The sequence below is a fragment of the Enterococcus malodoratus ATCC 43197 genome (assembly GCF_000407185.1).
GTDB classification, from domain to species: domain Bacteria; phylum Bacillota; class Bacilli; order Lactobacillales; family Enterococcaceae; genus Enterococcus_A; species Enterococcus_A malodoratus.
In genome coordinates this window covers 1,018,649-1,076,319 of sequence record NZ_KE136481.1, presented here as the reverse complement: position 1 = coordinate 1,076,319, position 57,671 = coordinate 1,018,649, and the positions used below count along the sequence as shown (strand labels likewise).

General features: G+C 40.9%; 58 protein-coding genes, 1 tRNA gene, 1 pseudogene and 1 riboswitch (2 of these 61 running past the window's edge). Of the genes and pseudogenes, 45 read left to right on the top strand and 15 right to left on the bottom strand.

Annotation, left to right across the window (positions count from 1 at the left end; translation table 11 throughout):
- Positions 1-739, top strand: partial view of a DNA repair protein RecO gene (gene recO / locus I585_RS05325; protein WP_010740016.1) — the 3' portion only. The gene continues 41 nt to the left of window position 1, outside the view; 739 of the gene's 780 nt are visible here — the last part of the coding sequence; its start codon lies off the left edge, out of view; it ends in the stop codon at positions 737-739.
- Positions 740-754: 15 nt separating this feature from the next.
- On the opposite strand, the gene I585_RS05320 is transcribed toward recO, so the two are convergent.
- Together I585_RS05320 and I585_RS05315 are read right to left on the bottom strand one after the other, a co-directional pair.
- Complete coding sequence (locus tag I585_RS05320; RefSeq protein WP_010740015.1) at positions 755-1,129, bottom strand: hypothetical protein; 375 nt, start codon at positions 1,127-1,129, stop codon at positions 755-757.
- Positions 1,110-1,499: a hypothetical protein gene (locus tag I585_RS05315; RefSeq protein ID WP_010740014.1), complete on the bottom strand. Its 390-nt coding sequence runs from the start codon at positions 1,497-1,499 to the stop codon at positions 1,110-1,112. Before I585_RS05315 ends, I585_RS05320 begins: the two co-directional genes overlap by 20 nt.
- A gap of 323 nt (positions 1,500-1,822) precedes the next feature.
- On the opposite strand from I585_RS05315, the gene hisG reads away from it, so the two are divergent.
- The 11 genes from hisG to glyS all read left to right on the top strand — a co-directional run bounded on the left by hisG (position 1,823) and on the right by glyS (position 13,790).
- Positions 1,823-3,382 (top strand): ATP phosphoribosyltransferase, encoded by a 1,560-nt coding sequence (gene hisG / locus I585_RS05310; protein WP_010740013.1) that lies wholly within the window; start codon positions 1,823-1,825, stop codon positions 3,380-3,382.
- The gene (gene hisD / locus I585_RS05305) at positions 3,379-4,659 is read left to right on the top strand and encodes a histidinol dehydrogenase (protein ID WP_010740012.1); all 1,281 of its coding nucleotides are present in this window, start codon (positions 3,379-3,381) and stop codon (positions 4,657-4,659) included. Before hisG ends, hisD begins: the two co-directional genes overlap by 4 nt.
- Entirely contained in the window at positions 4,656-5,714 is a 1,059-nt protein-coding gene (hisC, locus tag I585_RS05300; protein ID WP_010740011.1) for a histidinol-phosphate transaminase, read from the top strand. Before hisD ends, hisC begins: the two co-directional genes overlap by 4 nt.
- Positions 5,711-6,304 (top strand): imidazoleglycerol-phosphate dehydratase HisB, encoded by a 594-nt coding sequence (gene hisB / locus I585_RS05295; RefSeq protein WP_010740010.1) that lies wholly within the window; start codon positions 5,711-5,713, stop codon positions 6,302-6,304. The genes hisC and hisB overlap by 4 nt, the downstream gene beginning before the upstream one ends.
- Positions 6,305-6,349: 45 nt before the next feature.
- Positions 6,350-6,976, top strand: coding sequence for an imidazole glycerol phosphate synthase subunit HisH (gene hisH / locus I585_RS05290; protein ID WP_010740009.1), 627 nt, complete (start codon positions 6,350-6,352; stop codon positions 6,974-6,976).
- A complete protein-coding gene (gene hisA / locus I585_RS05285; RefSeq protein ID WP_010740008.1) occupies positions 6,973-7,695 on the top strand; it encodes a 1-(5-phosphoribosyl)-5-[(5-phosphoribosylamino)methylideneamino]imidazole-4-carboxamide isomerase in 723 nt (240 codons plus the stop codon). Before hisH ends, hisA begins: the two co-directional genes overlap by 4 nt.
- Positions 7,692-8,450, top strand: coding sequence for an imidazole glycerol phosphate synthase subunit HisF (gene hisF, locus I585_RS05280; RefSeq protein ID WP_010740007.1), 759 nt, complete (start codon positions 7,692-7,694; stop codon positions 8,448-8,450). Before hisA ends, hisF begins: the two co-directional genes overlap by 4 nt.
- Before the next feature lie 191 nt (positions 8,451-8,641).
- Positions 8,642-9,274 carry a bifunctional phosphoribosyl-AMP cyclohydrolase/phosphoribosyl-ATP diphosphatase HisIE gene (hisIE, locus tag I585_RS05275; RefSeq protein WP_010740006.1) on the top strand — a complete coding sequence of 211 codons (633 nt, stop codon included), beginning with the start codon at positions 8,642-8,644 and terminating at the stop codon, positions 9,272-9,274.
- Between the two features lie 17 nt (positions 9,275-9,291).
- The gene (locus tag I585_RS05270; RefSeq protein WP_010740005.1) at positions 9,292-10,119 is read left to right on the top strand and encodes a histidinol-phosphatase; all 828 of its coding nucleotides are present in this window, start codon (positions 9,292-9,294) and stop codon (positions 10,117-10,119) included.
- Between the two features lie 703 nt (positions 10,120-10,822).
- Entirely contained in the window at positions 10,823-11,710 is an 888-nt protein-coding gene (gene glyQ, locus I585_RS05265) for a glycine--tRNA ligase subunit alpha (RefSeq protein WP_010740004.1), read from the top strand.
- Position 11,711: 1 nt separating this feature from the next.
- Positions 11,712-13,790, top strand: a complete 2,079-nt coding sequence (gene glyS / locus I585_RS05260) for a glycine--tRNA ligase subunit beta (protein ID WP_010740003.1) — start codon at positions 11,712-11,714, stop codon at positions 13,788-13,790.
- Positions 13,791-13,837: 47 nt separating this feature from the next.
- Here glyS and I585_RS05255 read toward each other — a convergent pair whose 3' ends face one another.
- The 4 genes from I585_RS05255 to I585_RS05240 all read right to left on the bottom strand — a co-directional run bounded on the left by I585_RS05255 (position 13,838) and on the right by I585_RS05240 (position 18,304).
- Complete coding sequence (locus tag I585_RS05255) at positions 13,838-14,779, bottom strand: AEC family transporter (RefSeq protein WP_010740002.1); 942 nt, start codon at positions 14,777-14,779, stop codon at positions 13,838-13,840.
- A gap of 42 nt (positions 14,780-14,821) precedes the next feature.
- Complete coding sequence (locus I585_RS05250; protein WP_010740001.1) at positions 14,822-16,774, bottom strand: fructose-1,6-bisphosphatase; 1,953 nt, start codon at positions 16,772-16,774, stop codon at positions 14,822-14,824.
- Between the two features lie 76 nt (positions 16,775-16,850).
- Entirely contained in the window at positions 16,851-17,663 is an 813-nt protein-coding gene (locus tag I585_RS05245) for a pyruvate, water dikinase regulatory protein (RefSeq protein WP_010740000.1), read from the bottom strand.
- 11 nt (positions 17,664-17,674) lie between these two features.
- Positions 17,675-18,304, bottom strand: a complete 630-nt coding sequence (locus tag I585_RS05240) for a helix-turn-helix transcriptional regulator (protein ID WP_010739999.1) — start codon at positions 18,302-18,304, stop codon at positions 17,675-17,677.
- A 245-nt stretch (positions 18,305-18,549) separates the two neighbouring features.
- Between I585_RS05240 and I585_RS05235 the strand changes: the two genes are divergently transcribed.
- The 8 genes from I585_RS05235 (at position 18,550) to I585_RS05200 (ending at position 24,760) form a co-directional block, all read left to right on the top strand.
- A tRNA-Glu gene (locus I585_RS05235) sits at positions 18,550-18,621 on the top strand.
- A gap of 155 nt (positions 18,622-18,776) precedes the next feature.
- Positions 18,777-19,829: a 1-aminocyclopropane-1-carboxylate deaminase/D-cysteine desulfhydrase gene (locus I585_RS05230; protein WP_010739998.1), complete on the top strand. Its 1,053-nt coding sequence runs from the start codon at positions 18,777-18,779 to the stop codon at positions 19,827-19,829.
- 173 nt (positions 19,830-20,002) lie between these two features.
- The gene (locus I585_RS05225; RefSeq protein WP_010739997.1) at positions 20,003-20,461 is read left to right on the top strand and encodes a hypothetical protein; all 459 of its coding nucleotides are present in this window, start codon (positions 20,003-20,005) and stop codon (positions 20,459-20,461) included.
- Between the two features lie 119 nt (positions 20,462-20,580).
- A complete protein-coding gene (locus tag I585_RS05220) occupies positions 20,581-20,991 on the top strand; it encodes a hypothetical protein (RefSeq protein ID WP_010739996.1) in 411 nt (136 codons plus the stop codon).
- A gap of 191 nt (positions 20,992-21,182) precedes the next feature.
- On the top strand, positions 21,183-21,656 hold the full coding sequence (locus I585_RS05215; RefSeq protein WP_010739995.1) for a hypothetical protein: 474 nt from the start codon (positions 21,183-21,185) through the stop codon (positions 21,654-21,656).
- Between the two features lie 3 nt (positions 21,657-21,659).
- On the top strand, positions 21,660-22,877 hold the full coding sequence (locus I585_RS05210; RefSeq protein ID WP_010739994.1) for an efflux RND transporter periplasmic adaptor subunit: 1,218 nt from the start codon (positions 21,660-21,662) through the stop codon (positions 22,875-22,877).
- Complete coding sequence (locus tag I585_RS05205; protein WP_010739993.1) at positions 22,878-23,564, top strand: ABC transporter ATP-binding protein; 687 nt, start codon at positions 22,878-22,880, stop codon at positions 23,562-23,564.
- Positions 23,561-24,760: an ABC transporter permease gene (locus I585_RS05200; RefSeq protein ID WP_010739992.1), complete on the top strand. Its 1,200-nt coding sequence runs from the start codon at positions 23,561-23,563 to the stop codon at positions 24,758-24,760. The genes I585_RS05205 and I585_RS05200 overlap by 4 nt, the downstream gene beginning before the upstream one ends.
- A gap of 51 nt (positions 24,761-24,811) precedes the next feature.
- Here I585_RS05200 and yidC read toward each other — a convergent pair whose 3' ends face one another.
- Positions 24,812-25,744, bottom strand: a complete 933-nt coding sequence (yidC, locus tag I585_RS05195) for a membrane protein insertase YidC (RefSeq protein ID WP_010739991.1) — start codon at positions 25,742-25,744, stop codon at positions 24,812-24,814.
- Positions 25,745-25,848: 104 nt separating this feature from the next.
- Positions 25,849-26,121: an acylphosphatase gene (locus I585_RS05190; protein ID WP_010739990.1), complete on the bottom strand. Its 273-nt coding sequence runs from the start codon at positions 26,119-26,121 to the stop codon at positions 25,849-25,851.
- Positions 26,122-26,302: 181 nt separating this feature from the next.
- Here I585_RS05190 and I585_RS05185 point away from each other — a divergent pair, with 181 nt between their 5' ends.
- The 5 genes from I585_RS05185 (at position 26,303) to I585_RS05165 (ending at position 30,323) form a co-directional block, all read left to right on the top strand.
- On the top strand, positions 26,303-27,064 hold the full coding sequence (locus tag I585_RS05185; RefSeq protein ID WP_010739989.1) for a TrmH family RNA methyltransferase: 762 nt from the start codon (positions 26,303-26,305) through the stop codon (positions 27,062-27,064).
- A gap of 129 nt (positions 27,065-27,193) precedes the next feature.
- On the top strand, positions 27,194-27,691 hold the full coding sequence (locus I585_RS05180; protein ID WP_010739988.1) for an HD domain-containing protein: 498 nt from the start codon (positions 27,194-27,196) through the stop codon (positions 27,689-27,691).
- A gap of 295 nt (positions 27,692-27,986) precedes the next feature.
- Positions 27,987-28,619: a YczE/YyaS/YitT family protein gene (locus I585_RS05175; protein WP_010739987.1), complete on the top strand. Its 633-nt coding sequence runs from the start codon at positions 27,987-27,989 to the stop codon at positions 28,617-28,619.
- A 232-nt stretch (positions 28,620-28,851) separates the two neighbouring features.
- Positions 28,852-29,415 carry an elongation factor P gene (efp, locus tag I585_RS05170; protein ID WP_010739986.1) on the top strand — a complete coding sequence of 188 codons (564 nt, stop codon included), beginning with the start codon at positions 28,852-28,854 and terminating at the stop codon, positions 29,413-29,415.
- A 155-nt stretch (positions 29,416-29,570) separates the two neighbouring features.
- Positions 29,571-30,323: a hypothetical protein gene (locus tag I585_RS05165; protein WP_010739985.1), complete on the top strand. Its 753-nt coding sequence runs from the start codon at positions 29,571-29,573 to the stop codon at positions 30,321-30,323.
- Positions 30,324-30,389: 66 nt separating this feature from the next.
- Here the strand turns inward: I585_RS05165 and I585_RS05160 are convergent, their stop codons facing one another.
- A complete protein-coding gene (locus tag I585_RS05160; protein WP_010739984.1) occupies positions 30,390-31,289 on the bottom strand; it encodes a WaaS/CpsH family glycosyltransferase in 900 nt (299 codons plus the stop codon).
- Positions 31,290-31,473: 184 nt separating this feature from the next.
- A complete protein-coding gene (locus tag I585_RS05155) occupies positions 31,474-32,004 on the bottom strand; it encodes a folate family ECF transporter S component (RefSeq protein ID WP_010739983.1) in 531 nt (176 codons plus the stop codon).
- Positions 32,005-32,039: 35 nt separating this feature from the next.
- A riboswitch (THF riboswitch) is annotated at positions 32,040-32,136 on the bottom strand.
- A 178-nt stretch (positions 32,137-32,314) separates the two neighbouring features.
- On the opposite strand from I585_RS05155, the gene I585_RS05150 reads away from it, so the two are divergent.
- A complete protein-coding gene (locus I585_RS05150) occupies positions 32,315-33,037 on the top strand; it encodes a hypothetical protein (protein WP_010739982.1) in 723 nt (240 codons plus the stop codon).
- A 91-nt stretch (positions 33,038-33,128) separates the two neighbouring features.
- Here the strand turns inward: I585_RS05150 and I585_RS05145 are convergent.
- Positions 33,129-34,009 (bottom strand): annotated as a pseudogene (locus I585_RS05145) (LysR family transcriptional regulator).
- A gap of 144 nt (positions 34,010-34,153) precedes the next feature.
- Between I585_RS05145 and I585_RS05140 the strand changes: the two are divergent.
- Together I585_RS05140 and aroD are read left to right on the top strand one after the other, a co-directional pair.
- Positions 34,154-35,329, top strand: coding sequence for a Gfo/Idh/MocA family protein (locus I585_RS05140; protein ID WP_010739979.1), 1,176 nt, complete (start codon positions 34,154-34,156; stop codon positions 35,327-35,329).
- Between the two features lie 21 nt (positions 35,330-35,350).
- Positions 35,351-36,097 carry a type I 3-dehydroquinate dehydratase gene (gene aroD, locus I585_RS05135; protein ID WP_010739978.1) on the top strand — a complete coding sequence of 249 codons (747 nt, stop codon included), beginning with the start codon at positions 35,351-35,353 and terminating at the stop codon, positions 36,095-36,097.
- Positions 36,098-36,172: 75 nt separating this feature from the next.
- Here the strand turns inward: aroD and I585_RS05130 are convergent, their stop codons facing one another.
- Entirely contained in the window at positions 36,173-37,075 is a 903-nt protein-coding gene (locus I585_RS05130; RefSeq protein WP_010739977.1) for a LysR family transcriptional regulator, read from the bottom strand.
- Between the two features lie 291 nt (positions 37,076-37,366).
- Here I585_RS05130 and I585_RS05125 point away from each other — a divergent pair, with 291 nt between their 5' ends.
- The 8 genes from I585_RS05125 (at position 37,367) to I585_RS05090 (ending at position 46,327) form a co-directional block, all read left to right on the top strand.
- Positions 37,367-38,221: a sugar phosphate isomerase/epimerase family protein gene (locus tag I585_RS05125; RefSeq protein ID WP_010739976.1), complete on the top strand. Its 855-nt coding sequence runs from the start codon at positions 37,367-37,369 to the stop codon at positions 38,219-38,221.
- A gap of 18 nt (positions 38,222-38,239) precedes the next feature.
- Positions 38,240-39,091 carry a shikimate 5-dehydrogenase gene (locus tag I585_RS05120; RefSeq protein ID WP_010739975.1) on the top strand — a complete coding sequence of 284 codons (852 nt, stop codon included), beginning with the start codon at positions 38,240-38,242 and terminating at the stop codon, positions 39,089-39,091.
- A gap of 38 nt (positions 39,092-39,129) precedes the next feature.
- Positions 39,130-40,434 (top strand): MFS transporter, encoded by a 1,305-nt coding sequence (locus I585_RS05115; protein ID WP_010739974.1) that lies wholly within the window; start codon positions 39,130-39,132, stop codon positions 40,432-40,434.
- A gap of 145 nt (positions 40,435-40,579) precedes the next feature.
- Positions 40,580-41,908 carry a hypothetical protein gene (locus I585_RS05110; RefSeq protein ID WP_010739973.1) on the top strand — a complete coding sequence of 443 codons (1,329 nt, stop codon included), beginning with the start codon at positions 40,580-40,582 and terminating at the stop codon, positions 41,906-41,908.
- 22 nt (positions 41,909-41,930) lie between these two features.
- Positions 41,931-44,051, top strand: a complete 2,121-nt coding sequence (locus I585_RS05105) for a hydantoinase/oxoprolinase family protein (RefSeq protein ID WP_010739972.1) — start codon at positions 41,931-41,933, stop codon at positions 44,049-44,051.
- Positions 44,052-44,073: 22 nt separating this feature from the next.
- Entirely contained in the window at positions 44,074-44,694 is a 621-nt protein-coding gene (locus I585_RS05100; RefSeq protein ID WP_010739971.1) for a hypothetical protein, read from the top strand.
- 97 nt (positions 44,695-44,791) lie between these two features.
- Positions 44,792-45,628 (top strand): SDR family NAD(P)-dependent oxidoreductase, encoded by an 837-nt coding sequence (locus I585_RS05095; RefSeq protein ID WP_010739970.1) that lies wholly within the window; start codon positions 44,792-44,794, stop codon positions 45,626-45,628.
- A gap of 180 nt (positions 45,629-45,808) precedes the next feature.
- Positions 45,809-46,327 carry a ClbS/DfsB family four-helix bundle protein gene (locus tag I585_RS05090; protein ID WP_010739969.1) on the top strand — a complete coding sequence of 173 codons (519 nt, stop codon included), beginning with the start codon at positions 45,809-45,811 and terminating at the stop codon, positions 46,325-46,327.
- Positions 46,328-46,389: 62 nt separating this feature from the next.
- On the opposite strand, the gene I585_RS05085 is transcribed toward I585_RS05090, so the two are convergent.
- On the bottom strand, positions 46,390-48,297 hold the full coding sequence (locus I585_RS05085; RefSeq protein WP_010739968.1) for a M13 family metallopeptidase: 1,908 nt from the start codon (positions 48,295-48,297) through the stop codon (positions 46,390-46,392).
- 205 nt (positions 48,298-48,502) lie between these two features.
- Here I585_RS05085 and I585_RS05080 point away from each other — a divergent pair, with 205 nt between their 5' ends.
- From I585_RS05080 to lepB, 7 genes are all read left to right on the top strand, one after another.
- Entirely contained in the window at positions 48,503-49,066 is a 564-nt protein-coding gene (locus I585_RS05080; protein WP_010739967.1) for a hypothetical protein, read from the top strand.
- A gap of 43 nt (positions 49,067-49,109) precedes the next feature.
- Complete coding sequence (locus I585_RS05075; RefSeq protein WP_010739966.1) at positions 49,110-50,081, top strand: ribose-phosphate diphosphokinase; 972 nt, start codon at positions 49,110-49,112, stop codon at positions 50,079-50,081.
- 166 nt (positions 50,082-50,247) lie between these two features.
- On the top strand, positions 50,248-51,393 hold the full coding sequence (locus I585_RS05070) for a cysteine desulfurase family protein (protein WP_010739965.1): 1,146 nt from the start codon (positions 50,248-50,250) through the stop codon (positions 51,391-51,393).
- A gap of 63 nt (positions 51,394-51,456) precedes the next feature.
- Positions 51,457-51,804 carry a DUF1831 domain-containing protein gene (locus I585_RS05065; protein WP_010739964.1) on the top strand — a complete coding sequence of 116 codons (348 nt, stop codon included), beginning with the start codon at positions 51,457-51,459 and terminating at the stop codon, positions 51,802-51,804.
- 258 nt (positions 51,805-52,062) lie between these two features.
- Positions 52,063-52,707 (top strand): hypothetical protein, encoded by a 645-nt coding sequence (locus I585_RS05060; protein WP_010739963.1) that lies wholly within the window; start codon positions 52,063-52,065, stop codon positions 52,705-52,707.
- A gap of 105 nt (positions 52,708-52,812) precedes the next feature.
- Positions 52,813-53,418, top strand: coding sequence for a metallophosphoesterase (locus tag I585_RS05055; RefSeq protein WP_010739962.1), 606 nt, complete (start codon positions 52,813-52,815; stop codon positions 53,416-53,418).
- 166 nt (positions 53,419-53,584) lie between these two features.
- A complete protein-coding gene (gene lepB, locus I585_RS05050; protein WP_010739961.1) occupies positions 53,585-54,127 on the top strand; it encodes a signal peptidase I in 543 nt (180 codons plus the stop codon).
- Positions 54,128-54,178: 51 nt separating this feature from the next.
- On the opposite strand, the gene I585_RS05045 is transcribed toward lepB, so the two are convergent.
- The gene (locus I585_RS05045) at positions 54,179-55,558 is read right to left on the bottom strand and encodes a PH domain-containing protein (protein ID WP_010739960.1); all 1,380 of its coding nucleotides are present in this window, start codon (positions 55,556-55,558) and stop codon (positions 54,179-54,181) included.
- A complete protein-coding gene (locus tag I585_RS05040) occupies positions 55,558-55,932 on the bottom strand; it encodes a GntR family transcriptional regulator (protein WP_010739959.1) in 375 nt (124 codons plus the stop codon). Before I585_RS05040 ends, I585_RS05045 begins: the two co-directional genes overlap by 1 nt.
- A 181-nt stretch (positions 55,933-56,113) precedes the next feature.
- Between I585_RS05040 and mnmA the strand changes: the two genes are divergently transcribed.
- Together mnmA and I585_RS05030 are read left to right on the top strand one after the other, a co-directional pair.
- The gene (mnmA, locus tag I585_RS05035) at positions 56,114-57,232 is read left to right on the top strand and encodes a tRNA 2-thiouridine(34) synthase MnmA (RefSeq protein ID WP_034708383.1); all 1,119 of its coding nucleotides are present in this window, start codon (positions 56,114-56,116) and stop codon (positions 57,230-57,232) included.
- A gap of 191 nt (positions 57,233-57,423) precedes the next feature.
- Positions 57,424-57,671 carry the 5' end (the start) of a carbon starvation CstA family protein gene (locus I585_RS05030; RefSeq protein WP_010739957.1) on the top strand. It continues 1,498 nt past the right edge of the window, so the window shows 248 of its 1,746 coding nt (coding positions 1-248); its start codon is at positions 57,424-57,426; the stop codon falls past the right edge of the window.

Here is a 57,671-nt window from a genome sequence, read left to right as displayed (position 1 = left end):
TCGTGATTATAAAGAAAAAGATAAGTTGATCAAAATATTCACTGAGTCTGCTGGCAAAGTGATGTTTTTTGCCAAAGGAATTCATCGCGCGAATAATCCTTTGAAGACAGCAGTCCAGCCATTCACTGAAGCGATATTTATCGGGAATTTGAAGACAGACGGGCTTTCTTTTCTGAATAGCGCAAAAGATGTTCATCCTATGCGAAAGCTGCAAGAAGATATCTTTTTGAATGCCTATGGTTCCTATATTCTAGGTTTAACTGATGCGGCGATTGAAGATCATGTTTATGATCCGGCGTTGTACGGATTTACACTAGAAGCTTTGCAGCGGATGAATGACGGTGCCGACGGTGAGACGATCATGAATATCTTTGAGGTGCAGATCATGCAGCGGTTCGGTGTTTCGTTGAACTGGAAGGCTTGCGGGGTATGTGGAAAGAAAACGGGAGCCTTTGATTTCTCTTCGAAGTATAATGGGATTCTTTGTGAAGAACATTGGCATTTAGATCAGCATCGTTATCATGCCGATCCCCGGGCCATTTATTTTTTACGATTGTTCAACAGTGTGACGTATGAGAATATCAATACGATCAATTTGAAACCCGAAACAAAAAAAGCGATCCGGCAAACACTGGATCAATTGTACGAAGAATATATTGGCTTGCACTTAAAGAGCAAAAAGTTCATTGATCAAATGAGCGAGTGGCAAGATGTATTAAAACCAAAAGACGAAGAATAATCTGCAACACCTAAACTAGGTGCTGCAGATTATTTTTTTGCAAATAAACAGCCACATAAAACTGGCGATAAAAGATAGAAAAAGATAAAGGAAGAGTATTTGAACGTTTAGTTGATTTTGATAGATAAAGGCTGAACCAAATGTCCCGATGATAAAAAAATAGCAGAAATAAAAAAGTGCTCGTAATGAAGTATTTAATGTTGTTTTGGCTTCAATAAAGTAGGAAGCCATCAAGAACAACAATACAATGACAATGTTAAATAGGCTTTGGGAAGAAAGCCCGTTGGTATACAGGTCTCGTAACCAAGTGAATAGAAGAGATCCGATAAATAAGACCAAAATAAATAGAAGATTGCTCATTCTTTTGATTTTAGGTTTTTGTTGAACCATAATTAGCTCCTTTGAATAAGAATTCTGCAGCTAAAATTGAAAGCCCAGTGTACAGCAGCGCAACAATCGCCAATAGGATGAACGAGGTGTAATTCACGAGGCTATTGGTAATAAAGCCATCAACTACTAAATAGAGAAGTGCACTGAGGGAGTAAAGGACGAAAATTAAGACACGCTCATTTTTAAAGCGAGCGGCAAAATATCCTGCAAGGTAAGCTGTACATAAAAATATTGTAGGGAAAAAATTGGCGAATATCGGTGAATGGTTTAAAGAATTCGCAATCAGTTTTATTGAAAGGGTGAAGCCTATGAGCAGCATCAAAATAAAGAGCGGTTTTTCTCGCAAGAATAAATCTAACTTTTTAAGCATTTTATATTCCTCACTTTCAAGACCAGCCGTCAAGTTCTATCTAAAAGTATAGCAGAAAAAGACTGTAGACTTAGAAAAATCTAAGAATCATCTGTCATATCGATTCTTTTCTTTCAGCGCTTTTTCTAAAAAGTGAGTTGTTTCACAGATTACCATTGCTAATTTATGGCAAAACAATTAATATTGTTAGAAAACACTAATGTTTTTTACTGAAAAGGATTGTATGTTTCGCTTTTGCTTTATTACAGGTAGCACAATGGTGTCTGACATATTTTTTCTGTAAGAGAAAATAAATACATAAATAGGAATTAGGAGTGATAAGTGTGGAAGAATTATGGAAAGTATTAAGACCAGAAGAACAAATCGAACTGAAGCTAAGAAAGTTGTATACTCAGCATCATTTTCAACCTTATCACTTAAACAACTTTGAGGAATATGGAAACTATCAGCAAAGCTACAATTTTTTACGAAAGTCATCGATCATTACCTTTACCGGAAATGACGGTCGAACGATGGCCTTAAAACCAGATGTAACACTTTCGATTGCTAAGAACACACCAGCTGGTGAAGCGCGAAAGGTTTATTATGTCGAAGATGTATATCGGCATGATCGCCAGGCAGGTGAATATCAAAAAATTTACCAAATTGGTCTAGAGATCATTGATGAGATTACTTGGGAAGATCAATTAGAAGTATTGAAGCTTGCTTGGGAAAGCTTAGCCCAGGTTGGTGAAGGAACATTGGATCTTTCGCATATGGGGATTCTGAATGGAATCTGTGATCGTTTCCCAGAGGAAGATCGGCAAGATGTTTTGGATTGTCTACGAGATAAAAGCTCTCATGGGATGGATGTCCTTACGGAAAAAGCTGGTTTATCCAAAGAAGAATCAGAAAATCTGGCCAAATTGGTTCGGATGTCCGGGGATTTTGAAACGAAATACCAACGAGCAAAAGTTTTGTTGGCGGCGTATCCCAAAGCACAAGCAGGCTTAGAAGAGTTGAAGCAATTATACAAAGCTTTGCAGGAAGAAAATTTATCTGAAAAAATTCGTCTGCGCTTGGATTTTTCGATTATGAATGATGCGGATTACTATAGCGGATTGTTATTCCAAGGGTTTATCAAAGAAGCGCGGGAAACGATTCTTTATGGTGGACGCTATGATCGTTTGATGAGTCGTCAAGGCAAGGATCAAGGAGCGATTGGTTTCGGGATGAAATTGAATCATGTCGGACAAAAGCTTCCTACAGATACAGAAAGTTCTGAATATCTGAACATCGCTCTGCCTAAAGGTCGAATGGGTGATGCGGTTTATGATCTATTCACGAAAGCAGGCGTCGCCGCAGAAGGCGTCTTCGAGGACAATCGGAAATTGATTTTCTGCGATGAAGACAATAAGCTGCGCTTCTTTTTAGTGAAGCCTAGTGATGTAGCGATCTATGTGGAACATGGGGCCGCTGATATCGGTGTTGTGGGTAAAGACATTCTATTAGAAAGCAAAGCAGAGGTCATCGAATTTCTTGATCTGCATATGGGAGCTTGCCGTTTGGCAGTCGCTGCTCATAACGATTTTGAAGAAGATTTTTCTCGACCATTGCGCGTTTCGACAAAATATCCGCAAATCACGCGCGAGTTTTATGAAGGGCTTGGGCGCTCCGTAGAATTGATTCACTTACATGGATCGATTGAGCTGGCACCTTTGTTGGGACTATCGGATGTGATCGTCGATATTGTTGAGACAGGTACAACGTTAAAAGAAAATGATTTGAAGGTTATTCAAGAAATAGCACCGTCATCTGCTCGCTTGATCATTAATAATGCGACATGGCGTTTTAAACAAGAACGAATTCAAAAGGTGATCGAGAAGGTGAGGAAGCAGCTATGAGAGTTTATTCAACACAAAAAGATCAATTAGCCGATATTTTGGCGCGAAAATATTCTGAGACAGCGGATGTTTCTGCTGTTGTAACAAAAATTATCGAACGTGTGCGGACGGATGGCGACCAAGCACTCTATCAATTAATAGAAGAAATCGATCATGTCACTTTGGATTCCTTAGCTGTCAGTCAGGCTGAAATGGATGCTGCATTGAAGACAGTTTCACCAGAATTGTTGGCCGTGATGGAGCAGGCGAAGGAAAATATCTTGTCTTTCCACCAAAAGCAAGTTCGTCAGGGATTTGTTTCTACTGAAGAAAGCGGCGTTGTGATGGGACAGAGAATTCTTCCTCTAGCACGAGTTGGCGTCTATGTACCTGGTGGAACCGCGGCTTATCCTAGTACCGTTTTGATGGATGTGCTGCCGGCAAAAATCGCAGGTGTACCCAAAATTGTGATGATGACGCCGACAGATGATGCAGGCAATGTTCCCGCAGCGATTTTAGCAGCCGCTTCAATCGCTGGAGTAGATGAGATTTACAAGGTCGGCGGTGCTCATGGTGTTGCGGCTCTTGCTTATGGAACAGAAACGATTCCGAAAGTAGATAAGATTGTAGGGCCGGGAAATATCTATGTAGCGACCGCTAAAAAGATGGTTTACGGCGAAGTCGATATCGATATGATCGCTGGACCAAGTGATGTATTGATCGTAGCGGACCAAAGTGCGAATCCTCGCTGGATCGCAGCTGATCTTTTGGCACAGGCCGAGCACGACAAATTGGCACAAGCGATTTTAGTAACAACAGAAGAAGCCTTGATTGAAAAAGTTCAGGCAGAAGTAGACCAGCAATTAGCAGAATTGCCGCGTCAAGAAATCGCAGCGGCGGCGATTGATACTAATGGAAAGATTATTTTGGTGAAGGATTTGGCGGAGGCTATCGCAATCGCCAACCAAGTCGCGCCAGAGCATCTCGAATTATCTGTGGCAGAGCCGTTTGCTTTGTTAGGAAAAGTTGAAAATGCCGGCAGTGTATTCTTAGGACATCATACGCCAGAAGTTTTGGGCGATTATTTTGCCGGACCGAATCATACATTACCGACAGAAGGAACCGCTCGTTTTTATTCGCCTTTATCAGTGGATGATTTCATTAAGAAGAGCAGTTACTTGTATTACACAGAAGAAGCGATGAAGGCTGTGGGACCCGCGGTGGAATTATTTGCGGAAACGGAAGACTTAATGGGGCATGCCCGTTCGATGAAAGTACGAAGAGGTGAAAATGAATGACCTTTTTAAATCAAAAATATCTAACATTGACTCCCTATACACCTGGTGAGCAAGTTGATGAGCAGGAATACATCAAATTAAATACCAATGAAAGTCCGTATGTACCTGCACCGGGCGTTCAGGAAGCAGTTGCGGAAGCTTCACAAAAGTTGAATCGCTATTCGGATATTGCGGTGGAGGTTGTGGCAAAGCCATTGGCTCAGTATCTAGGTGTGAAGCAGGAACAGCTCTTTTTAGGTAACGGCAGCGATGAAGTGCTTTCGTATATTTTTCAGGGCTTTACGGAAAAAGGGATCGCGTTTCCTGATGTGACTTATGGCTTCTATCAAGTCTATAGCGGATTGTATCAAGTGGATGCGACGGTTGTTTCATTGAACGAGGATTTTTCACTTGATCTCAAAGAATATGATGAGCTGAAGGGAACAGTGATTTTTGCCAATCCCAATGCACCGACAGGAATTTATCTATCGCAAGAAGGAATCTGTGAATTTTTAGAACGTCATCCAGATCGCTTGGTAGTGGTGGATGAGGCCTATATTGATTTTGGCGGTAAATCAATGGTTTCTTTGATTGATCAATATAAGAATTTATTAGTAGTAGGAACCTTTTCAAAATCCCGCCAACTGGCCGGTGCGCGTTTAGGCTTCGGTGTCGGGAATACAGAATTAATCGCAGATTTAAATCGTTTGCGCTTCAGTCTGAATCCTTATAATGTCAATAGCCTGACTCAAGCAGCAGGCGGCGCTGTTTTACAGGAACAGGCGTATGTGGACCAGAAAATTCAAGAAACGATCCAAGTTAGAGAATGGAGCAAACAAGAATTGACCAAACTCGGCTTTGAACAAACGGATAGCCAAGGGAATTTCTTATTTGCCAAGCATCCAAAACTAGCTGGGGAAACACTTTTCCATGCTTTAAGAGAAAAGAAAATCTTAGTGCGCTGGTTCAATCAACCTCGGACAAAGGATTATTTACGAATCACTGTAGGTACACAAGAACAAATGGAGCGATTGATCGCAGTTTTGACAACGATACTAGAAGGGGTGGACGCATGAGAAAAGCAGAGGTAACACGCAATACATCTGAAACAAAGATTCAGCTAACGTTGACAGTAGACGGTACCGGACAACAAACAATCAAAACAGGTGTGGGCTTTTTAGATCATATGTTGGAATTATTCGTTCGGCATGGTCGTTTTGATCTTGAGCTTGTTTGTGATGGAGACATTGAAGTCGATGCTCATCACACCACGGAAGATGTTGCAATCGCGATCGGTCGTGCTTTTTCTGACAGCTTAGGCGAACGTCGAGGAATCAAGCGTTATGGCAGTATGCTGCTGCCGATGGATGAAGCGTTAGTGATGTCAGCGATCGACATTAGCGGTCGTGGGATGGCCGTTGTTGAGCTGGATATTCCTAGTGAAAAAATTGGTCAGCAGTTCGATACTGAATTAGTCGAAGAATTTTTCATCGCTTTTGCCCGTGAGTTAGGTGCGACGATTCATCTGCATCAAGTTGCCGGAAAAAATAGTCACCATATTGTCGAGGCCTGCTTCAAAGGCTTTGGTCGGGTATTAGGCGAGGCTGTGGCGATCAATCAATTAGCACCAGATGAGATTCCATCAACCAAAGGGACAATTAATTAAGAGGTCGAAAAGTGAATTCGTTAGTTACGAACTAGGAGGGAATCTATGCTAGCAATTATCGATTACGGCGTTGGCAACTTGTTCAGCTTGTCGCGTTCATTGGAATATTTGGAAGTGGAATGTAAAATTACACGCTCATTAGACGAATTGAAGTCTGCGGATCGAATCATTCTGCCGGGTGTCGGAGCGTTTGGCGACGCACGAAAAAAACTAGAAGAATTATCGCTAGTCGAACCGATTCAAGAATTGGCCGCATCCGGCAAACCTTTTTTAGGAATTTGTTTAGGGATGCAGCTGTTGTTTGATAAGAGTGAAGAATTCGGTGAGCATTTGGGACTTGGGTTGATTCCCGGTCGAATCGTTTCGATGCGTGAAGCATTCGATCAAGCGAATATTGACCTTAAAGTACCGCAGATCGGCTGGAATAAATTAGATGTACAAAATGCTGAAAGCCCGCTGGTGAAATCGCTGGGGGAAAATGATTTTGTCTATTATGTCCATAGCTATTATGCGACGGATTGCGAAGAGCATTTAGTCGCTGATAGTGAATATGGACTCTCGATTCCGGGAATTGTGCAAAATAAAAATGTTTATGGTACCCAATTTCACCCTGAAAAAAGCGGCGATGTTGGCTTGAATATCCTAAAAGCATTTACGGAGGTGCCAGTATGAAAATATTTCCAGCAATCGATCTCTTAGATCAGAAAGTTGTTCGCCTGTATCAAGGCGATTATGATCAAAAAGAAGTATTCGGTGACGATCCTGTAGCTTTTGCGCAATCCTTTGAAAAAGCCGGAGCGGAGTATCTGCATCTTGTGGATTTGGATGGTGCCAAAGCGGGTAAACTACATTATTTTGGGATCGCAAAAAAAATTGTTGAGAACACGAATCTTTTCGTAGAAGTTGGCGGCGGTATCCGTGATGAAGAGACGATCGAACATTGTTTATCCGCGGGTGTGGATCGGGTCATTCTCGGTACGATCGCTCAAAAAGATCCTGAGTTCACGCAGGCGATGCTGAAAAAGTACGGCAGTAAAATCGCTATCGGTGTCGATGCCAAGGACGAAAAGGTAGCCGTAGAAGGCTGGTTGGAAAAAACTGAAACGGACGCTTTTGAATTTTGTCAGCAACTAGTCGAGTGGGGCGCTGAGACAATTATTTTCACTGAAATATCCCGTGACGGAACAGGCGAAGGGATCAATTTGCCGTTATATGAAAAGCTCAATCAGTTGAATATTGAAATCGTTGCTTCAGGCGGTGTCGCTTCTTTGAAAGATATCGAAGGATTGAAGAAGTTAGGCGTTTCCAGCGCGATTGTCGGCAAATCATTATACAACGGAAGTTTAAAACTTGAAGATGTTTTAGCAGCAGGCAAGGAGGACGGTCAATGATCGCAAAACGAATCGTGCCATGTTTAGATGTTCGCGATGGGCGCGTGGTTAAAGGTGTTAATTTTGCTGGTCTGCAGGACGTCAATGATCCAGTGACTTTGGCTCGTTTTTACAATGAGCAGGGTGCGGATGAATTGGTTTTTTATGATATTACAGCTTCAGCTGAAGAACGCGGCTTATTCACTGATATTTTGAAGGGTGTTGCCTCAGAAGTATTTATTCCTTTGACAGTCGGCGGCGGCATCAATGAGGTGTCTGACTTTGAACGAGTCCTGAACTGCGGAGCGGATAAAGTCAGTGTCAATTCAGGTGCGATTCGCCGACCTCAGTTGATTGAAGAAGGCGCGAAACGTTATGGCAGCCAGTGTGTTGTTTTGTCAGTCGACATTCGTCGGGTGGGGGATCAGTGGCATGTTTTTGCTAAAGGCGGCCGAGAAGATACGGGATTGGAAGCACTGGAGTGGATTCGCCAAGGCGAACAATTAGGTGCTGGCGAGTTAGTCATCAATAGTATGGATACCGATGGCGTAAAACAGGGATTTGATCTGAAGCTGCTGAAAGCAGTCAGTGAGATTACAACACTGCCGATCGTAGCATCTGGCGGTGCTGGGAAAAGTGAAGACTTTATTGATCTATTTCAATTGCCCAAGATCGAAGCAGGTTTAGCCGCATCGATCTTCCATTATGGTGAAGTAAAGATTCCAGATCTAAAAAAACAATTGATGGCGGCAGATATCCCTGTCCGGATTGTTTAGATTGCCAGTTCCGAGCAAGATTAGAAGAATGATATACGGGATGAAAAATGAATACATTAGTATTGAATAAGGATGCCAGTTCTTCTTCTTGCTTTAGCAAGATTAGTAGAATGGTATACGGCATGAAAATCGACTTTATTTTTCGCTTTTTGAAAAATGAATACATTAGTATTGAATAAGGAGTGACTCACATGACGAAGTTGAAATTTGACGATCAAGGATTGATTCCGGTCATCGTACAAGATGCCGAGACCAATGAAGTTTTGACGTTGGCTTATATGAATCAGGAAAGCTATGACTTAACGATAAAGGATCAATTAATGACGTTTTATTCTCGCAGCCGCAAAGAATTATGGCGCAAAGGGGAAACTAGCGGAAACTATCAGCATCTTGTTTCGTTGAAATTGGATTGCGATCAGGATGCACTGGTGGCGAAGGTTAAAAAAGATGGACCTGCTTGTCATACAGGAGCGGAAAGCTGCTTTAATGAGAGTTTATTCGGTGACGATCAGCAAACAACGATTGATGCGCTTTACGAATTAGTCAAAGGTCGTAAAGAGGCACCGCAAGAAGGAAGCTATACAAGCTACCTGTTTGAAAAAGGTGTGGAGAAAATCTTGAAGAAGGTCGGCGAAGAATCGACTGAAGTAGTAATTGGTGCGATGAAAGAAGACCGGACAGAAACCGTTTTCGAAATTTCTGATTTGGTGTATCATGTTCTTGTACTGATGGTAGAGATGGGAATTGATTTGGCAGAAGTGCGCCAAGAATTAGCGAACCGTCATGTTGTCGATAAAAAAGTGAAGCAGGAACGGCTGCAGTAAAAAATTGGAGGTCAGCGATGTTTTATTCAAACGCACATACCCACAGCACTTGGTGCGATGGGAAAGATACTTTAGAAGATATGGCGCAAGCAGCGATTGATTTGGGTTTTACTGATCTAGGATTTACGTGTCATTCACCGGCACTGTTTGATCCTAGCTGCTTAGGTGTCCAAAACGAAGTGGCCTATCAGGCGGCTTTGTGTGAACTAAAAGAGAAGTTAGCGGGGAAATTAAACATCAGTTTAGGATTGGAATGGGATTACTATAGTGCAGATCCAATTGCCGGTTATGATTATACGGTTGGCTCCGTGCATTATTTTCCGCCGCGTCAGGGTATTTTCCGCAGTGTCGATGAAAGTCCTGAAAGCTTAATGAGGACTTTGGATGAGTGGTACCAAGGGGATAAGATGCAGCTGGTTCAGGATTATTATGATACGGTAGTAAAACATATCCAGCGGAATCGTTCGAAGATCGTGGGACACTTTGATTTGATTACGAAGTTCAATGAGAAAAATCCTTGGTTGGATGAAGACAGCTCGGAATATCAAGGAATCGCATTGAAAGCGTTGAATGACATCGTCGATATAATCCAAACATATGATGGAATGGTGGAAATCAATACCGGTGCAATTTCTCGTAATTGGCGAACCACGCCTTATCCGAATCCATTTTTATTGAAACAGTTGAAGGAAAGAGAATGTCCAATTATTATTACCAGCGACAGTCATGAGACAACGACGCTGACATGTCATTTCCCTGAAACTGTTGAATTGTTAAAATCAATCGGTTTTACAGAGACAATGCAATTGAAGGATGGTATTTTCCAGCCAATCTCTTTTGACTAACAGAAAGATTTGACAAAAGGGGTCTGGTGTCGCTATTATAGAACCAAGTTGAATAGGTGCGATGATCAAATTTAGAAATTTGTGGAAATCAAAGCGAGTTTGGGCCGGTGGAAGCCAAGCAGGGAAACAAATTTTGTTGGCGTTTGTGAGCACGTTTAGTTAAAGCTGCCAAGCATTTGCTTGGAAGTAGGGTGGAACCGCGTTGATACGTCCCTATGTCGATTTTTTCGACATAGGGACTTTTTTGCGAGTTCCACTCCGTACTTTTAGTACGGTTAGTGGAATCGTATGCGTGGTGAAAGTAGGACTTATTTTTCCGCTTTTTGAAAAATAAACTCCTTAGTAAGAACTAGCTGACAGTTTTTCTTCCTGCCTAAGCAGGTTAGAAAAATGTTATGCGTACGAAGATAACATTCATTTTCCTGTACTTTGGAAAATGGGTTCCTCTTTTTGAGTTAGCAGCGAGTTGCCAGTTCTACTTTTCGCAGTCAGTTCAGTATGAGCAGTTATGCTTGAATTTTCCGTCTTATATTGAACAAGCGATATAGTAGAATGGTATGTCTACGAAGATGAAAAAAATTTGTTTCAAATTTTTACCTTTCAATTGAGTCGACTCCTATTCCTGCTTCATCTAAAACAAAAAAATGAACCCACCCCGCTAGCAAATGTAAAGTTACATAGTAAATATACAGGAGGAAAAAGAATGAGTAAGTTAACAGTGCAAGAAATGATTTTGACGTTACAGAAGTTTTGGTCAGACAATGGCTGTATGTTGATGCAAGCCTATGATACAGAAAAAGGAGCGGGGACGATGAGTCCGTATACTTTTTTACGTGCAATCGGACCTGAACCATGGCGTGCGGCTTACGTGGAGCCATCACGTCGTCCGGCTGATGGTCGTTATGGAGAAAATCCAAACCGTTTGTATCAACATCATCAATTTCAAGTAGTAATGAAACCTTCACCAAAAAATATCCAAGAATTGTATTTAGACAGCTTGCGATTATTAGGGATCGATCCATTAGAACATGATATTCGTTTTGTAGAAGACAACTGGGAAAATCCTTCAATGGGTTGTGCCGGTGTTGGCTGGGAAGTTTGGCTTGATGGTATGGAAATCACCCAGTTTACCTATTTCCAACAAGTCGGCGGTCTGCAAGTGAATCCAGTAACCTCTGAATTGACTTATGGTTTGGAACGTTTGGCTTCATACATTCAAGAAGTAGACAGCGTCTATGATTTGGAATGGAGCGCGGGTGTTAAGTACGGCGAAATCTTCAAACAGCCGGAATATGAACATTCTAAATATTCATTTGAAGAAAGCAATCAAGAAATGCTTTTGGATAATTTTGAGAAATTTGAAAAAGAAGCAAAACGCTGTCTCGATGAAGACCTTGTGCATCCAGCGTATGATTACATTTTGAAATGCAGCCACACCTTTAACTTATTAGATGCTCGCGGAGCTGTTTCAGTAACGGAACGTGCCGGCTACTTGGCTCGTATCCGTAATATGGCTCGTTCTGTAGCGAAGATCTTTGTGGCTGAACGGGAAAAACTAGGCTTCCCATTATTGAATCAGGAGGGCAAATAAGATGGCGAAAAATCTACTATTAGAAATCGGTTTAGAAGAAATGCCAGCCCACGTGGTTTGGCCAAGTATCAAACAATTAGAAGAAAAGGTGTCAAAATTTTTATCAGAAAACAGCCTGACTTTTGAATCAATCGAGACCTTTTCAACCCCTCGCCGCTTGGCGATTCGAGTGACGAATATTCCTGATCGTCAAGAGGACGTGCAAGAAGAAGTCAAAGGTCCAGCGAAGAAAATCGCGTTGGATGCTGAAGGTAACTGGAGTAAAGCTGCTGAAGGGTTTGTTCGTGGGCAAGGCTTAACGACGGATGCGATCACTTTCCGTGAATTGAACGGTGTGGAATATGTTTATGTCACAAAATATATCCACGGAAAAGAAAGCAAAGAAGTCTTGACTGGGCTTTTAGATGTTGTGAAGAACATGAACTTCCCAACTATGATGCATTGGGGCGACACGATGTTTGAATACATTCGTCCAATTCATTGGATCGTTGCACTACTGGATGAAGAAGTGATTCCATTTGAATTATTAGATGTTACAACTGGACGAACGACAGAAGGACATCGTTTCTTAGGCGATCAAATCGAACTTGCTGATCCAAGTGAGTACGAAGCAAAATTGGAAGAACAATTTGTTATCGCAGATGCTCACAAACGCCAACAAATGATCGTAGAACAAATCGAAGAGATTGCTGAAAAAAATAAATGGGTGATCGAGCTTGATCCAGTTTTATTAGAAGAGGTGACGAACTTAGTTGAATACCCAACGGCTTTTGTCGGGGAGTTTGATGAACGTTTCTTATCTATTCCAGAAGAAGTTTTGGTTACTTCGATGAAGGAACACCAACGCTATTTTGAAGTACGTAATCAAGCAGGTATGCTGCTACCGCATTTCATCTCTGTTCGTAACGGAAACAGTGTGAAATTGGATAATGTAGTTAAAGGGAATCAGAAAGTTTTGGCGGCTCGTTTAGAAGACGGCGAATTCTTCTTTGAAGAGGACAAAAAATTATCGATCGACGACTGTGTCGAAAAATTGAAGAACGTTACTTTCCATGAAAAAATCGGCAGCATGTACAAAAAAATGCAGCGTGTCGGGTTGATCAGTCAAGTCATTGGCGGACGTGTCGATTTGAGCGAGGAAGAATTAACCGACTTGAAACGTGCGTCTGAAATCTACAAGTTTGACTTAGTAACAAATATGGTTGGCGAATTCCCTGAACTACAAGGGATCATGGGTGAAAAATATGCTTTATTGAAGGGCGAGAAACCAGCTGTTGCCGCTGCTATTCGGGAACACTACTTGCCGAATTCTTCTGAAGGCGAACTACCTAAAACAGCCGTTGGGGCTGTTTTAGCGATCGCGGATAAGATTGACAGTGTATTAGGTTTCTTCGCTGTAGGGATGATCCCAAGCGGCTCTAATGACCCTTATGCATTGCGTCGACAAACTTACGGAATCGTTCGGATCGTCGAAGCGCAAGGCTGGACGTTCCCATTCACCGATATGCAAGGGGCAATCGTGGATGCAATCAACGAGGATGTTTTGGATTATGGTGTTCATTTCAATCGCGACCAAAAAGAATTTATCGAGTTCTTTAAAGGCCGGATGCGTCAACGTCTGCAAATGTACAATGTCCGTCACGACATTATCGATGCGGTATTGGATTCTCATCAGGATGATTTAGTTCAAGTCTTCAAGACGGCTCAAATCTTCGATCAGCATTTGTCAGATGAGCATTTCAAAGAAGCGATGGAAGCTTTGACTCGTGTCATTAACTTAACGAAGAAAATGGACCCGACGACGATTAATTTCAAAGTTGATCCTAAGTTATTTGAAAATGACAGCGAAAAGGAATTGTTTGCTGCGGTAAAAGAAGCAGAAGATGAATTTGCTAACCAAAGCATGGCTGAAAATTATCAAACCTTGACGAACTTGCGTCCTGTGATTGAGCGCTACTTCAACGCTACAATGATTATGGTAGACGACGAAAAAGTTCGCGACAATCGTTTGAACCAATTAGCGATCATTGCACGCATGGCGAATGCCTTAGCAAGTATTGATAAGATCGTCACAAAATAGTATAAGCTGAATACAAATAAAGCCTTCGAGCAAATGCTCGAAGGCTTTTATAGTATCAATTTTAATAATAGCGGAATATAGGCAAGATAAAGCAGGACAGAATAACCTAAAGCGGAAGCCGCGAATTGCTGGTCAGCCTCATAAGAACGGGCCAAGATCGGCACAGAATTTTGGACAGGCATCGCTGATTGAATAATAAAAACTGACAGCATCAATGGCGGTACGCTGATCCATTGTCCTAATAACCAGACGATCAAGGGGGAAAGGACATAACGACCAATAATCACACCGACAATATCTTTATTCAACGTTAGATTTTTGATCCCCACATTGTAAACGATAATGCCAATGACGAACATCGATAAGGGTGTGGTCAAGTTCGCAAGATAACTCAGGAAGGTTGCGATCGAGTCTGGAACAGTGAAGTTAACTAGAACCGCACATAAACCAATTAAAAAACCTAATAGTGCTGGAGAAAAAATCTTTTTCAGAATCGGCAATAAATGAAAATTGACTGTTGCCTGTTCGATCTTAGGGTTATCACGAGCGATGAAATAAATGCCCAACGTCCAAAAGATCGTCGTATTGACGATGTAATAAAGCAATACATAAGGGACTGCCCGTTCTCCGAAAATCGCCAAGTTGATCGGCAACCCAATAAAGATTGTATTGGAGCACGTAAACATCGTCGAGAAAATTCCTTTGCGTGTCGGAGTAATTTTAAAAATGCGCTGATAAGCAAAGCTGATGACAAAGGTCAGCAGCATAGAGATCAACGGAATGACCATCCCGCCGACTAACTGCAGGAATTCTGAGCGAGAAAAATTTTTAGTGATCGTCAGAAACATATTGCATGGTAAGGCGATCTGCAAGACCAGTTTGGAGAAAGCATCCCCGATTTGATTGGAAAACCATTGTTTGTAGGTCAGCAGATAGCCGATGAACATTAAAACAAAAATAAAAAAGATATTGATATATGCGGAAACCATTTTTTCACCTCGAAACTACTATACAGAAAAAAGCGAGTGTCATCAATTGTTGATGACACCCGTGTTTTCGTTTTTATCTTGGTAATTTAACAAACCGGTTAAATTTTCGATCTGTTCTTCGAGACTATCGCCGATTGTCGTGTCCTTAATCAGGATTCGTTTCAAGTCTTTATCGATTACGCGTTTCAAGGAAGTTTCATCAGCTTGCTTGTCTAATAAGTTTTCAATAGATTCAAATGGATCATGGGTAACAAGCTGGAATCCGTAAGAATTATTCAGCAGCGAGTAGCCAGCGATACCGGTGGTTTTTTGATAGGCCTTAGAAAGTCCGCCATCAATGACAAACAGCATGCCTTCACCTTTGATCGGCGATTCGCCGCTTTTGACCTTCACGGGAGTGTGCCCATTAATGATTCGTGAATTTGGCGAGTATAAGGCAAATTCTTCTAAGATCATTTGGCAGGTCTCATGGGTATCGCGAAACTGGTAATAAGGATTTTTAATTTCTTTATGGGTCTTCTTGTCGGCAATGAAATAACGTTCGAAAGTCGTCATTGCGCTTTTACCAAACTGCGGTGAAATTTTCCCGGTCCAGCAATACCAGATCCAATCGGCTGCGGAACTATCTTTGTTCTGACTCTGACAGCCAGAGCGAATCTGTTCTTCAAAGAAGTTCAATAAATCTTTTCCGGCATAATCCTTGCCATCAGCATTTAGCGGAAGAAAACTGCCGTCAGCTTTCAGCGGCAGACAGCCATGGAATAGCAGATGCTGGTTGTAGACCAGGTACATCGATCCCTTATCCAAAAGCAGCTGCATGTGTTCCTGCATCTGTGCTGATTGCTGGAAGGAAGCCAATAACATGTCCACCACATATTCTTCTTGCTCTGTTAGCGCGTGAACATCGTTTTGCAAGGTCTGGAAACAGCTGCCCTGTAAAGGATAATCTTTTCCGGCAAGGCGAATCGTATCTTTGTCGAAATTAATCTTTTCAAATAATAAACGATCCTCCATTTGGAAATCAGGGTGCCGCTTAATCAATTGACCCTCTAGTTTAAATTGCAGGATCGACAACGCCTGATGGACTTTTTCCAAGCTGTCTAAGCTTTCGATGGAATAACTTTCACTGCTATTTTTTTCCTTTGGTGTAAAAATCGAATTTTTTTGATAATGCTCCTCCGCATACATGAAGAGTGGACGAAGGTTCAAGGCATAAGCCTGTTCGATCTCGTAAAGGTAATTGTAGCGTGCAGCGATCCGCAGCAAAGTCATCAGACAAGCTCGAGAACCTGCGTAAGCGCCCATCCATAAGATGTCGTGATTTCCCCACTGAATATCGACAGAAGGGTGCTGACAGAGCTTATCCATGATTTTATCGGCTTCAGGCCCACGATCATAGATATCGCCGACAACGTGGAGATGGTCAACGACTAAACGTTGAATGCTTTGACACAAGGCAATAATAAACGGCTTGCCTTGTTCTAAATCTAAAAGATGGGTCAAAATTTGATCGAAGTAAGCCGCTTTATCTGAATAGTTCGTATCCGTATACATTAATTCTTCTATGATATACGCGTATTGTTTCGGTAAAACCTTCCGAACCTTTGAACGAGTATATTTGGTTGAACAAAAAGCCAGCAGCTCTAACAGCTGGCGAATCTTTTTGCGGTACCAAGAACAATCACGATAGGCATAAAAATCTTTGTCATCCAACGATTCTTGCGGATAGGCAACAAGGATTGTCAGCTTATCCTTTTCATGTTCTGTCAAACGGTCGCCGAAGAGTAAACTGATTTTTTCTTTAATGTTACCAGCACCAGTCCGCAAAATATGATCAAAGGCAGAGAACTCCCCGTGAATATCACTGATGTAAAGTTCGGTTCCTTTGGGCAGATGCATGATGGCTTCCAAGTTAATCAATTCAGTCATGATCGCCTCCTTGGTACTAAATTCTTTTTCCAACATTTGATAGTATTTTTCACGGGTTGATAGCATAAATGCGCTCCTTATTCATAGTAATGAATCCATTCTTCTGGTGAAAAAATCATTTGGATCTTTATAGAAAGAAATTTTATAAGCAGTTATCTAAGTGTTCGCAGATCAGGGTCGCTGATTCTTCGATCGATTTATTGGTGACATCTAGAGTAAAAGCACCTAAATCGTCATAAACGCCTAACGCGTAATCCACTTCTTCTTTGATGCGATTGATATCTGAATAACGAGAGTTTTCAGCCAATCCCAAAGAGTTTAAACGACTCATGCGGATTTTTTTCTGAACTTCCGGCTCGATCACCAAACCGATGATTTTTTCTTTCGGAACTTTTTTGATTTGTTCAGGTAAAGGAACTTCCGGAATCAATGGCAGGTTTGCTACTTTCAACCGATTGTTTGCTAAATACATGCTTAATGGAGTTTTAGAAGTACGAGAAATACCTAATAAAACAAGATCCGCTTCTAAAAATCCCTTCGCATCTTTTCCATCATCGTATTTCACTGCGAATTCGATGGCAGCAACACGATCAAAATATTCCTGATTCAATTTATGAACGACACCAGCTTGCTGCAAAGGGGCAACACCGGTTTTTTGATGAACGATATCCATGAAGTGGCTCATTAAATTAATGTATTGCAGGCCTGTCCGATCACCGAAGTCTTCGACGATTTTGGTTAAGTTGTCGCTGACCAAGGTCGTTACTACAACCGCGCTGTCCTTTAACGCATCGCCTAGAATGCTTTTTAATTCTTCCTCATCTTTAGTGAAAGGAAAACGATACGACAAATCAAAATTTACTGTAGGAAATTGCGCTGCGGCGGCATTCACTAATTTAAGAGAGGTTTCACCGACTGAATCAGAGATCATGTATAATGGTACACTTCTTTTCATTTTTTTCGCTCCTATCGATTGGTTTCAGTTTGTTTTGCTTGCTGCATGATATAATTAAAAATCCGTGATTTCGTAATTTTTCCAATCACTTTTTTCGGATCGTCTTCGCTGACTACGGGCAGTGAGTCCACTTGATAATCAAGTAACACTGCTCCAGCTTCTAAAATAGTGTAATCCTTCGTACACGTTTGCAGATGCGGGGCACGGGTCATAACGACCGCAACCGGCGTACTTTGCAAATTACTGTTTAAGGATGCACGCAATAGGTCCTTGCGCGACAATAGTCCCACCAAGTGCTGTTCCTTATCTGTCACATAGATGGAGCCGACATCGTACATAAACATGTTGGTGATCGCATCATGTATGGAGGTGTCTTGCGGTGTTAGCAGCGGAGACAGCATAATCTCTTCAACTTTGACGGAAAAGATTTTATCAAACAGGAACTGTTCGATTCCCACACCCGTATAGGTGTAGCCGACTTTGGGACTTGCTTCCAAAATACCTGCCATTGTTAAGAAGGAGAGGTCGGTTCGTAAAGTAGCATGCGAAATTCCTAAGTGGTCAGCGATTTTCTCGCCACTCAGTGGTTGATCGCGTTTGACGATCTCGATGATTTTCTCTTGCCTTTGTGATAGATTCATAAGTCCTCCTAGTAATGCATTCTTTTTTCTTTGAGAAAAAATGAATTTGATTGTCTTTCATGGGCCATTCAGAGGGTAATACTAAAAATGAATGACTTGAATACACACCCTATTATACACGTAATAACTATATAAACAACATGAACGATTAAATAAACACATATTTAATAAATTGCAAAAACAGAGTGTAAATACTTTCTAAAAAAATAATTTAGCAGTATAATTCTTTTTGTTGAGAAAAGCACAACCCGTTAGTCAAGGGGTCAAGACGCCGCGTTCTCAGCGCGGAGGCACGGGTTCAAATCCCGTACGGGTTATAATGAAAAAAAGAGTCGTTCGATCAGTATGATTTACTGGTCGAGCGGCTTTTTTTGCGAATACGTTCAATTAAGAAGAGTCGAAATCAGTGTGCACTTGTGAGGATAGGTACTATATACTGAGAGGTATAAGGTATTAAGTAAGGAGGAGCGTAATGGAATCCACGAGTGTAAAGCAATTGCTGCAGCAAAAGCCGAAGGCAGATTTAGGTTTTTATCCCACACCGTTTTATCAATTGAAGAATCTATCTAAACAGTTAGGTGTTACTCTGTTTATCAAGCGGGAAGATTTTTCTGGGCAAAGCCTGTTTGGCGGGAACAAAATTCGAAAGCTTGAGTATTTGATTGGAGACGCGAAGGAACAAGGGGCTGAATATATTTTTACGTTTGGCGCGACACAATCCAATCATGCGATGCAAACGGTAGAAGCCTGTCGAAAAGAAGGTTTGACACCGGTTTTGTATCTCGTTGCTTACGTTGAACCAGATGAAAATGATCTTCGGAGTAATCTGCTGCTGGATAGAATTTTAGGTGTAGAGGTTCATGTCATCTTAAAAAATCCAGGGGAATCAGATGCCGAAGTTGATGCGCGTTCAGTCAAATTAGCTCGAGAGCATATGGCGCGACTAATTGAAGAGGGACATAAATGCTGCGAAATTCCAATGGGTGGTGCCAGTCCGATTGGTACAACTGGTTTTATTGATGGTTTTGTGGAACTGGCAGAACAAGCTGCGGCGTGCGATCAACAATTTGATTATTTAGTCCATGCGACCGGTTCGGGCGGTACGATGGCGGGTTTAGTTGCCGGAAAAAAATTGTTGGATCATCCCATGCGAATTCTTTCTTTTGACGTGATTGGTCATGATGCAAGTTACTTAGAGAATTCGGCTGCCTTGGGAAATAAAAGTTTAGAGCAGTTAGGCGTCAGTGAACAGCTGACAGTCGATGATTTTGAACATGACAATAATTATTATTTGCCCGGCTATGAAATGCCCAGCGATGCGGCAAATGATGCAATTCGTCTATTGGCAAGAGAAGAAGGGTTGTTTTTAGATCCAGTCTATACAGGCAAAGCCTTTGCCGGAATGTTGGACTATATCAGAAAAGGGATTATCCCACAAAATAGTTCGGTGATATTTCTGCATACAGGCGGTGCTACGGCTTTGTTTGCAGAAAAAGAAATTTTGGGTAATCTGTTGGATAGTTGATTCTTTCAAGGAGGCCTTAATAATAGATTTAGACCACTGACATTTGTTAGTGGTCTGCTTTTTTTGTAAAGATATCTTTACATAGATAAAATCGAGTGATAAAATTTAGTAAAGATATCTTTACGTTAGGGAATAGCTGTACAAGAAATTTACTAATTGGAGGAGAAGACAAAATGGAAGTGATTGTGAAGTGCATAATAAATATTATAGGTTTTACGATTTTCTTTTTAGGATTGAGTTCGATTATTCCTTTTCTTTCGACGCTCAGGAGTTCGATTAAGCAGCATACTAGTAATGAATTTGAAAGAAAGATTATTTTAGAAACAGTATTGACCGGTGTGGGACTGGTTATAATCTTGAGTATTGTTCGCTGGAAGCTCCCGACCATTGTATCCGCAGAATTACTTCAAAACTTTTGGTCAAGAGATCAATATATTGTTGCGATAATTGGTCACGCAACTTTTGATGTGCATTATATTTGGTTTTATTGTGCACTGATTGGATTCATCTATAGGATCAAACAAGTTCAGTATGGGGGATTCTCTAAGAATATTTTTGTTAGAAAAAGTCTTTTACCTATATTAGCTGTTTCAATGTTATGTACTCTTGTGCCATTTCTTTTAGGGGGATGATAAATAATTCTTTTAGGTAATCATCATTGAAAGAGTGCAATGTGAGTTGAAATTATAATAAAACTTTAGGTTGCAGACCACCTCTTGTAAAAGAGAGAGTAAAGTTGGAGGAGTTAGATATGTTAAGAATAATTCGTATGGTTTTGTTTACAGGGGTGTCTTTGTATTCATTTATCGGTATTTTTTTGGTTTTAAAATTTTTAGTGAATTTCAAACGTTACGATGAGTTGGAGAAGAGAGTGGTTATTGATTCATTTGCTATGAGTATGATTATTATCATGATTGTGAATCTAACACAGTTAATTTTAGTATTAATCATGCCTATCGGATTTCAATCTCTAATATCCTCTGATTCTCTGGTTACTGGCTCCCGTTCTCATATTGACAGTTTTTTCTTTAATTGTTCAGTTTTTGGGCTTACTTACATGATTCGGCGCTATCACTTTGGCTTAATGAAGAAGAGATATATTTTATTAATCATAATATACATTTTCCTAATTGTATCAATGACAACTATATATAACTATTAATTAAATAAACGTCTTTATTCGTTGATGTTTAGGATTTACCACGTTTAAGACAAAAAAGCTCTTTTTTACGATCACCCTTCAAAAGTGACCAAACTTAGTAGTATAATGAGAATTATTTTATGAAACGTTTTCTTAGGGTTGTTGCATTATTTTTCATAGAATAATGAAAATAGTTGAGTTGGAGTGATTAGATGGAGAAGCATTTGAAAAAGGCAAAAACGTGGAATATGGTTTTAATTGTATTAACACTAATTTCAGTCGTAACTGGGTTGGCGGGCTTACCTAAGTCTCTAAATCCTAAAATGAGTGACTATAAAATGTTGGGGGATTATGGTCAGCAAATGTTTGATTATCTAAACAGCCCCATAACCAAAATTATATCTGTCTTATCTTTAGTTATTACGATTGCTTTATTAGTTTTCTATTTTAGAGCGAATAAGAAATTGGCAGATGAGATTGCGCCGACAAAGGTTCCTTATTACGTTTATATTGGTTGGAGTATGTTGGGGTTAGTCATCAATTTGATGATGCAGCCGAAGATGCAGATGGAAGGAATGGATTTTACGCTTGTGACGGCAATCATTGGGATTGTGTTCCAAGTGATTTTCTTGATTCCCGCTATTCTTGTCATCGTCCACTTATTTAAAGCAGAGCCAGAGGAGTAGTCAATGAAAAAGAAAAAAATGACGAAAAAACAAAAGATCCGTTGGAGCATTATTGCAGGAGTTCTGGCGTTACTATTGCTGATCGGTGTTTTTGTTTATTCACAAATGAGGACAAATACAGCAAAAGAAAACAAATACCAAACGGTTACCTTGAAAAAATCTGATCCGTTAACGTTTAACGGAGTCGTTCAGGCAACGAATACGCAGGATTATTATTTGGATCAAACATTGGGAAAAATATCTGAAATCAATGTTCAAGATGGTCAAGAGGTTGCAGAAGGTACAGTGCTGTTAAGCTATACCAACACAGAATACCAAGCGCAGGCCGATGAACAGAGTACAAATTTGGATAAGTTAAATCTAGCGGTAGCAAATGCGAGAGAAACATTGGCATTGGCCCAAGATAAACAAGCCAAAGAGCAGCAGAAATTGAACGATGCCATTACAAACTATAATAATACGAATGAAAATAGTGAAGAAGGCGCCGCTAAAAAAGAACAATACAATCAGGAAAAAACACAGTATGAAAGCAGTTTAGATGCTGCCAGCGATGCAGTTGTGCAAGCGCGTCAAGCACTTGAAAGTGCCAATGTGGAGTTAAGCGCCGCGAATCAAAGTGTCAACACAATTCGTGGAAAAGTCAGCTCAACGATCGCCAGCGCGACAAAAGGAATCGCCTATATCAATGAAAAAGGTAAGAACGATCCTTCAGTTCCCGCTGTAAAAATTGTCAGCAACGAAGTAACAGTCGAGGCGAAGGCTTCTGAATATGACTATCCGCAAGTGCATCAAGATGCGGCCGTGACGATCAAACCGATTACTACTAATCAAGAGATCGCCGGAACGATCACCCATGTCAACAAGTTACCGGATCAAGCAAGTGAAGCTGCAGGCCAAGCTGGAGCGGCAGGAGCTGCTGCGACAAGCTCAGTCTCTAACTATAGTTTTATTGTGAAACCAGCAGAAGAGCTGCAATATGGCTACAATGTCCAAGTCGTTCTGCCGTTGGATGAGATTCGGATACCAAAAAAGGCCGTCAAGAAAACAGGGGATACCCATTATGTCTTTGCTTACCGTAAAGGAAAAGTTCGCGAAGTGACGATTCAAGCAGAAGATAAGGGGGACTATTTCCTTTTGAAGGATGGTCTGAAAGACGGCGATCGGATTATTTCAAATCCTGATAAATCATTACGAGATGGTCAGGAATTGGCGGTGGATTAAATGATCGAACTAAAAAATATCAACAAGTACTACCGCAACGATGAAGAATCGCTGCATGTCTTAAAGGATATCAATCTAAAAGCCGATGCCGGTGAGATGATCGCGGTCATGGGTCCATCCGGTTCGGGTAAATCGACATTGATTAATCTATTGGGCTTCATTGATACGAAATTTGAGGGCGAATATTTATTTGAAGATGAAAATTTAGTCACCACTACTGATGATCGTCTCTCCCAAACGCGGAATGAAATGGTTGGCTTTGTCTTCCAGAATTTCAGTTTGATCGAAAATTATACGGTCTATGAAAATGTGGAATTGCCGCTGCTTTACAACGGGTACGGCTTCCATCAAACCAAAGAAAAAGTCATGTCTGCTTTAGAAAAAGTTGGGATCGCGGATAAAGCCGAGAAACACCCGCGGCAACTTTCTGGTGGACAGCAGCAGCGGGTCGCTATTGCTCGGGCGTTGATCAATCAGCCGAAATTCATTATCGCGGATGAACCAACCGGGGCATTGGATACCCATACGTCAAATGAGATCATGGAGTTGTTCAAAGAGTTAAACCACCGTGACCATGCGACGATCTTTCTAGTGACCCATGACCCTGAAGTCGTTCCTTACTGCACCCGCCTGGTCAGGATCAGGGATGGCGCGATCACGGAAGATAGGGCGGTGATCGAAGAATGAAATTCTATGTAAATTGGCGCTCATCTATTGGATCGATTTTCAAAAACAAAAAACGCAGCGCTTTAACGATGTTTGGGATCATTATTGGGATTGCGGCCGTAATTGCTATTTTGTCGATCGGCCGCGGGTTTGAACGAGACACGATCGAGAGTCTGACTGCTGAAGAGTCAGACAAGCTGGAAGTCGATATCAATTTCGTTCCCGGCAATGATGCGTTGTATTATTCCAACGTTGATATGATTCAGGCCTCTGATTTCAGTTTGCTAAAAAATGTTGAAGGGGTCGAAGCTGTTTCGTATCCTAAAAATGATTTATCGTATATCTATAAAGAAATCAAAGTAAAAGATAAAACGAAAAATTATCGAGTAGGGGTCGTATCGAAGAGCGGGGAAGCAGTAAGCTACGGTCGAGCGATCAGTGCTTACGATAATCAAACTCAAAATAAAGTCGTGACGATTGACGCTTCATTGGCAAAGGATCTGTATGGATCAGCCAAAGGTGCGGTCGGTCGTGGTTTTGAATTAGACAAACAAGTCTTTACGATCATTGGTGTGTTTCCAGCGGGTGCCGAAGAAACCATGTTTTCGCAGGGCACGACGAAGATTTTGCTGCCGCGTCAAACGTATATCCATTTCTTTGGCAATGAACAGGATACCAGTTCGGTTGTTCTGACATTAGCGGATGGCAGCAAGTTGAATAAGGTCGCTGATAAAGCGATCAAGAAATTGGAATCGGCTGGAGCAATGCGTCAGCAAGGAGAATACCAAGTTTCGAATATGGCGATGATGACCGATGGGATCAGCGAAGTGTTAAGCAGTATCACATTATTCATCAGTGCTGTTGCGGGAATTTCGTTGTTTATCGCGGGTGTCGGTGTTATGAACATGATGTATATTTCTGTATCCGAACGAACAAAGGAGATCGGTATTCGCCGAGCATTAGGCGCGACACGAGGAGCGATTCGAATGCAATTCCTATTAGAAGGGATGACTTTGACCTTGGTTGGAGGAATCATTGGCTATCTACTAGGAATGATCGTGGCTTATGCGATTGGGAATGTGATGGATATTTCGGTATCCGTTGATTTATTCACGGTCTGTTTAGCAGTCGGAGTTTCTAGCGGGATCGGCCTGATATTCTCAGTCATGCCAGCCTCAGAAGCTGCCAAGAAAGATTTGATCGATATTTTAAGATAGAATCTATAACACAAAAAAACCATCGCCCGCAGGCGATGGTTTTTCATTTTACTATTTACGTTGTTTTCCAGCGTTTCGACCGCTGTTGTTATTGTTTTTATTCTTTGGTTTGTTCAAGTTCTTCGGAGCAGATTTGATCGGTTCTGCTTTTTTGATTGGTTTTGTTACGACTTGTTTTGGAGGATTCTTTTTAAGCTCCTCTTTGATCTGCGCTTTGATACGAGGGCGCATCAAGACATTTGTAATAAACGTTTGTAAACAACTGAAGACCCCGCCGACTACCCAGTAAAGGGCAACGCCCGCTGGTGAAGTGAAGGACATGAAGACGATCATCAATGGTGAAGCGATCATCATACTGCGCATCGTTTTCTTCTGTTCTTCAGGGACACCAATCAATGAAATATACCCTTGCAGTAAGTAAGCGACCCCTACAACAGCCACTAAAATGTAGCTTGGTTTCGCTAGGTCAATACCGATAAAGGTTGAATGTTGAATTCCTTCTGAGAAACGCGCCGTGTAATACAAAGCTGAGAAGATCGGCATTTGGATCAGCAATGGTAAACAACCCATACCGCCCATCATGCTGACATTGTTTTCTTTGTAGACAGCTTGCATTTCTTGTTGTGCCGCCATTTGTTCTTCTTGCGTTGTCGCTTGTTTCACTTTGGCTTGAGCAGCATCAATTTGTGGTTTGATTGATTGCATTTTTTCAGACTGAATTAATGATTTCTTCGATTGATTGATTCCTAACGGCATGATAATCAAGCGAACAATGATCGTTAAAACGATAATTGCTAAACCATACGACCAGTCGAAATTGTTGACCATCCAATTAAGAAAATTCTCCAACGGAACAACAAGCATTCGGTATACAAGTCCGGATGTATCCGGGTTCCCATTTTTATCCGATCGCACACAGCCTGAAAGGAGTAAAAGGACACCCAAAAGGCCGGAGCCTAAAAGCCAGTTTTTAAATTTTGTCATTTATTTCGTCCTCTGCTAATAAAAATTTATACAGGAAATACTATACTAGATAACTCAAGCCTTTTCAATGATATTCGGAAAAATCAGGTAACCTTGTCATTTTTTTAATAGACAACATTGAACTGATTGTAGTCTTTGATGGTAGGGTCTTCATATTGCTCAATATGGCTTACTTTCGCGAAGGGGTTTTGTGGTTTTTTGAGTTTTGTAAGAAATTGCTCCATTTGCTCTTTTGTTCCAACAGCTTCGATAGTCACGCTGCCATCGTCTTCATTTTTCACCGTACCAGTCAGCCCGATCTCGACCGCCATTTGATATGTCGTATATCGAAAGCCGACGCCTTGAACACGTCCAGTAACATTTAAATGCATCTTCATAAGAAAACCTCCTATTTTTATTCTTCTTATTCTATATGATAGCGAGTTTTTCTGGTTGTTACAAGAATTCGCGTGCTATAATGGCAAACGAGGTTGTCGCAAAACGATGATGACAAGACCGATTACGGTGAATGAAGCCGAACAATTACAAAACCTGTCTAAAAAGGGTGAGGAGAACACAATGAAAGAAATTCAGTCGACTAAAAATACTGTTATAAAGGAAACAAAAAAATTACAACAAAAAAAATACCGCCAGCAAACGCAAACTTATTTGTTGGAAGGTTTTCATTTAATCCAGGAAGCCAAAGCAGCAAACGTCCTTTTAAAGGAAGTCTTTATCAATCAACGTGGCTTAAATGAATGGACTGAATGGATTGAAGAGAACCTTGAAGAATACTACTTAGTTTCTGATGAGGTGTTGAAGACACTAGCTAGTCAACCAACTCCGCAGGGAATAATCGCTGTTGCTGAGATGCCAAAGGAGGATACGGCTGACTTCACAGGTGCATGGTTATTGTTAGATAATGTACAAGATCCCGGGAATGTTGGAACAATGATTCGAACAGCGGATGCAGCAGGCTTTTCAGGTGTCATTTTAGGACAAGGCAGTGCGGATCTATATAATCCAAAAACGTTGCGCAGCACACAAGGCAGCTTGTATCATTTGTCTGTCAATGCAGGAGACTTAGCAGAAATCATTCCGCAATTCCAGCAAACAGACAGTCCTGTGTTAGGGACCGCATTAGACAAAACGGCGAAGGATTATCTTTCAGTAGAAAAAATGTCCGACTTTGCTTTAGTAATGGGGAACGAAGGACAAGGGATATCGCCAGAATTATTGGCGATGACTGACCAAAATCTTTACATCCCAATCAAGGGCCAAGCGGAATCTTTGAATGTCGCGATTGCGGCTGGCGTCCTAATGTTCCATTTACTTAAGTAAGTCTTCACAATTTAGTAATCGATATTAAGGAACTGTTAAACTTTATTCACAAACTCATGGAAGCCTATTCAAGTTTTCAAAGCCGTGCTATAATTATCCACAGAAACAAGGAAAAGGGGCTTTATATCCATGACAGAAAACTGGCGTGACGATGAAGAATACGTTTCTTATATTGAAGATTTATTAGCTACCGATGAAGTACAAAGACTAGCAAATTACACTCAACATATGAATTCTACACGTTTGGAACACTCAATCAGTGTTTCTTATAATAGCTACAAATTGGCAAAACAATTTAACGGCGATGCAAGAGCAACCGCTCGTGCAGGTTTGCTGCATGATCTGTTTTACTATGACTGGCGGACAACGAAGTTCGATGAAGGTTCGCATGCCTACATGCATCCGCGGATCGCTGTGAAAAACGCAGAGAAAATCACCGACTTGTCTGATCTTGAACGTGATATTATTATTAAACATATGTGGGGTGCAACAATTACTCCTCCTAAATATAAGGAAGGCTACATCGTAACCATGGTCGACAAATATTGCGCCATTAAAGAAGCCGCCGTGCCATTAGTAGACAGATTCAATTCCTACAAAGCACGCCTAAAGAAAGAATGGAACTAATAGAACAACTGTAGGCACCAAACAAAAAATGTTTGGTGCCTTTGTTTTGTCAGTCCAACTTTTCGCAGTTTACTTAGCGTAATGAAAGTTTAACTAGTAGAGTTGAAATTTTAATCTAAAGATATAGTTGGATCGTATGCGAAGCGAAAATAATCTATTTTTCTGGTTTTTAGAAAAATATTTCCATAGATAGAGCAAGCTGCCAGTTACGCTTTTTACAATTTTATTTTATGAAAGCCCTTTAAGTAAAACAGTTTACTAATTTTGATGTCCGTAAGTTTTGAATGTTAAGAAAGTGAGGAGCGACATTATCAAACCAAATGTAACGAAGCAATTATTATTTGCCATCGTGGGGACCTTTATCGCTGCAATCGGTGTTCGATTGATCGTGGTCAGTGGATTAGGCGCAGATGCTATCAGTACATTAGTATTAGGAATTTTGCAGCATGTGCCTTGGAAGTTTGGCACGGTGAGTATGTTGTTTAATGGGATTATTTTAGTAATCATCTTCTTTTATGACCGTAAGATGATCGGTTTTGGCAGTATTATCAATAGTTTTGGCCTAGGCTTTTGTTTAAATATATTAGATTGGATGGGAATATTACATACGATTCCTAACGGGACAGGCTATCTTTCGATTATTGCGGGATCGATCGTCTTCGGGATCGGAACAGGAATCTATCTATTAGCAGATGCCGGTTCAGCAGCTTATGAATCGCTGATGATTCTATTAAAACGTGTGTTGAAAAGCTCGGTAAAAGTTGCTCGGATTATTTTGGATGCCATTATCTTTTTGGCGGGCTTCTTATTGGGCGGCCACATTGGTTTTGGGACACTGATTGTTTTGTTGTTAATGGGTCCTTCATTGGAATTCACTCTGAACCATTTACCAACAATGAAATTTTTTCGCGTTCGAGAGGCAAAATAGACGAAATGCCTTTTTTTACAGGGTGATAACTATTTTTCCCTAGTAACTATAAGGGTTATTTGCTACAATGAATAAGGTTCATTTTATAGTAGAAGAATGTCTGTCCAACTTTCACCAGTCATTTGTGAGTGATTGCTAATCAACTGCGTTGGATGGTATACAATGTGAGAATCAAATTTATTTTTCTTATAGAAAAATGAATTCATCTAATAAGAACGAGGAGTGTTTATTAATGATTGCAGCAAGTGATTTACGTGCAGGTATGACTTTTGTTCAAGACGGAAAATTAATCAAAGTATTGGATGCTAGCCACCACAAACCTGGTAAAGGAAATACAGTTATGCGTATGAAATTACGTGATGTTCGTTCAGGTTCTACGTATGACACAACATTCCGTCCAGACGAAAAATTTGAAAAAGCCATGATCGATACAAAACCTGTTCAATATTTATACAGCCAAGATGATGTAGCTATTTTCATGGATTTAGAAACATATGAACAATACGAAATTCCAATCGCTACTGTTCAAGAAGAAATGAAATTCATTCTTGAAAACATGGAAGTAAAAATCCAATTCTTCGGCGACGAAGTAATCGGTGTGATGTTGCCAAGTTCAGTGGTCTTGAAAGTCGTTGAAACGCAACCATCAATCAAAGGTGCGACAGTAACCGGCTCAGGGAAACCCGCAACAATGGAAACTGGCCTAGTCGTGAACGTTCCTGACTTTATTGAAGAAGGCGAAACGCTGGAAATCAATACGGCAGAAGGCACGTACCAAAAACGCGCGAATAAATAATATAGCAAACACCATGATCACAAAGGATCATGGTGTTTTTTTCATATAATCTCATTTTGAAAAATAGATTTTTTCTAAAGATTTTCGCATAAAATACTTTACTGAGGATGCTAAACTTATGTAAATAGGGTAAGTAGCAAGGAGGCGGAAATCTAATGTTCAAATTTATTCAAGAACTAAAGGATAGTTTCTATAAAGGCAGGGAAGAAGCGAAACAGGAAGCGTTGGTGAAAGAACGTATAGAAGATCAAGAACGGACGGAAATATTAGGAAAAATTTCTGAGTTATCAAAAATTGAAATCTTTGGTTGTTCATTAGCCGCTCCTTTTCGAGCATCTGCTCTACAAAGCTGGTTCACGATTTTCAAAAAGGACAAGGAATCGTTAGAGGAAAATATTGTGCCGTTCCCATTATTTTCCTTTGGCGGGGAGGATTACATTACCGATGAACAATTAGCTTCACTTAAGAAACAGCTTGAAGAAAGCTTTTCTGTGAGCGGACCCGAAGAGATCTTAATAATGGCAAAAGAATTCTTGTATTATACGAATATCGATTTGAAAGCTTTAGCGAAAGTTGAACTTTCGGAGGATAGAAAGCTGCCCGCAAATGACGAGCTAGACATTCTATTAGATGCTTGGCTGCTAAGTGCGGTGGCCTCTCTCATAACTTCAGGTGTTCAGTTTGAAGATGTGCCAAAAGAAAAGGCATTGCAGATTTTTACTGAATTACTGCCGATTGTAAAAGAAAAATATCCAAATTGGCTCTCGTTTTCAAAAGATTTTGTCGCTCAAGAGAATCGAACGAAGGTCAATGGCCGAATGGCGCAGAAGCAGTTAGAAAACTATGTTTCCTATTTAACGTATAAATTCGGCAGTCCGTGGGTGATGTTTCCGTTGGAGTCATATTAAAAAAAGCAAAACTTTCGCTATTTGAAAGTTTTGCTTTTTTTACTCTTTATTGGATATCATCATAGTTTACAACGCACTTTCATGCTTCATCAATTCTGGATAATATTCAAATTCTTCGAAAAGTTTTGGATCGTAATCGATAAATCGTTTGACCCAATTTTTGGCTTCGAAGAAATCGAGCATGGCTTGATCTGCTGGTTGATAGGGGATATTCAGGAATGCCGTCAATTGACTGAGGTCGGTTTCGATCATGAAGACGTTTCTTGGATCATACATCCGATAAAATGGCAGCATCTCATTTGCCGTGACGAGTTTCTTTTGTAAGAACAGGGATTCAAAGGTTCGCAGGGTCACACCGTATTGTCCGGCACGTAATATTTCCAAGATTCCTTTACTGCGCTTAACTAAGTTCAGATAGTCGCCATAGGGCAGGTAGCCTTCTTGTTCATTGCCGCGTTTTGGCAGAATGTGATAGAAGGTAGAGAGGCCAAGGGACTCGAAGCGGCCTTTTAGCTCCATCGCTTGCTGCTTGCGGCCATTGTCATTGGCACCAAAGAAAATATCGTATTCAGTATTATGCAAGGGTTCACCAACAGATTGAGTGTAAAAGGAGCTATTGTGTTTTAGTCCTAGATCGCGGGCTTCCAAGGGGTCAAAGTGATAGATTTCGTCAATTGCGGGTTCTTTTTGAGCGGCATTCAATTTGCGGTAGTGTTCTAATTTGAAGTGATTCCAGAAAAATAGGACAATTTTCGCTTTCGTAAACGGACGGATTTTTGCCGCCATTTCTGTTTCAAAGCCAAAATCTAAAAATATAATCAATTGAAAATCTTTCAAGTATCGTCGTAATTGGTCGTTGCTTGCTGCAAGGATTTCTTTCCCTGAACAAACAGTGATCTCAGAAATGGCAGGGAAAAAGTAAAGTGAACGGTCTTTAGGGACTACTAAAACATCTGAATTTTTCATATTTCTCCCAGCTTTCGTATTAAATTTTTCCAAGCATAGCGCTTTCGATAATGAATAGCGATTATTATGCTTGCGAAAAATAACACAAAAAAAGAGACTGCTCATGGGATAGAACAGTCTCTAAAGGGATATACGGTGTGAAAAGAATAACTACTTTCGCACAAACGTAATGATTTCTAAAAGATTAATGGGCACGATTAAATCGTGAGATCCATTGTTTGTATGGCAACATACCGCCTAAGAAATAGGTAATGATCGATTGGATCGGAATCCAAATCACCGTTTTGATCAAACGCGGTGCCCAGATCACCCAGCTGTTTAATGGCACATGATACATCATCGCCAGCCAAAGAGGTGTCAGGATCAAATTGATTAAAATTGTCGTGGCTAACACCGATTGGATCGAGTTTTTCCAAGTAATCTCTTTCTTATAAAAGAAGTATCCGTAGATCGCTCCTTCAAGAAAGGCATTGATGGTAAAACCGATAAAAAATGGTGCCTTCGCAAAAAGCGACATACCAATAAAATCAGCGATCACAGAGCCGATACCAGTCCAGAACGGACCAAACAGCATTCCCATAATGATTTCTGGGATAAAGGTAAAGCTGACTTTGACAAATTGCGTCTCGATTCCTAATATTCGAGACAAAGTGACCATCATGGCGATCAATAGCGCCATCGTTGTGATGCTTCTAGCATCGAGGTGTTTCTTCATTCCTAGCATCTCCTTATAGAGCTGCTACATCTTCATGCAGCGAATGCGAAAATAAAACCGCAGACTAAGTCTTTCGTCCAGAAGACAACATCCCATCCTTCCAGCACTTAACGCTTTATTTCCTACTCTGATTTATTTTTGGGGAAGTCCCCGAAAAAATAGTAGCACAGAACGAGCAAGTTAACAATCTTTTCATTTTAATCGTATGAATATTGAGTATTTTTCTCAAAATGAAAAATCTTGGGTAATTTTTTGGCTCATTTAGAGGTACTATAGAACTATAGAAGTTATAAAGAAGAGAGGTCCCGACATGGCTGTAAAACCTTTGAATGAAAGACAGTTGTTTAGAATGAAACGTGAGAACCTTGAAAAGAGAATCAATCAGTACTACGCAGAAACACACGATTCAGAAGCGGTACTTGAATATGGAATGGCCGTCTTAGTACGCAATGCGATTGTGATGGAGGATTATTCGTTTATTTGTAAAGACTTGATTCGTGAAATATTTTTAATTGGTGAACCAAGTAAGAAAATGCAGGATTATTGTCTGTATTTCTATGATTATTTTGATTATAGCGATTGGGAAGTTGTTCGAAAGCGGTTGTTCAAACATAAGGCTGAATTTTCGGAATTAACGAGACCGATTCGTGCGCTGACAAAGCTTGTGCGTGCGGCAGCGGCACCAACTTTTGATACCGTTGACGATATCTTAACCATGATAACGAAGAACGATACTGAAGAGCGCAAAGCGAACGCTTTTGCCAACAAAGATCGCTACACCTTTTTGTATAAATCCTTTTTTGAGGACGCCAATGGCAAAAAGCATAATTTGACCTTTAGACATGCGGATATCAGCAAATCAGACGAAGAATTCTATTCATTGCTGGAAATCTTAACGAAGCTGACGATCTTTGAAAAGGACGGGACGCGCCGCTTTACAGAAATCGTGTGGGATGACTGTCAAAAGGTAACCAAATTTTTGATTTATTCTTCGAAGTTAGATGACAAAGAAAAATCTGCTCTAGCTGAATAGTGTTTAAATAAACTCCTTATAAAAGAAATCAGAAAAGCTAAAAATCTGACTTCATTTTATAAGGAGCTTTTTGTCTGGTTAAAGGTAAAAATCATAATGATAGAGAAAATTCTTTGTCCTTTAAAAATTTCTCGAAAACTTGAGGGCCCGTCGAAAGCTGAATGTCTTTTCTTTTGGCCAAATAAACAGGTCGATACATTGGTGTTTCGAATGGCAGAACCGCAATATCGTGAAATGGCATCAAATTATTATAGGGTAGGATCGCTCCGCCAAAATCGATCGACACTAATCCCGCCAACGCTTGATCTTCTTCCACGCGACAGGAAATGTTTAATGGCAAACCGGCTTTTTTGAAAAGATTCTCGATAAAGTAGGTCTTGTCTTGGCAGAGAATCATTGGAATTTCGGATAGTTCGGCCAGTGAAATACTTTTTTTTTGGCATAAGGATGGGACTTCGCCACAATCGCCACTAATGGCTGGTCCATTAAATGAGTGAACTCGATTTCAGGTTCATTGTTCAAATATGAGCAAATTGAGAAGTCGCAGGTCTCTTGTTTGACGTGACCAAGGAGCCGTGGTGTGTTTCCTTGCCAAAATTTAAATTTGTAATTGGCACGTTCTGGATCACTGCGAAATTGTTTCAATAGCTGTGGAATGATCTCTGGGCCTAAGGTGAAAATGAAGCCAAGATCAATCGAACCATAATAAGGATCAACGATATTTTTGATCGTGTCGGCACCGGATTGAATCTCATCTAATCCTTTACGAACCTTTTGATAATAGAGTTTTCCCATCTTTGTCAGCTTGATATTACGCCCGCTAGGCTTAAATAGATTCACACCAATTTCGTCCTCAATCCGGCGAATCATCCGGCTTAATGAGGGTTGGGCGATCCCTAATTCGTCGGCCACTTTACCGTAATGCTCCACTTCAGCTAAGCGACAAAAGGCTTCAATATTTTGAATATTCATAGAGCACTCCTTCGTTTTTTTAAAAGTATAACATTTTGGTTATGAATATCAATCACAAATGAGATTGTTTTCACAATCGAAAGTTTCTATAGTTAGTGGTATCAAAAGAAAACGGTTTATTATCCGAAACGGAGGAATTTATCTATGAAAAATGTAACGATTGCTATTGTTGGGGCGGGCTTTGCCGGCAACTTTCACACGAATGCTTACAATAAGGTCAGCGGCGTCAATTTACGAATCAAATATGTCTTTGATAATGATCAAGAACGTGCGCGACAATTGTGTGACAAATGGGACATCATTGAAGGAGTCGCTGCGACTTATCAGCAAGTACTTGAAGACCCTGAGGTTGATGTAGTTGATATCATTACACCGCCAGTAACCCATTTGGATTTATGTTATCAAGCATTAGATGCAAATAAACATGTCATTTGTGAGAAACCATTAACAGGCTACTTTGGTGAAGAGGGCGATGAAGAGCAGATTGGTTTAAATGTACCGAAAGCAAAAATGTACAAAAAATTATTAGCGGACATTGATGAATGCCGTCAAAAATTTGAAGCGTCTGATCGTTTGTTTATGTACGCAGAGAATTATGTTTATTCACCAAATATCCTGCGTTCAGCAGAAATGATCGAAGCGAAGAAAAGCAAGATCATGTATATGAAAGGTGAAGAAAGTATTCGTTCTTCGACTTCACCAGCATCAGCGTATTGGTCACTAGCAGGTGGCGGTTCTTTGATTCGTTTAGGCAGTCATCCTATCGGCGGTATGCTTTTCCTAAAACAAGCAGAAGCAAAAGCGCGTGGCGAAGAGATTGCTGTACAAAGTGTTGTTGCGGAAACGGGGCGCTTGGCACCAAGTTTAAATGAGCATGACAAACGCTATTTCCCGGCTAAATCAATCGATACGGAAGATTTCGCAACCGTGGTTATCACGTTTACGGATGGTACAAAGGCAATCTCCATCTCGAATGATAATACTTTAGGCGGGGTTAAGAACTACGTAGAAGTGTACACCAACGACAGTGCGTTAGTGAACAACATTACGCCAGCAGATAATTTGTCGACTTATTTCTTGGATCAGGATGATTTAGAGGATGTGTATATTTCCGAACAGCTTCAAGATAAGACTGGTTGGAATAAAGTTTTTGTTGCGGAAGAAACACTTCGAGGCTATCTAGCTCAGTTTCAGGATTTTGCGGAATGTGTGGCAGAAAACCGCCAACCGCTTTCTGATTTGAATCTAGCCTATGATACGATTAAAATTATTTACGCGGCCTACTTGTCAGCAGAAGAAGGACGCAGAGTCGATTTTTAAGAGAGAAATGGGAGATAAAATATGAAAACTGTAACGATTGAAAATGTGACACTTGGTGAAGGTCAGCCTAAAATCATCGTTCCATTAGTTGGTAAAACGAGAGCGGATGTTTTACAAGAAGCAGAAATCGCTGTTCAAAGTAATTGCGATATTGTTGAATGGCGGATCGATCATTTTGAAGATATTTTAGATTTTGAAAAGACAGCAGAATTCTCAAAAGAGGTGCGCACGGCTGTAGGCAGACCGTTATTAATTACTTTTAGAACCGCTAAAGAAGGCGGCGTTTGTCCATTAGAGGATCAGAAATATTTTGAGCTGTACCAAACTCTTTTGGAGCAGGGAACATTCGACTTATTAGATGTGGAATTGTTTATGCCTGAAAAAGGGGTGAAGGAGTTGATCGAATGCGCACATGAAAAAGGCAAAAAAATTATTATGTGCAATCATGATTTCGATCAAACCCCTGCAAAGGAAGAGATCATTCAGCGTTTGCAAATGATGCAGGCTAAAGGAGCGGACATTTGTAAAATCGCCGTGATGCCGCAAACAACGCATGACGTGATCGTTTTGCTGGATGCGACTCAAGAAATGTATCATCAGTATGCTGACCGACCTTTGATTACGATGTCGATGGGTGAACTGGGTGTGATAAGCCGCGTTTCCGGAGCGACTTTCGGTTCAGCAGCAACGTTTGGAGCGGCCAAAAAAGCTTCGGCACCGGGACAAGTTTCGGTAGCTGAGTTGCAAAACATTCTTTCTGTCTTGTAAAAAATCGGAAGAACAATCTCATATACCCCCGTCAATCAACTATTGGCGGGGGTGAGTTTTAATGGCTATTTGATTTTAATAGACGATTTCTTTTGAATCCGAATGTGCTACGACGAATTCTTTGAAATTGATCACAGCAGGAGTCAGATAAGCATCCTTATTGGTGACTAAATAGAAAGAGCGATCCAGCATGACATTTTTTAGATGGATGGTTTTCAGCGGCAAGTGCTTCAGAATATACATGTTGGGCACGACTGCGATGCCAAAGCCCTGACTGACCAGACCGGCGATGACTTGATCCACGGTGACTTCGTAAACGATATTGTAGCTGCAATTATTTTTCTGGAAGACTTCATCAATAACGTTGCGCAGACCGCTGCTTTTACTAAAGCCGATTTGTTCGTAAGGCTGTGTCTGTTCCAAATAAATCGCATCGAACTGTGCCAACGGATGATCCAATGGCGCGATCACGACTAATTCTTGACTTGCGATCGGTAGAAATTCAATGCTGGGTTCATCTGGCAAATATGAAGCGATTCCGATATCGTAATGCATATTTTTAATGCCATCAACGATCTCTTTGGAGACACCAGAAGAGGTATGAAAATCAAAAAGAATCTCTTGATCCTGATGTGCGTTGTGAAAATCTCGAACTAGTTTTGGGACGAAGGTCGTTCCCAGTACTGGTAAGAAGGCGAAGCTGATAAAGCCGCTGCCTTTACTGATTTTTGTGATCGTCTCGATTCCATCATCTAAGGTTCCCAGAGTCCGTGTGACGTAATCCTGAAAGATCTTCCCTGGTTTAGTCAAGACAACGTTGCGGCCCTTTTTTTCGAATAGGGTAATGCCCAATTCATCTTCCAGCGAAGCAATGGCATTACTCAAACTAGGCTGCGTTACATTTAGCAGTTTACTGGATCGGGTGTAGTGCTGTTCCCGGGCTAAAACGTCGAAGTATTTCAAATGCTGCAGATTCATGTGCATCACTCCTAATCATAAGTTTTATAGATTTCCAACGAGGTTCATAAAGTCTTTCTATAAGTATAGCAAAACCTATTATTTTTACCTATAGGTTCTGCGATAAAAACCAATTAGAATTTTGAAAAGCGCCACGTTAAAATAAAGTCAAGATTTGATTGTGAAAGCCGATACATTATAAAGAGTATGGTTTTCACGGCAAAAAAGAGTTTGACCACTTAGGGGACTGCAGCCCTTCATGTGAAAAAAATAACTTTAAGAAAATTGGCTACGATTTTAGGAGGAAGACAAATGAAAAAGGTACCATTAACGATCAGCTCATATACTTTAGGTATGGAAATTGATTTTGAAGAACGAGTAAAAATTGCAAAAGCAGCAGGGTTCGACGGCATCGGCTTACGCGCTGAAACTTATATGCTGGCGATTAAGCAAGGCTACTCAGATGAACGTATGTTGGAGATCTTAGAAGAAAACGATATGAAGGTTACCGAAGTGGAATACATCACGTTATGGGCTGACCCGAATAAAACGAAAGAAACACCAGAAACGTTATTACAGCAATTCAAAGAACAAACTGTTTATCATATGGCGCGTCTGTTCGGTGTAGGGCATATCAACTGCGGTCTGATGGAAAAATATCCAGCAGAAGTCCACATTCAAGCTTTTAAGGAATTATGTGGACGGGCAAAAGAATTAGTGATTGGTTTGGAATTCATGCCTTATAGCGGCGTTCCAGATTTAGCTAGTGCATGGAATATCGTGAAAGAATCAGGCTGTGAGAATGGCATGTTAATCTTAGATACGTGGCACTGGGCACGGGCAGAAACATTAGCCGAAGATTTAAAAGGGGTGCCAGCTGAAAAAGTTGTTTCTGTTCAAATCTGTGATGTATTAGAACGTCGTTATCCAGAAACGATTTTACGTGAAGAATCAATGCATGATCGTCTTTGCCCAGGAACAGGATGGGGCGATACAGTTGGGTTCTTGAAAGCAATCAAGGAGCACGGCATCAAACCACGAGTGGTGGGAACAGAAGTTATTTCTGATCCAATTCTAAGCTTAGGGTATGAAAAATCAGCGCAAATGAATTACGACACGAGTATTGATGTGATCAAGCAAGCTTGGCCGGAATTATTAGAAGACTAAAAAAGGGTGGATAAAATTATGTTAGAAGGCGTATCAGGAAAAACTCAATTATATGGTTTGATCGGCAGCCCCGTCGGACATTCGGGGTCACCAGCGATGTACAATTACGGTTTTGAACAACTTGGAATCGATGCAGTCTACTTGGCTTTTGATGTCCAAATTGAGGAAGTTGAAAAAGCCTTCCAGTCCGTTCGAACATTCAACATGCCTGGCGGAAACGTAACGATGCCTTGTAAAGGTGAAGCTGCAAAATACATGGATGAATTATCACCAGCAGCGCAAATGGTGGGTGCGATTAATACATTCCAAAATAAAGATGGAAAATTATCAGGACATATCACTGACGGTATCGGTTTTGTTGATAATTTAAAAAATCATGGCGTTGATCCAAAGAACAAAAAATTTGTGGTTCTGGGAACAGGCGGTGCCGCAACAGCGATCCAAGTTCAATTGGCGATCGAAGAAGCGGCTTCAATCGATATTTTTAATATCAAGGACGATTTTTTCGTAAAAGGTGAAGAAACAGTTGAGCGCATCAAAAAATTCTATCCTGACTTAAATGTAGCGATCCATGATCTATTGGATGCAGACCTATTGAAGTCAAAACTTGCTGAAGCGGATGTTTTGGTAAATGGAACAACCGTTGGTATGGGTGTTGGTTCAACCAAAACACCGATCAGCGATACAAGTGTCCTTCATAAAGAGTTGATCGTTGCAGATGCGATCTACAATCCGCCGAAAACGCAGCTGATCAAGGATGCGGATGAAAAGGGTTGCACCACGGTGACTGGTGAAGGAATGCTATTGGGACAAGGAAAAGCGGCATTCGAAATTTTCACAGGCCAAGCACTTCCAACCAGAGAAAACTAGCAACTGGATCGAAATAAACGAGTAGGAGTAATTATCATATGAGGAAAAAATATCTACCATCGCTGATTTTTGTATACTTAGCCTATTTTACTCATGGTATGCAGACACTTAGTTTGAGTCAAAATGCCACGTACTTTTTTGATAAATGGGGCTTTACAGATGCGACTGCGGGGGCAGCCGCGGTCTCAATGGCTATCACATTTACAGGTTTTGGGAAATTGATCTCTGTTTGGATCGGCGGCGAGATTTCAGATAAGGTTGGTCGTAAGGTTTTAGCTGTTGGCGGTTCAATCATCTATTTCATTTTCTTTGTTGTTCTTTTGTTATCAACGAATGTCTATGTAGCATATGTCGCTGCATTTGTTGTAGGGATCGCCAATTCAGGAATGTGGGATGCGGCTTTGTATCCAGCAGCGCAAGAAGCAGCGCCTAAATATGCGGCCTCAGCACTTTTGGGAATTAAACTATTTGTATCGATCGCAGGAGTGATCTTCCCATTAATGGTTGTTCGCTTTGCTGACGCTGGACAAAATTCACTGAGTATCATTCTTCCAGGAGTACTCGCACTTATTTGTGTCATTATGTCGCTTCTTTGTCCGTTTGCTTATGATGATGATATGAAGGCCAATAAAAAGGCGAAAAGTGATTCTTCAGTAGAAGCAGCTTTGGAATCATCAGAAGATTTGGTTCAAAAAGAAATTGATGACGCCAAAGCAAAAATGCTTGTTCAGCCAAATAAATTGGTTAATTTCACTACTATGTTCTATGGCTTTGTCTGTATGTTCATTATGTACGGCGGTCAACAGTATACAAAAGCTTATGGGTTAAGTAATGTAGGAATGACCGAAATGCAGGCGGCAAGTTTAACTTCGGTCTACACGATTGGTTCGATCCTAGCAGTTCTTTTCTGGGCTTTCATGATGGGCAAGTTAAGATGGAACCCGGTTAAAGTTCTATTCATTGATGCGATCTTTACGACGATTCCACTGGTTGCGGTTTTACTGATCCATGATGTGACTGTGATCTATATTAGTATTGCCTGCTTAGGGTTCTTCGCTGCAGGTGGTGCTTTACAAGCAGGGTTAAGTGTTCGTCAAATGTTTTCACCAGGACGTAAAGGTAGAAATACAGGGATTTATTATACGTGGATGAGTATTGCCAGCGTTGCTTTACCTTATTTTGTGGCTTACATGACAAAATCAGTTGGTGAAGGTCAAGCAGTCTACATTATGATGGGCTTGCTGTTAATGTTCGGTGTGATCTCAATCGTTATGATGACTTATTTAGTTCTTCAACATAAAAAAATCTTTGGCTACAGCGCATTTAACAAATTACAGGATTAAACGAAACAAAATAATTTTTATGGAGGTAGAATTGATTCTTTGAGAATCAGTCTCCTCCTTGTTTACATATCATGGAGTTGCACAGAAAATAGTTTCAGATATAGCTTTTTTGGAACTGGATGCGGCGGAATTAAAGGGGGTACCCATGGATATTTTAATTGGGCTATTGTTAATCTGTTCCTTCATAGGAATGGTCATATTTTGTATAAAGGGACACAATTTGATGGTCGGCTTTTTCATTATGGCAACCATTTGGACAGTGTTGCCGATCATCGGTCATTTGATTTCACCTAACGATGTGTTTGCGGGAATGACGATCAATGACATGCTAAAGACGGTTTATCAAACGGCACCAGAAAAATACGGCGCTTCACTGATGAATATCTTTTTAGGTGCTTTTTTTGGACGTATTTTATTGGATACCGGGATTGCTTCCACCATCATTCGTAAGAGCGTGGAGTTAGGCGGCGATAATCCCGCGATCATATTAGCAATTGTGAACTTGATAACAGGTTTTATCTTTACTTCTATGACCGGGGCAGGCTCTGTTATCGCGATTGCGGTAATTATTTTACCGATTTTATTCTCTATTGGTATCCCAAAGGTAATTGCGTTCTTCTCCTTTACTGGTTCGGTGGCAGCAGGATTGTTTCTTAATCCAATCAACTTTGCCCAGTACTCCGCCTTCTTTTTGAACTCAAGCGGTGGAGCAGAGTATTCTTATAGTGATTATTTTCCATTCGGTATTTTAGCTTTCTTAGTAATGATTGTTGTTGTGTCTATCGCGGCGATGATTTATCTGCGATTTGAGAGTCTAACTTATGCATGGGCCGCAACAAAAGAGAGCAAAATTGTCGATGCACCGGGAATATCATTGATTACACCCTTTTTACCAGTGGTAGGAGTCATTGTTTTAGACCTTCCAGTTATTCTGTGTTTCATTTTGGCCAGTCTCTATGCATTGGCGGTCTGTGGTGAGCTGAACGGTGGTTTTAGAGAAGTTTGCCGAACTATATCACGTCTTTTTACAGAAGGAGTCAAAGATACGTCTTCTCTGGTTGCCTTCTGGATCACCTTGGCCATGTTTAATGATGCGGCATTTTTTGCGGCACCTTATTTTGAAAAAATTATTGGCGGGATTATTCCAACAGCGCCGCTAGCACTATGTCTTTTATTTGGGGTTTTGGCACCGTTGACTTGGTTCAAAGGACCATTGTCATTGATTGGCTCAGGAGCAGCATTGTTAGCAGTGGTCAGTCAGACGACCAACTATCCAACGACTTTCTTGTATCCATTATTTGCCTCCGTCTTGATCGGAATGGCGCATTTTGATATTACGATTTCTTGGAACGCGTGGGGTTTGAGCTTCAATCGAATCAATGCGATTGATTACATGAAGGTGTCGCTGGTTCCCGGAATTTCCGTGGCGCTGATTCTAGAAATCGCGAATTTCTTGCTCAATAGTCCAGTATAAATGAAAGGAGGAGACTTTCTGAATGAAACGAAGAGTTCGAATAGGAATTGACGTAGGCGGTACTCACACAAAGGCCGTGGCTATTGATAATGATACGCAGGAAATCATAGGTAAATCTTCTGTAAAAACCACTCACGATAGCGAAAAAGGCGTCGCAGGAGGAGTCGTCAATTCCTTTTTAAAATGCTTAAAGGATTACCATATTGATCCGGATGAAGTCGTATTTGTTGCTCATAGTACGACCCAAGCGACCAATGCTTTATTAGAGGGAGATGTCGCAAAAATCGGTATCATTAGTACGGCCAAGTCAGGAATTGAAGGCTGGTTGGCACGTGTGCAATCAAATTTAAAGGATATTGATTTAGGAACTGGTCGAAGTATTCATATCTCTTCTTACTTTATTGGTCAGAAGGATTTGAATGAAGAGACGATTTCAAAAACAATCGATCAACTCTTAGCAGATGGAATGGACGTATTAGTTGCTTCTGCTGCTTTTGGTGTTGATGATTTGTGCTTAGAAGAACAAATTGCGGAAGTTGCGAGACAAAAAAATATCCCAGTGACCTTGGCCTCTGAAATGACTAAGCTCTATGGCTTATCAAGACGTACTCGTACGGCGACGATCAATGCATCAATTCTGCCTAAAATGCTAGAAACGGCTAATTCTACGGAAGAAAGTGTACGTTCTTCGGGTGTAGATGTGCCATTGATGATTATGCGAGGCGACGGCGGATTGATGGATGTCGTCGAAATGAAGAAACGACCTGTTTTGACGATGCTGTCGGGACCAGCAGCCAGTGTTATGGGAGCTCTGATGTATTTACGTACGTCTAATGGTATTTATTTTGAGGTCGGGGGAACTTCGACCAATCTAGGGGTAATCAAAAATGGTCGTCCGGTGATCGATTATTCAGAAATCTCCGGACATAAAACGTATGTAAACTCTTTGGATGTCCGCGTTTTAGGCGTAGCTGGCGGCAGCATGGTTCGGGTAAACAAAAGTGGTGTAAAAGATGTAGGGCCGCGTAGTGCTCATATCGCCGGTTTGGAATATGCGGTATACACACCAGAAGAAGAAATCATCGATCCTAAGCTGGAGCTGTACTCACCTAAAGAAGGCGATCCCGCTGATTATGTAGCAATAAAATTAGCCAGTGGCAAATGTATCACCATCACTAATTCTTGTGCGGCGAATGTTTTGGGCTATGTGACAGAAGAAGATTTCTCTTATGGGAATGTTGTTTCTGCTCGAAAGGCGATGACACCGCTAGCCGAATATTTGAATACGACAGTAGAAGATGTTGCTCGTCAGATTTTAGCGAAAGCAGTTGAAAAGATTGAGCCGGTGATTCGTTCTTTAGCTAAGAAATATCAGTTGGAAAAAAATCAAATGACCTTAGTCGGTGTAGGCGGCGGTGTCGCTGCGTTGATCAAATTTGCGGCAGAGCGAATGGATCTGAATTATAAAATTCCTGAAAATGCGGAAGTAATTTCTTCAATTGGCGTGGCTTTGGCAGCTGTCCAAGATGTGGTGGAGCGAATCGTACCAAGTCCGACAAAGCAAGACATTCAAGCGATTAAGCAGGAAGTCACGGATATGGCGATCGAAAGCGGTGCAACTGAGGAAAGCGTAGAGGTTCATATCGAGATTGATCCTCAAACACAAAAGATTACTGCGCGAGCTTCAGGTTCCACGGCGGCACAAGCTACCGAGGTTCAAACGGCTGCGACCGAGACAGAAGCACGAGAAATCGCGGTACAAGATTTCCGATTGCCAGCGGAGCAGATTCAAATGCTTGATTCAACCGATCACTTCTATATTTATGGTGCGAATTCAAAAAAAGGCAATGGCATTCGTGTGGTTGATAAGAAAGGCTTTATTCGTGTTCAACGGGAACATGCAGAAGTAGTGAAAACGTCGATCCAAAATTATTTTGAACAAGTCACTAATCTTTGGGAAAGCATGGCTAATTATCAAAGTGATCTAATCATTCGTCCAGATTTTTATTTCTGTGTTGGCCCACGTTTGTTAGATTTTTCCAGCACGGACTTTACGCAATTAACGATGCTGATGGAGATCGAAATGAGTGAAATTGTCGGTACTGATGAAATGATGATCATCGCGGCCAATCGTTATACGTAGAAGGAAGGGAGCGTTGCTTGTAATGGATAATATAGATCAGTTATTGCAGCTGAGCGACCAGCAAATCGGGCAATTTCTGCTTAGCCAGGATCATCTTTACAAAAAGATTTCTGAACAGCAGCGCTCACCAATGATCCAGCAAGCGATTGAATGCGGAAAAACAGCGGCGAGTAATATTTCATCAATTGATTTGTGGGAATACTGTCGGCAAGAAAAAATCGAGATCGAGTTTTTTCAAGAAACACTGAAGGCGGAGAATTTTCGCTTTGTTCTGGCAGAATTTCAGTTACCAAATCGTATTCGAATCAATCAGAGCTTATTGAAAGCAGCGGCGCCTTTTTTTGCGGAACAGAATTTACTTAACGGTCAGCAAGTAGCTGAAATTTTATTGGCGCATGAACTTTATCATTACCTAGAAAATCAACAGCAGTTGTTCACCGTACAACAGCAATTGAATTATCAAACAGGTCCATTCAAGCGAAGTGCTCGTTTACATTCTTTGGGTGAGATTGCTGCGATGACTTTTGCACAAGAATTATTGGGTTTGGCTTTTTCACCTGTTTTATTGAACGTATTTTTACTTTATCCGGTTGCACCGGAGCAAGCTCAAAGGATGGCGAAACAATTGCTGCTGATTGATTGAATAAGACTATAGATTGATTGAAAAAAAGAATTAGTATCTACTGCGTGGATTCAGTATATTTAAAGAAAGAAAACTTAGAGTATAGGGAGCGGAAAGAATGGATAATACATGGTTAGATTTAGCAGATGACGTGGTAATAATCACGGGAGCATTAGGCGGCATGGGCCGGAAAATCGCAAATGATTTTGCGGAGCAAAAGGCGAACTTAGCTTTAGTCGACTTAAGTGAAGAAGCAACAGAAAGCTATGCCAAAGAACTAGCGAATAAATACGGTGTCAAAGCGAAGGGCTATGCCTGCAACTCAACGGTTGAAGAACAAGTAGACGCTTTAGCGAAAACAGTTAAAGCGGATTTTGGCAGAATCGATGTGTTAGTTCAAACAGCCGCGATTCTAACATTCAGCCCTTTAGAAGATTTGGCTTTAAATGAATGGAAACGTACAATCGATGTGAATTTGACTGGTTATTTCTTAGTGTCACAACGTATTGGTCGCGTAATGATCGAGCAGCAATCAGGTCGGATGGTCCACATTTCAACAATCGCTTCGATCGCTCCAGAAACCTATTCAGGTGCTTATAGCCCAAGTAAAGCTGGCGTAAACATGCTGTCTAAGATGATTGCTGGCGAATGGGGACAATATGGCGTGCGCAGTAACTGCGTATTACCATGCTTCGTTAAAACACCGCTATCAACAAAATTCTATGAAGATGCAGAAGTTGAAGAAGGCAGAAGAAGAATGACTGCAAATCGCCGAATCGGTGAAGTGCAGGATATCGCTAATGCCGTTCTCTATCTTGCCAGCAAACGTTCAGATTACACGAACGGCCACGAGTTACGTGTGGAAGGCGGCTTCGGCAACATGATCGGCGACTTGGTACCAAAACCAGGCGGACGTCGTCAATACGCGATTGATTCAAAGAAACCCAAGGCATAATAGCATAAAGAAGATCGCTGGCATTTGGTCAGCGATCTTCTTTTTTGATCATTTAATACCGTATTCGAACAAACATAACGAGAAACCTGTGCAAACATGACAGGTTGCTAAAAACAACCTCCTAGGATGATAAATTATGAGTGTAGCAACGAGCTAACAGAAAAAAGGAGCGTGTTAATTATGCAAGAATATGCAAGCAAAGAAGCATTCATTACGGAAATTAAAAAAAGAGCCAATTTGTTTATCAAAGAATATGAGGATATCGCTGAAAAGGATAAGGATGTACGATTTGATGAAGCAGAACGGACGCCGTTTGAAAATCTTGCCTATCAGCTGGGGTGGCTGGCGCTGATCCAAGAGTGGGAGCGAACAGAACGAGAAGGACAAACTGTCGAGATGCCCGCTCCAGGGATTAAATGGAATCAGCTGGGGCCTTTGCACGAACAGTTTTATGCCGATTGCCAAGGGAAAAGTTTAGAGGAAATGAGTATGCTGTTCAGCAACGCTATTGAGATGACTTGTCAATGGATTGCCAGCTTAGATGACAATCAGTTGTTCAAATCTGGCGGCAGGAAATGGGCACAGTCGACCTCTTCTAATTGGCCGGTTTGGAAATGGGTGCATATCAACAGTGTCGCACCATTCAAGTCCTTCCGTACTAAGGTTCGGAAATGGAAGAAATTGCGAGCAGCACAATAAAAAAAGTTCGAAGAAAATCAATCGATTCTCTTCGAACTTTTTATTTATATGTGTGGGTAAAATTACCAAATACTTACGCGTTTTTCAGGAGCCAAATACATAGCATCCGTTGGTTGGATATCAAAGGTTTGATAGAAGTCCGCTAAATTTTTGACTTGGACGTTGGCCCGTAATTTATTTGGAGCATGGACATCAATTGATAAGAGCAATTGTGTATACTCTTGACGAGCTTTCATCCGCCAAATCGTTGCCCAGTTGATAAAGAAGCCTTCCAGATCGACATCGCTATCTTTCTTCGCTGCTTCTAGGGCACAGCTCAAACCGCCTGCATCAGCGATGTTTTCTGAGACAGTTAGTTTACCGTTCACTTTTCCGCCGACGATTTCTAAGCCATCAAACTCCGCGATCATTTGATCCGCTAATGCTTGAAATTCTTTTTGATCTTTTTCGGTCCACCAATTATTCAAATTCCCGTACTCATCAAAGAGTGAACCGTTGTTGTCGAAAGCATGAGAGATTTCGTGGGCGATCACGGCACCAATACCGCCAAAGTTTTCACTGCTGGATTGTTCCAAACTATAAAACGGTGCTTGTAAAATGGCTGCAGGGAAAACGATGATATTCCGGAACGGATGATAATAGGCATTAACAGTATCCGCGCTCATCTCCCACTCATCACGTTCTACAGGGGTGTTCCATTTAGCGTAATCTTCTTTGCGTTTCAAGTGACTAAAGTGCAAAGCATTACTCAAAAGCGTACCGCCTTTTTCGGCTGGTGTCACTTTGAATTGTGCATAGATTGGCGGAATTTTCTCTGGATAACCGACATGAATGCCTAACGTGTTTAGTTTAACGATCGCTTTTTCACGGGTCGCTTCACTCAACCATGTGTTGCTGCTCAAACGTTCTTGATAAATGCTTACCATGCGCTGAACCATTTGTTCGACATCTTTCTTTGCTTGCTCGCCAAAATATTTTTTTCCATAATAGTCGCCGATGATTTGATCGAAGCGTCCTGAAGCCAAGTAAAATGCTGCTTTTTCTTGAGGACGAGCTTCTGGTGCCCCGGAAAGCGCACGACCGTATGCGCCGCCGACTTGACGGAATTCTTCACTGAGGTAAGCGGTCAATGCGTTGATCGTCATCACCATCATCCAGCTTTTCATCTGTTGGAAGGTATCGGGATTTACTAAGTCATCCAATTTTTCGAAGAATGCTGGTTCAGTCACGATGATTTTTTCAGGCACTTCACCAACTAAGCCGACCAAGAGTTTCTCCAAATCCATGTGTTGGCTGCGTTTGATGAATTCTTCGCCGCTTTCGGGATTATACATTTTGCTATAATCTGCATTTTCTTCCGCGCTTTTTACATGTGGGGCTAATAATTTATCGTATTGAAGAGCCTCGTCAGTGATTCTTTCAGATGTCTTAGTTTCGTAGCCTGCAAGTGCAAAAAGTTTTACGGTCATCTCTTTAAAAATCGCTAAAAGCTGCGGTGCTTGCGGATGATCCGCTTCGTAATAAGTTTTATCCGGTAAGATCAGACTTGGTGCGCCAGCGAATAAAGCATTGATTTTAGTATTCTTCATATCGGCATCGACATCTACGCCAAAAGGCAGAGGAAGGCCATCAAGTACCCAACTGGTCAATTGTTGTTCTAGGTCCTTCAGATCTTTCAATTCAGCTACTTGCTTCAACAAAGGCAGCATAGGAGCCGCACCATCTTGATCCCGTTTTTGATAATCATTGGCTAATTTGAAATAAGCGATATACTCTTTCATCAAATCATTTGGGATCAGGGAAGGATCTTCGCTCATCTTTTTCGTATCGGCCATTAACAGCTCATCAATGTCATCGACAAGATCCTGAAAACCGCCTGTGGCCGGTTTGTCTGCTGGAATCGTCGCTTCTTTGATCCATTCGCCATTGACCGCGTCATATAAATCTTCTTTGATTTTTGTTTTGTCCATATAACTTCAGCTCCTTTGTCATAATCGTTCTATCTATACTATAATAAAACAATTAATGAGCTACTCATAGTGAAGGGCACTTTTTCTTTTTGAAAAGGTTTAAAGAAATGCCTACATAAAATGAAGAGACTCGTAACCAAGACGGGCCTGTACTATGATAAATTTTAAGAAGAGTCATAAAGTAAAAATTCTGAGGGGTGAAACGATGGAGTATCCAATTGACCAATGGGTGGAATTAGAAAGTTTTGAGCGTTACCGTGAGTGGAAAACACCGCGAGGCTTTTTATGCGGTACGTATGCGAGCAGTGTGCTGCTGGCTTATTGGCAAGATCAAATTGATGAAGGTTGTTTGCCGAATGGATTAAGAGAAAAAGATAGTAGTCAAAACGAAGAATTGATCAGAGCTTTGCAGCCTGTACTGCAGCCGGTTGACTTTCCGACAGTCCCTTTACAGATTTCTATGGGCTTAAATCGTTTCTTTCGCCGCTATCGAATTCCTTATCGTGCAAGAGGAACTGCAGCGGGCACCTGGCAGCGAGTTACCAAGCGTCTCTTGGCGGGAGAGCCTGTTATGATAGGACTTCTGCAACTGCTAGGCAGCAGCTATAAGAATCATTGGGTCGTTGTGCACGGTTTTATGGAAACGGCTGATGGGCAAAGATATTATAAAATCCATGACAATTGGGGCAAGAGTGCAGCCGTAATTCCAGCAGAGTGGGGAAACGGAACGATCTCGTTAAGAAAAGTAAAATCTACAGCAAATAACTAAAAATATGTTAAACTGGGGGTACAAAAATACTTGGAGGGACACCATGTCAGAAGAAAGTAACGAAAAGTTTAAAATTTTTAGCCTTAATGGGAATCGACCATTGGCTGAAAAAATCGCCGATGTTTGTGGCGTGCCATTAGGGAAAAGTACTGTCAAACAATTCAGTGATGGAGAGATATCTATCAATTTGGAAGAGACGGTCCGTGGATTTGATGTTTATCTGATCCAATCAACCAATGAGCCGGTGAATGATTATTATTTGGAACTATTGATCATGATCGATGCATTGAAACGAGCGAGCGCGAAAACAATCAATGTCGTATTGCCTTACTATGGTTATGCAAGACAAGATCGTACAGCCAAACCACATGAGCCAATCACTGCAAAATTGATTGCGAATTTACTTTCAGACGCAGGTGCAACAAGAGTATTAACACTTGATTTACACACTGTGCAAGTCCAAGGTTTCTTTGATATCCCAGTTGATAATTTGTTCACGATGCCTTTGTTTGCTCATTACTACCGCCGTCGCGGAATGGTGGGCGATGATTATGTGGTGGTTTCGCCTAAAAACAGCGGCGTACAACGTGCCCGTAGTCTAGCGGAGTATTTGGACACGGCGATTGCGATCGTGGATGTGGCTGAAGAAGGCAACCCGGATTCTGGTTATGTAATCGGAGATGTTGAAGGTCGCTGCTGTATTATGGTGGACGATATTTTGAACACTGGTGAAGTTTTCTCCAATGCTTCAAAAACATTGAAAAAAGCTGGCGCTAAAGAGGTTGTTGCATGTGCTTCTCACGGGTTATTATCACCTCCAGCAAAAGAAAATTTAGATGCTGCTGACATTGAGGATATTTGTATTACTGATTCTGTTCTGACAGGTCCTGAACGCCATCCTGAAAAATTATCAATCATTAGTTGTTCTGATTTGATGGGTGAAGCAGTCAAACGGATTCATCAAAATGAATCTGTCAGTCCATTATTTACGATGGAACAAAAAGATTTTGAATAAAAAGGCAGTCATGCCTTTTTTTGTCGACTCTGCTCTGCGCAGTAAAATTTGGGTCGCAAGTATTTCTTTGAAACTAAATATATTGAACAGGTAGCTTAGCAGAATGACAGGCGCAGCAAAAATGACTTCATAAATATGAGCTAACTGTGGAAAGGTCCGAAAGTTTGTGGAAACTATTTATTTAGATCATGCGGCGACAAGCCCGATGCATCCGGAAGTAATTAAAACGATGACCGAGGTTATGAGTGAAACTTTTGGTAATCCATCAAGCGTTCATTCGTTCGGTCGGCAAGCTGCTGGCAAATTGGAAATGGCTAGAGAAGTTATCGGCAAGAGTCTCGGTGTGAAATATCATGAGATCGTCTTTAACAGTGGCGGAACAGAAGGCGACAACACCGCCATCTTAGAAACCGCTTTTGGCCGTCAGAACGAAGGCCGGCACTTAATTACGACGCAGATCGAACATCCTGCCGTGATCAATACGATGAAGTATTTGGAGACACAGGGATTTGAAGTGACCTATTTGCCGGTGGATCGAAAAGGAAATATCTCGCTGGCTGATTTTGATGCCAGCTTACGTCCAGATACGATCTTAGTTTCGATCATGTATGGTAATAACGAGATCGGTAATTTGATGCCCGTCAAAGAAATCGGGGAACGATTGAAGGAGCATCCCGCATATTTCCATACGGATGCTGTTCAAGCTTATGGGAACCAACTCATTCGCCCGCATGAATTAGGAGTCGATTTTCTTAGTATCTCGGCTCATAAAATCAATGGACCAAAAGGGGTCGGCTTCCTATTCAAAAGTGATGCGGCGAAATTAGCACCATTGCTTCGCGGTGGTGAACAAGAAGAAAAACGTCGTGCCGGGACTGAAAACTTAGCCGGCATTTGCGGCATGGCCAAAGCTGTTGAACTATTAACTGAAGACGAACGAGAAAAGCGCGGGGAGCTATATGATCAGTTCACCCAAAAAGTCTTAACGACACTGGATCAAGCAAACATTGACTATCATGTGAATGGCGATGTGAACAACAAGTTGCCCCATGTCTTGAATCTTCGTTTTACTGAAATCATCAGTGATTTATTATTGATGAAATTAGATCTGCGCGGTATCGCCGTATCTACTGGATCAGCGTGTACGGCTGGGACGGTCGATCCATCGCATGTATTAGAAGCAATGTACGGCAAGAATGCTCCTGAAGTCAAAGAATCGCTGCGAGTTAGTTTTGGTTACGGGAATAGCTTGGAACAGGTCGAATATTTTGCGGGACAACTGGTTGCGAGTTTGCAAGAACTAACAAAGTAGATTGAAATGGCTGATACTTATCTTTATAATTAAGAGTGAAAGAAAAAATGATGAGGTGAGTAAATGGCATTTACAAAGACAGCGACGATTAAAGGATCAAAATATCAATACGCGTTAGCACCAACCGCTAAAAAGTATACGTTGCGTGATAATGGTTTTACTGAAACTAGTTCGGGCAATTTTCAATTGGTTCGCCCATTACAAGCAACGCCCCAAAGCAAAGAGGGCTTTAAACTTAAAGTCACGGTAGCAAAGGATATCAGCACATTGAAAATGTCGGTAACGACAGCCAATGGGTTGAAGGCGGTAGATATTTTTAAAGACAGCAAACAAGAAATGGTTCAAGAAAAATTTTATTTCATGATGGATGGAATGATTGATCGCGGATTGTTTGTAAAAGAAGAAATTTAATTGTAGAGTGGATTCTATCTAAGCGGATAGGATCCGCTTTTTGCTTGGATAAAAATGAAGCCGTTAGTTATTTAAAGCTTAGAAATAATGATAATATTTTCAAATGATCATTAATTCAATCCGTGTATAATTATAATCCTCCTTTTGTTTTGCTATATTCATCTTTTTTTCTAAATCTTTTTAACGCTTAGAAGCTTCAATCTGCGCAGATTATGGTACACTATTACTAAGAAAATAGTTGGAAACGAAGGTGAGAAGTTGGTTCACAAGATACACACGATCGAGCATCATAAAATTATTTCTGATTTTCGTCTCTTGTCAGGATTGACCGTTTCAATCGAAGACTGTGCCAGTTTGACAAAAGAGTTTCAAAAATATGGTGTAGAAGATTATTATATTAGTGATTATCAAGGGAATAGCTATCTGACACGTTATGTCGATTATTTTATCGATTCGATCCCTTGCTGGAAATATAAGAAGCACTATTTGATCCCGTTGATTTTTCGAGACATGCCCGACACGCAAAAAATGTTTCGTGATACGTACCGTTGGGAAGCTTTTTTTATTCTGTTAGATTGGTATCTAGAATACAATCCCGAAAAAGTTTTGGTTCAATGCAGCAAGAAAAACATGAAGCTGGAAGTGATTGATACATCATTTTTGATTTTCCGTTTGTGGGAGATTTGTGACGGTGCGGCTTTCCCTATTGCCAATCTGAATAATCTTTCTGAATTTGAAAAATGGAATCAGGTCTTTCATTTGATCGATACTGGAAAATCATTTAAACGCACGAAGGAATTTGACGCAACCAAAGTGGAGGATCTGACTCAGTTAGAGGCGGTCATCACGATTATTAAACTAAAATATCAAGCACTTTTGCAAAGACAAGGCTACCAAGTATAAATTGGTAGTCTTATTTTGTCAGTGACGCTTGTAGCATGAGCGCTTTTTTTTGAAAGAGATGGTAAAATAAAGGAAACAAACAGAATTCATTTGTAGGTGATAAGGATGAAATACTTTATATCAGATACACATTATTTTCACGAGAATCTTTTAGGCGCTAACGACTTCGCGCCGCGTTTGTTTGACTCTGTCGAAGAGATGAATCAACAAATGATTGAAGCGTGGAATGCCGTGGTGAATGAAAAAGATACGGTCTATCATTTAGGCGATGTGGCGATGCATCCGCAATACGAAAAGGGCTTCGCTGATATTTTAGAACAGCTGCTGCAATTAAAAGGGAAGATTATATTTATCAAAGGTAATCATGACTCGCGTACGTTCTTCAAATATTTATCGGCCCATGACCCAAAGCTTCCAAACGGAGAAAATAAATTTGATTTTCACGACGTAGGTGCTATCGTCAAGTTTAATCATCATCAATATTACCTGACGCATTATCCAATGCTCTTAGGCAAGACGCTGAACATTCGCAATCTTCACGGACATATTCATAACTATAGTATGCCGATCGCTGAGGATATCAATGTCGGAGTAGACGCTCCAGAACGGGGATTTCTTAAAACGGCATTGCCATTTGGTACACCAATTTCTGAGAATTTAATCGATGAGATCGCCGATTATAAAGAGGCCGAAATAAAGAAATTGAAATAGAAAGAGACATCGAGGAATCGGTGTCTCTTTTTTCGTTTGTCTGTTTGTATTTTTGAATAGTAGATAAATTAAATCCAAAATGTTAACCAGCTGTATTCATGGAAGGGCCGCTATGGTAAATTTATAGTAAGAATAACGTGTTAAATTTAAAAAAGGGGGCAAGAAAGTGAAGGTTAGGGAAGTTGTAAAAACGATTCTTTTTTACGTTGTAATGATCGGGGCGGTGATCGCGCTGCGCCATTATGTATTTACACCGGTTGAAGCGATTGGAGATTCGATGAAGCCGACATTAAATGATGGTGAGCGGATGTTTGGGTTGAAACACACAGAGGTCGACCGTTTTGATGTAGTGACTTTTCCGGCACCAGATGATCCAGGGGCTGATTATGTTAAACGTGTGATTGGGTTGCCAGGCGACACTGTAGCGTATAAAGACGATCAACTGTATATCAATGGAAAGAAATACGATGAATCCTATTTGGAAGAATATAAAGGCAAATTGACGGATGGTCAACCGTTGACCTTTGATTTTGACCTGCAAAATTTGTTCGGAAACGAAAAGGTTCCGGCAGGGAAATTGTTTGTGCTGGGTGATAATCGCCGTATTTCTAAAGATGGCCGCATCATTGGAATGATTGACCAAAAGGATATTTTAACGAATGTAAAATTTGTTTTTTGGCCGCCAAATCGGATTGGAACCGTTGATTAAAAGGAAATCCCTCTTCAACTTTGATTGAAGAGGGATTTGTTTTGCCATTTTTTATTGTTGATGGGCACGAACTTTTTGATAGAGCTGTTTGGTAACCGCAGGATTTGTGTTGGTGTAATAATAATCTCGTTCCTTAGTCGTGATCCTCAAAATCGGTTTAGACTGATGATCAACGAAGAGAGAAGCCGATTTACCGCCAACCTTAAAACTGCCGATTGCATAGTTTTCTGTTGCTAAGCCATTAACTTTCATTCCAGTGGCAGGCAGCCGATCGATGAGGCTCAGCTTTTCTATGTCGGCATAAGGAATTTTTCGTTCTTTGGTAAGCGGCCCATCTAAAATAACACTTTCCTGCTTCACTTGATAGGTCAACGGGTCTGGATGATAATCTAAAATGTATAAAGGAACGACTACGATTATCATAGCACCGATCAATATTGCAGGAATCAGTCCGATAAAAATTTTGCCGCCGACTCGTGCTAAATTGATCGTGATGTTCAAGCCGATACGATCCGGACGCATCAAACGGTGATCTTCTGGATTGTAATAAACGCCATAACGCCAATAATAATCATCGCCCGCATAACGAAAGCTGGGTGTTTGTGTCAACAATTGATCCTGCTTGTTGCGCAAACGGAACAGCCACCAAAAAGTAAAGCCGCAGAAAAGAAAAATCAACAAAAATTCTATGATCATTAAGACTTCGAAAAAGCGGCTGCTAGCGTTCATTGTCAATAAGGGCAGGTAAACGATCAGATTTACAAAGAAACTCGTGGCAACCATAAAAGCGGACCAATAGAATTTTGTCAGATCATTATACTGGCGATTGATCTTTGAATCATCGGTCAAAGCCCGTACAGGCAGTCGCCCGATTGCCCACCAGCCTAAAACAAAAAGTGCCAGAGTAAATCCGCAGGCAGCTAATAGAATCCATGTCAAACTTTCCATTCCTTGCTGATGAAGCACGACCGTTAGTAAAATCAACATTACTAGCGAAAGAGCAAACCACAAGGGAGAAACCAATTTTCGATTTTTCTCAATCAGAAGCTGTGTATCGACTTGAATGGGTTGTTCGGTTAACTGCCAATCATTATCGACGATTAATTGATGCCCTTTACGAATATAGCGAATTTGCAATAAATAGCCTGCGCCGATCGTAATATATAGAAGCACAAAGAACAGCATCATAAAGATCGAATCCTTCATAGGAATCAACAAGCTCAAATCCAAGGCAGTTAGGACAAAAGCTAATTGGAATTGACGCTTTTGATAACTTTTTCTAAATGCTAAGACACGAGGATCATCGATTTTATCCGCGGGAAAGGTATTTTCCACGATGACATAATTATGCGGTTTTGCGGCCAAAGAATTGGTAAAAGCCATGATAAAGTTACAAAAAATCAATATACCTAAAATAAGCGGGGATAACATCAGACATCATCCTTTCTGAAACTCGTCAAAATCTTTTGAACCTTTTCTTGAACCGTCTCTTCATCAGGATCGGCCAAGTACAGCTCTGCCAACAGCAAAGTTAAATTTTCTTCATTTGTCTTCTTTGAGGTCACGGGTAATGGTGCGACTAACGTTCCTTTGCGGCGATCGGTGATCAAATAACCTTCTTCCCGTAGTTGCTGGTAGCCTTTTGAAACAGTCATCGTATTTACGCCAAGTTCATCCGCAAATTGCCGGACGGTCGGCAGTTGTTCATTTGGTTTTAAATCACCACGAGCGATGCCGATAATGATTTGTTTTCGCAATTGCAAATAGATCGGTTCTTCAGAATGGGGATCAATTTCTAAAATCATTTACTCGTCCTCCTTTGTATTATTTATATTAATACAAACTATACAAAAAGACAAATAAATTTTTTTTGAGAGATTATCTATCGAAAATTTAAGATTTATGTTGTATAATTCGTCATACTGAAAAGTTGCGACCTTCAAATCGTAGAGTTTTCGGAATCTATATTGAAATGATGGTGATACTGTGTCTAACAGCAACACACGAGTCGTCGTAGGAATGAGCGGCGGCGTCGATTCATCAGTAACAGCTTTGTTGTTAAAGGAACAAGGTTATGATGTAGTCGGCATTTTTATGAAAAATTGGGACGACACCGATGAAAATGGTGTTTGTACCGCGACAGAAGACTATAAGGATGTAGCGAAAGTCGCTGCCCAAATCGGCATTCCTTATTACTCTGTCAATTTCGAGAAGGAATATTGGGACCGTGTCTTTGAATATTTCTTAGCGGAATACCGTGCAGGCCGCACACCAAATCCAGATGTGATGTGTAACAAGGAAATCAAGTTCAAAGCATTCTTGGACTACGCAATGGAGTTAGGTGCGGATTACGTGGCAACAGGGCATTACGCTCAGGTCGAAAAAGACGAAAATGGCGTGGTTCATATGCTGCGCGGCGTCGATAACAATAAGGATCAAACATACTTCTTGAGTCAATTATCGCAAGAGCAATTGGCAAAGACGATGTTTCCACTAGGCGGTATGCAAAAACCAGAAGTTCGCGCAATCGCTGAACGAGCTGGCTTAGCAACGGCTAAGAAAAAAGATTCAACCGGTGTTTGCTTCATCGGCGAAAAGAATTTCAAGCAATTTTTAAGCAACTATCTACCAGCTAAAAAGGGTAAGATGGTGACTTTAGATGGCGAAGAAAAAGGGACACACGATGGCTTGATGTATTATACGATCGGTCAACGTCAAGGCTTAGGCATTGGCGGCGGCGGAAAAACACAAGATCCATGGTTCGTTGTTGGTAAAGACTTATCTACTAACACATTATATGTAGGTCAAGGTTTCCATCATGAAGCACTATATGCGACCAGCTTAGATGCTAGTGAAATTCATTTCACGACAAACGAAGACCATCCAAAAGAATTCAAATGCACAGCGAAGTTCCGCTACCGTCAACAAGACGTACCGGTAACTGTTCGTTTACTAGATGGTGACCGTGCGGAAGTAATCTTCGATGATCCAGTTCGTGCAATCACACCAGGACAGGCCGTTGTTTTCTATGATGGCATGGAATGTTTAGGTGGCGGATTAATCGACCATGCATACCAAGAAACGAAAGAATTACAATATGTTTAATCGATAAAATGTAAGGCTGCTCTTTTTAGAGCAGTCTTTTTTTGTGCTATTTCATTTATGAGAATGGTTTTCTTTTCCGAAAGATATTTACAGAAAATTCTTGAAAATTAGAATGATTATCTTTACATGCTCATGGAATTGTGGGAATATACTAATTAAATATTCATTATAAAAGAGAGTTGGGTGAAGTTATGAATGGTGTTGTTCTTTTAGTTTTTGCTATTATTTGTTTTGTTGCAGCCTATTTTATTTATTCTCGTTGGTTGGAAAAGAAATGGGGGATTAATCCTAAGGCCGTGACTCCGGCGGTTGCTTTAGAGGATGGGGACGACTATGTTCCAGAACCAGCTTTTGTAGTTTTTAGCCATCAATTTTCATCGATCACGGGTGCTGGTCCAGTAACCGGTCCGATTATTGCAGCGATGTTTGGCTGGTTGCC

Excerpts from the sequence above, each read along its gene's own strand:
- I585_RS05085 (WP_010739968.1), bottom strand. The coding sequence starts at position 48,297 with ATGGACAAAACAAAAATCAAAGAAGATTTATATGACGCGGTCAATGGC.
- glyS (WP_010740003.1), top strand. The coding sequence starts at position 11,712 with ATGGCGAAAAATCTACTATTAGAAATCGGTTTAGAAGAAATGCCAGCC.
- I585_RS05205 (WP_010739993.1), top strand. The coding sequence starts at position 22,878 with ATGATCGAACTAAAAAATATCAACAAGTACTACCGCAACGATGAAGAA.
- glyQ (WP_010740004.1), top strand. The coding sequence starts at position 10,823 with ATGAGTAAGTTAACAGTGCAAGAAATGATTTTGACGTTACAGAAGTTT.
- I585_RS05250 (WP_010740001.1), bottom strand. The coding sequence starts at position 16,774 with ATGCTATCAACCCGTGAAAAATACTATCAAATGTTGGAAAAAGAATTT.
- I585_RS05180 (WP_010739988.1), top strand. The coding sequence starts at position 27,194 with ATGACAGAAAACTGGCGTGACGATGAAGAATACGTTTCTTATATTGAA.
- I585_RS05120 (WP_010739975.1), top strand. The coding sequence starts at position 38,240 with ATGTTAGAAGGCGTATCAGGAAAAACTCAATTATATGGTTTGATCGGC.
- hisA (WP_010740008.1), top strand. The coding sequence starts at position 6,973 with ATGAAAATATTTCCAGCAATCGATCTCTTAGATCAGAAAGTTGTTCGC.
- I585_RS05105 (WP_010739972.1), top strand. The coding sequence starts at position 41,931 with ATGAAACGAAGAGTTCGAATAGGAATTGACGTAGGCGGTACTCACACA.
- I585_RS05225 (WP_010739997.1), top strand. The coding sequence starts at position 20,003 with ATGGAAGTGATTGTGAAGTGCATAATAAATATTATAGGTTTTACGATT.
- I585_RS05270 (WP_010740005.1), top strand. The coding sequence starts at position 9,292 with ATGTTTTATTCAAACGCACATACCCACAGCACTTGGTGCGATGGGAAA.
- I585_RS05075 (WP_010739966.1), top strand. The coding sequence starts at position 49,110 with ATGTCAGAAGAAAGTAACGAAAAGTTTAAAATTTTTAGCCTTAATGGG.
- I585_RS05065 (WP_010739964.1), top strand. The coding sequence starts at position 51,457 with ATGGCATTTACAAAGACAGCGACGATTAAAGGATCAAAATATCAATAC.
- I585_RS05230 (WP_010739998.1), top strand. The coding sequence starts at position 18,777 with ATGGAATCCACGAGTGTAAAGCAATTGCTGCAGCAAAAGCCGAAGGCA.
- efp (WP_010739986.1), top strand. The coding sequence starts at position 28,852 with ATGATTGCAGCAAGTGATTTACGTGCAGGTATGACTTTTGTTCAAGAC.
- I585_RS05080 (WP_010739967.1), top strand. The coding sequence starts at position 48,503 with ATGGAGTATCCAATTGACCAATGGGTGGAATTAGAAAGTTTTGAGCGT.
- I585_RS05165 (WP_010739985.1), top strand. The coding sequence starts at position 29,571 with ATGTTCAAATTTATTCAAGAACTAAAGGATAGTTTCTATAAAGGCAGG.
- I585_RS05190 (WP_010739990.1), bottom strand. The coding sequence starts at position 26,121 with ATGAAGATGCATTTAAATGTTACTGGACGTGTTCAAGGCGTCGGCTTT.
- I585_RS05040 (WP_010739959.1), bottom strand. The coding sequence starts at position 55,932 with ATGATTTTAGAAATTGATCCCCATTCTGAAGAACCGATCTATTTGCAA.
- hisC (WP_010740011.1), top strand. The coding sequence starts at position 4,656 with ATGACCTTTTTAAATCAAAAATATCTAACATTGACTCCCTATACACCT.
- hisB (WP_010740010.1), top strand. The coding sequence starts at position 5,711 with ATGAGAAAAGCAGAGGTAACACGCAATACATCTGAAACAAAGATTCAG.
- hisF (WP_010740007.1), top strand. The coding sequence starts at position 7,692 with ATGATCGCAAAACGAATCGTGCCATGTTTAGATGTTCGCGATGGGCGC.
- I585_RS05100 (WP_010739971.1), top strand. The coding sequence starts at position 44,074 with ATGGATAATATAGATCAGTTATTGCAGCTGAGCGACCAGCAAATCGGG.
- I585_RS05115 (WP_010739974.1), top strand. The coding sequence starts at position 39,130 with ATGAGGAAAAAATATCTACCATCGCTGATTTTTGTATACTTAGCCTAT.
- I585_RS05055 (WP_010739962.1), top strand. The coding sequence starts at position 52,813 with ATGAAATACTTTATATCAGATACACATTATTTTCACGAGAATCTTTTA.
- I585_RS05095 (WP_010739970.1), top strand. The coding sequence starts at position 44,792 with ATGGATAATACATGGTTAGATTTAGCAGATGACGTGGTAATAATCACG.
- hisIE (WP_010740006.1), top strand. The coding sequence starts at position 8,642 with ATGACGAAGTTGAAATTTGACGATCAAGGATTGATTCCGGTCATCGTA.
- I585_RS05215 (WP_010739995.1), top strand. The coding sequence starts at position 21,183 with ATGGAGAAGCATTTGAAAAAGGCAAAAACGTGGAATATGGTTTTAATT.
- I585_RS05155 (WP_010739983.1), bottom strand. The coding sequence starts at position 32,004 with ATGAAGAAACACCTCGATGCTAGAAGCATCACAACGATGGCGCTATTG.
- I585_RS05160 (WP_010739984.1), bottom strand. The coding sequence starts at position 31,289 with ATGAAAAATTCAGATGTTTTAGTAGTCCCTAAAGACCGTTCACTTTAC.
- I585_RS05090 (WP_010739969.1), top strand. The coding sequence starts at position 45,809 with ATGCAAGAATATGCAAGCAAAGAAGCATTCATTACGGAAATTAAAAAA.
- aroD (WP_010739978.1), top strand. The coding sequence starts at position 35,351 with ATGAAAACTGTAACGATTGAAAATGTGACACTTGGTGAAGGTCAGCCT.
- I585_RS05220 (WP_010739996.1), top strand. The coding sequence starts at position 20,581 with ATGTTAAGAATAATTCGTATGGTTTTGTTTACAGGGGTGTCTTTGTAT.
- I585_RS05255 (WP_010740002.1), bottom strand. The coding sequence starts at position 14,779 with ATGGTTTCCGCATATATCAATATCTTTTTTATTTTTGTTTTAATGTTC.
- I585_RS05045 (WP_010739960.1), bottom strand. The coding sequence starts at position 55,558 with ATGTTATCCCCGCTTATTTTAGGTATATTGATTTTTTGTAACTTTATC.
- I585_RS05110 (WP_010739973.1), top strand. The coding sequence starts at position 40,580 with ATGGATATTTTAATTGGGCTATTGTTAATCTGTTCCTTCATAGGAATG.
- I585_RS05140 (WP_010739979.1), top strand. The coding sequence starts at position 34,154 with ATGAAAAATGTAACGATTGCTATTGTTGGGGCGGGCTTTGCCGGCAAC.
- I585_RS05315 (WP_010740014.1), bottom strand. The coding sequence starts at position 1,499 with ATGCTTAAAAAGTTAGATTTATTCTTGCGAGAAAAACCGCTCTTTATT.
- hisD (WP_010740012.1), top strand. The coding sequence starts at position 3,379 with ATGAGAGTTTATTCAACACAAAAAGATCAATTAGCCGATATTTTGGCG.
- I585_RS05125 (WP_010739976.1), top strand. The coding sequence starts at position 37,367 with ATGAAAAAGGTACCATTAACGATCAGCTCATATACTTTAGGTATGGAA.
- I585_RS05185 (WP_010739989.1), top strand. The coding sequence starts at position 26,303 with ATGAAAGAAATTCAGTCGACTAAAAATACTGTTATAAAGGAAACAAAA.
- I585_RS05320 (WP_010740015.1), bottom strand. The coding sequence starts at position 1,129 with ATGGTTCAACAAAAACCTAAAATCAAAAGAATGAGCAATCTTCTATTT.
- I585_RS05200 (WP_010739992.1), top strand. The coding sequence starts at position 23,561 with ATGAAATTCTATGTAAATTGGCGCTCATCTATTGGATCGATTTTCAAA.
- I585_RS05245 (WP_010740000.1), bottom strand. The coding sequence starts at position 17,663 with ATGAAAAGAAGTGTACCATTATACATGATCTCTGATTCAGTCGGTGAA.
- I585_RS05150 (WP_010739982.1), top strand. The coding sequence starts at position 32,315 with ATGGCTGTAAAACCTTTGAATGAAAGACAGTTGTTTAGAATGAAACGT.
- I585_RS05130 (WP_010739977.1), bottom strand. The coding sequence starts at position 37,075 with ATGAATCTGCAGCATTTGAAATACTTCGACGTTTTAGCCCGGGAACAG.
- I585_RS05240 (WP_010739999.1), bottom strand. The coding sequence starts at position 18,304 with ATGAATCTATCACAAAGGCAAGAGAAAATCATCGAGATCGTCAAACGC.
- yidC (WP_010739991.1), bottom strand. The coding sequence starts at position 25,744 with ATGACAAAATTTAAAAACTGGCTTTTAGGCTCCGGCCTTTTGGGTGTC.
- I585_RS05210 (WP_010739994.1), top strand. The coding sequence starts at position 21,660 with ATGAAAAAGAAAAAAATGACGAAAAAACAAAAGATCCGTTGGAGCATT.
- hisH (WP_010740009.1), top strand. The coding sequence starts at position 6,350 with ATGCTAGCAATTATCGATTACGGCGTTGGCAACTTGTTCAGCTTGTCG.